Genomic DNA, 57,671 nt, shown 5'->3' on the forward strand with positions numbered 1-57,671 from the left:
CTCGTGCATACCTGCGAAGCACGGGACGTCGTCGGTACCGAGACCGTGCGCGACATCAGCCTGCATCGGGTCGGCCCCGGCCGACCGCACCGCGTCGATGAACTCCGGAGTGTGCACAGTCGCCAGCAGCTCGTCGTCGGCCATCTCGGGGGCGATGACCTCGACACCACGTCGATCGAGGACGCCCATGTCTCGGGCGAGCCGGAACGTCAAGGCCAGCCGCAGTGGATTCATCGGATGGCCGGGCCCGAAGTCATATCGGGTCAGCGCGTCGTCCCATGCCACATGCAGGGTGGTGCCGGCGTCATCCATAGACCACGACCCTAATGCCCTTCACTGGGCACTCAGCGCCCCAGTGCCGGGGACCTTCAGACCTGGCCGGAGGACAATGCCCTCGAGCGATCGCGGGCCGCCTCGATGGCACCGAGGAAATCAGCGCGGACGCGGCCCTCCTCCAACAACCTGAGCGCCGCCGCCGTGGTGCCGCCGGGCGAGGTGACACCCTCTCGCAACACGGTTGGATGTTCGCCGGTCTCGCGCAGCAGCTTGGCCGACCCGACCAGCGTCTGCACGACCAGCTCAGTGGCGGTGACCCGGGGCAACCCCATGTGTACCCCAGCCTCGATCATCGCTTCAACCACATAGAACACGTAGGCGGGCCCGGAGCCGGAAATGGCTGTGACGACGTCGAGCTGCTTCTCCGGGACACGGATGACCTTGCCGGTGGGCTTGAGCAGTGCCTCCGCCTCACGCAAGTGGGCGTCGTCGCAATGCGACCCCGGAGAGATCGCCGCCATTCCCTCGTCCACCAACGCTGGCGTGTTCGGCATGACGCGGACGACGGCGGTACCGGCCGGCAGCCGCGACTCGATGAACGCGGTGGTGATGCCCGCCGCCAGGCTCACGATCAGCTGCCCCGGCCGCACAGAGGTAGCGACCTCGTCCAGCAAGCTACCCATGTCTTGCGGTTTGACGACGATCACGACCGTTTCAGCACGCTTGACGGCCGCCGGATTGTCTACTGCTTCGACCCCGTACCGGTCGGTCAGTTCCCTGACCCGCTCCGGCCTGCGTTCGGTGACCAGCAGCTCATCAACCCGTTTGCCGGCTCGGACCAAGCCGGAGAGAAGGGCTTCACCCATCACCCCGGCCCCGAGGATCGCGACTGTCATCGTTTACTCGCCACCGATCGCAGGAATAGGAACATGTTCGCCGGCCGTTCGGCCAGACGCCGGACCAGGTACCCGTACCAGTCTTCACCGTAAGGCACATACACCCGCATACGCTCGCCTGCGCGCACCAACCGCCTCTGCTCTTCGGGCCGGACACCGTAGAGCATCTGATACTCGTAGCTACGCTGTTCCCTTCTGAACTTCGCCGCCAGCGATCCGGTGATCTCGACCAGCCGCGGATCGTGGGTAGCCAGCATCGGATACCCGGGGCCACCGAGCAGGATCTTCGCGCACCGCACATATGCGCGGTCGACGTCGTGCGGATCGAGGTAGGCGACGCTGGCGGGCTCGTTGTACGCGCCTTTGCACAACCGGACCCGGGAGCCCTCATAGGCGAGATCCCGGCAGTCTGCTTCCGTGCGCCGCAGATATGCCTGCAGCACCGCGCCGGTCTCAGGAAAATCTAAGCGAAGTTGCTGGAGGATGCCCAACGTGGAATCGGTTGTGGTGTGGTCTTCCATGTCGAGGGTGACGGTGGTGCCCGCATTACGCGCCGCCTGGCACACCCGCCGCGCGTTGTCGAGCGCGATCTTGGCACCGTCGCCGGGCAATGCCTGCCCCACCGCGGAGAGCTTGATCGAAACTTCTACGTCCGAGGCCAGGCCGGCTTGATTCACCGCGTTGAGCAGCGAGATGTAGGCGTCGGCCACCTGTTTGGCCTGGTCCCGGTCATGGGTGTCCTCGCCGAGCAGGTCGATGGTGACGGTCAGATCGTCGGCGACGAGTTCGTCCGCCGCTCGGATCGCGTCACCCTCCTTGGTACCGGCGACATAGCGCGAGACGAGACGCCGCGTGACCGGCACCTGCTCAACCGCGCCTCTGAGGCGCGAACTCCGGGCTGCCTTCAACAACAGCGACCGAAACAAGGATCCTGGCAACGCCGCCGCCCCTTCCGTTCGTTCGAAGCCCCCGCTGGGGACGAGGACAGGCTACGGCACAACGTCTGTGTGCCGCCCGCCGACGGGTGGACCACCGGTGGCGAGCTAGTGCCCGACGCCGTCCAAGCCGAGTGCGCCGCGGGCCGCTTCGAGGACAAGGGGCCGGAGTTCGTCACTCGGCACCTCCGACATGGTGAGGATCGCCATCACAGCGCCCAGCGCCGCCAGGGTGCGAACCTGCTCCGGCAACGACAGATCCCCTTGCGACAACAGAGTCATCAACTGGCGGTCGTGGCGCTGCAGCCGTGGAACCATCCGGGAATTGCTCGCACCGACGATGTCGCTGACGATATAGCCGGTGAGCTCGCGATATTTGAGAACGAGGTCCAGATAGCGCTCGATGAGGCCCAGACGCCCCTCGACGCTGTCGAGCACGATCCGGGAAGCGTCGGCCAGAATCTTCTCTTCTTCGTCGGCGATCGGCCGCAGCAAATCATCGAGGATGTCGACCTTACTGCGGTAGTGGTAGTAGACGGCAGCCTTCGTGATCCCGAGGACTTCGGCGATCTCGCGCAGAGAAGTCTTCTCGTAACCATTGCGGCTGAAGAGGTCCAGCGCCACCTCACGGATACGGCTAGCGGTATCCGGGGCAACATCTTTCGCCTCATCGCCCATCTGCACCCTCACTTTGTGGCCTGTGGTCGGAATCACGAAACAATCCCGAGATCTAGGCGGAAATGAACCGGCGAACAGTACTAGTATCAACCTTACTTGCCGGCTGGCAAGTACGCGAACCAAAGTGGGAGGTCCGGATGTCATGGGAGCCCGGGTACTCGATCATGTAAGCCGGGCAGCTCGGAGTCCACGAGCACAGCGCGGAGTCCGTGAAGTTGTGCTGATTCTCACTGCTGCCTTGCTTTATTCACTGGTCAGAGGGCTTACGGACGACCGCGTCGACGTCGCCTTCGAGAACGCTGAACGCGTTATGTCCTTCCAGGACTCGCTCGGATTCTTCATCGAACCCGACCTTCAGGACCGGATCGTCGGCAACGACGCCGCCATCAACGTGATCAATGCCATCTACATCGGTGGCTACTGGCCGGTGCTCGTCGGCACGTTGCTATGGCTGCTGATCCGCCACCCGGCCCGTTATCCCCTGTTCCGCAACGCGCTGCTGGCCTCCGGCGCCATCACCCTGGTGATCTTCGCGTTGTTCCCGCTGGCTCCGCCGAGGTTCCTTCCCGAGCATGGTTTCACCGACACCGTGTCGCAGAACTCCGAAGCGTACCGGGACTTCAACGCTTCCCCCTTGGTGAACGAGTACGCCGCGATGCCGAGCCTGCACTTCGGCTGGATCCTGCTGCTCGCGATCGCGTGGATCATCGTCGGGCGCAACACGCTGGCCCGGATAGCCGGTGTGCTCATGCCCACGTTCATGTTCATAGCGATCGTCCTGACCGGAAACCACTACATCCTCGACGGAATCGTGGGCGGGGCCGTTGTGCTGGCCGGCCTCGCGATCGCTGCCGCGATCGAGCACCGAAAAGAAGGCCGGGAGCCGACCGACCACAGCGACGTTCCTCGCGACCGCATACGGGATCACAATGGCGACGGTTCCAACGACCACGAGCCTGCCCCGATCGACCAGGGCGCCGCCGGCCCCCAAGCGGACCGACGTGAGAAGGTCACACTCAAGCCCTGACCGAACGGCGTACGGCCGCGGAGCGGGGCCGCGCCGCGGCCAGGATGTCGGCACGGCCATTGGTCCCGCCGGGCCGACGACCGCGCTTGCGGTCACCACCGGTCACGGCTGAATCCTGCGGGCCACCTGCTCCGCCGTACCGTCGGCGCCGACGGCGAACGCCGTCTCGACCGCGGCAGCAAGATTCAATCGGGTGAAGGCCAGCGCCTCGTCGAGATCAGCCTCGCGCTCGGCCACGCTACGCGCCCGCCGGGTAGTGATCTCCAGGATCACCGCTCCGGACCATTCCTTCAGCGCGAGCCATTCGAGCAGCGCGGCACATGGCTGGCTGCCGCGGCCGGGCACCAGGTGCTCGTCTCGTGCCGAGGAGGTTCCGTCGGTCATGTGGACGTGCACCAGCCGGTCGCCCATCTCCTTGGCCATCGCCAGCGAATCACCCCCGGCCACCGCGGCATGGGAGAGGTCGAGGGTGATGTGCTCGTACGGGCCCTGGGTGGGGTCCCAATGCGGCGTGTACGCGGCCATTTCCCGACCAGCGGCGCGCCACGGGTACATGTTCTCGACGGCGATGACGACCCCACTCTCGGCCTCCAGCTCGGCGATGCGCTCGGCGAAGCCGCGGGCATACTCACGCTGCCACCTAAACGGCGGATGAACGACGACGGTCGAGGCCTCCAGCTCCTGAGCCGCCTCGACGGACCGGGTCAAACGGATCCACGGGTCCGGGGACCAGACACGCTGGGTGATCAGGAGGCACGGAGCATGCACGGACAGCACCGGCATGCTGAATTGCTTAGACAGCCGGGCGATCTCGCCGATGTCCTGGCTGACGGGATCGGTCCAGACCATGAGCTCCACACCGTCGTATCCGAGCGACGCCGCCATCTGGAACGCCGCAGCGGTACCTTGCGGGTATACCGACGTCGTCGAGAGCCCGATCGGCGCATCGGGCACTCGCAACATCCCTTGTGCGCTCTGCCGCAGCTCTGACACATCCTCAAGCGTAGGAGGTTCGTGGGCGAAGACCGACGTTCGGCTCACAAACGCGGCTCGGTCCGGGTCATACGACACTGGGCGCAGCGACAACTGCCGTCGTCAGCTCAGCAAATCAGCCTCGAACTCCCAGTGCCAAGGCTCGGGCCTCGAGCCACCCTGCTGCGCCCACGGCGGGTTGACCCATCCGAATTCTTCGCCATGATCGCTCAGCCAAGCATAGAACGAACTGTCGTAGGAATCGGCTCCACACTCGAAATCGATCGCCAGACCCCAGCCGTGTTCGCTTGTCCCCGGCCGCGCCGCGAGGTTCGGCTTCTCTTGGAAGAGGTTCGCCTGCGCCTCATAGCTGCGGTAGGTGTTGCCCACGCAGCTCAGAAGCGATTCGCCGCGACTGGACTCGTATGCCTCGGCCAGTGCGAGAAAAGCGGCAGCGGCATCGGGCCGCAGCAGATGGCCGTCGCCGACGTCGCACAAATGCGCGTCACCGAGCTCACCGTTGCCGACGCTACCCTTCGCCGGCACCTCGGCGTCGCAGCCGGCAACCGGAGCAAACCCGCCGGGCAGGCTGCTCCGCGACGCTGCCCGCTGGCTTTCGGCAGTGGACTCGTCTTCCGCGGGCTCGCCCGCATCGTCGTCAGTGGCTTCCTCCGGGGTCTCGTCGGCCGAACCGGACTCGGGAACAGACGGCTCGAGAGTAGGGGTCGCCTGCGCGGGCTCCTCCTCCGGCATTGAACGTGGTTCCGGGGATCGATCCGCAGCGCGCGAAGCATCGTCGACCGCTTCCCGGCGAAGGTCCTCGATATCAGCTAGACCGGGTTCACCGACCGCACTGAGCGAAGACACGTCCGTCGCACCGCTGCCGGGCAGAGCAATCACGGCAGCGGCCAGCAACGACATCACCAGCACGGTCGGAAGCGTTCGGCCTTGACGTTTGCAGTGCCGGCTACCTCGGTCGACAGCATGGCTCACACGTCGCAAAAGATGGCCCCCGAAAGATCACGAAACGATAACAACCCGGGGAACCCTACCCGATTGTCCGAGTTGTTTCGAATCTCGCGTTCTCGATCGAGAGTTTCTACTCCGCGGCGACGTCCGTGCGTGGATCGAGACCGAGTGCGTCCATCAGGACAAAGAAGACCTCGGTGTTGTCCAGGTAGGCATTGACCCGCGCCGCGCCAGGACCGGAGGCCACGATAGAAACGTCGTCAACGGTATGAACACAGTTGGTCTGGTTGAACGGCAGGTTTCCGATCTGCAGTTCTGCGTCCGGATCGCGATCAGGATTGTCGACGGCGCGACCGTCGTCATCCAGCAATGCGGGCTGGCTGAATACGGAATTGTGCTGGAAATCGTCGGTATGATCAGGGTGGCTGGACCAGCCGAAGAACAGCTGCACATCCGGATCCGGGTCGTCCGGGAAGCCGTCTCCGTCGTCGTCGACGTAGGTGGGGTAGGTCGCGCCGCCGTACACGCCGTTGGCTGCGCGGCCCTCGTCGCTGCCGCGTCGGTCGTGGGTGCCGACGATGCTCATCGAGTGGTTGTGGTCGGCGGTCACCACGATGAGGGTGTCGTCACGGTCCTGCGCCCATTGCTTCGCGACACCGATGGCCTGATCGAATTCAATCGTGTCGTAGACAACACGAGGGCCGTCCATCGGATGCTCCATCTTGTCGATGGAAGCGCCTTCGACCATGAGGAAGAAGCCGTTCTCGTTCCGCTCCAGTATCCGCAGTGCCGCCGTCGTCATCTCCATCAGATTCGGCTGGTCGTTCCACTCCCCGAGCACATCGTCCTGCTTGTCGTGCTGCCGGTCGAGATAGACGTTCAGATTGCCCGTGTGGAACAGGCCCAACAGACGCTCAGGGATCTCACCAGCCATCACCGCGTTCAACTGCTCCCTCGTCTGCGCGTAGGCGAAGCCCAGGTCGGCGAACTCCTTGACCAGGTCGCGATCATCTTCACGGCGCGACTCCTCCTCCGATTGGGGCAGAAGTGACGCCAGGCCGCCACCCATCAGCACGTCCGGTGTCTGCTCGGGCTCCAGAGCCTGATCCATGATCTCGATGTACTCCCGGCGTTGCCGGGTATGTGCCCACACGGCGGCGGGCGTCGCGTCCTGGATCTCTGCCGTTGTCACCACGCCGATCGACATACCGCGAGCGCGTTTCAGCACCTCGGCCATGGTCTCGACCCTGGGATGATCGTTGGGGTCGGGGTTGTTGCCCTCGTAGACGCCCATGGCGTTGACCGATGATTTGTGCCCCGTCATGTAGGCCGCCATCGTGTGCGCGGAATCCGGCGACAACGCGTCCACACCGGATGTTCCGACGATGCCACGGAACTCCATCTGGTCCATCTCCAGCAGTCCGTGGTACTTGCCCTCCGTGATGCCCTTGGAGAGCACACGAGCCGCGGTAATCGCGGCCGCCCCCATGCCGTCTCCCAGGAAGAAGATCACGTTCTTAGCCCGCTGGCCGCCAGCATCGGCGGTGACAACCTCGTGGTGTACCTCGGCCTCGACCCGGCCGCTGCCGCGCGCTCGTACGATCGCCTTGATGGTGAAATGGCCGGGATTCGCGTACGCAAGCTCGGTGTAGGTCACCTCCAGGCTGTCCTCGACCGAACTCGTCCGCTCCGGATCGCCGATGAGTAGCGGTTCCGGCCCGTCTTCGCCGTGAACCTGAATGTCGATGCGAGTGGTTTCGGGGTCCACGCCGGTGGCTTCGACACGCAGGTCGAACCGGGCCCCGGCGAGAAACTTCGCGCGGTCGATCGGCAGGATCCGCACCTGTGGCCGATCCGGACGGCCGCTTGGTTGGTCTGGACGTGCCGTGAACGCATGAGGATCGACTTCGGTCAGGTTCTCCGGCGTTGCCGGCTGCTCCGGCTCATCACTCGCGGAGGCAGGCCGAACCCCTAGCCCGACGATCGCCGCCGCCGCCACACCCCCTCCGCTGGCCTGCAGCAGCGCCCGCCGCGAGAAGCCGTCTCGTGTGCCCTGGCCCGACCTGGTACGTCCCATGCCTACCACCTCTCGCCGGGCACCGAGGTCTACCGGCGCCCTCACCGTCACTCGTGCGTGCTCCCGGACGTCGCTGGACAGCGAACTGGTACCGCGAGTGAACACCAGTTGTCCAGAAGGTGAACACAAAGTAATCGATGAAGGCGACGATGTGTCAACCCTTAGGTCATGGGCGAGTTAGGCGCCAACGCTCCCGCATGGACTCATGCTGATGCCGGCTCAGTGACCAGCGCCGGCACAAAAGGGGTGGTTACTCCGTCGCCTGACCGGCGTCGAACTCCACACCATCTAGCTGGTCGAGCCGGCGCAGAATAAGACCTTCCCGCAACGCCCACGGACAGATCTCCACCGAAGGGACGCCGAACAGATCTATCGCGGCATCCGCCACAATCGCACCGGCAAGCAGTTGCTCAGCACGACTCTTCGCCACGCCGGGCAGCTTTGCCCGCTCCGCTGCCGACATCGCGGCGAGTTGCTCCAGCAACTCCTGGATGTCGCCACCCTTCAGTGTCCGGCGCACGTAGGGACCCTCGGCCGACGGCGCGGCCCCCGCAACCCGCGCAAGCGAACGGAACGTCTTGCTCGAGGCCACCGCCTGATCGGGCACGCCGAAACGGCTCACCTTGCCCACGACCTCAGCGATCTCGGCCCGAACGTGCCGGCGCAACGCCCGGATTTCGTCCTCGGACGGCGGATCCGAGGAGAACCAATCCCGGGTGAGCCGGGCCGCACCCAACGGCAACGAGATCGCGACATCCGGGTCCTCGTCGATTCCGGCCGAGATCTCCAGTGAGCCCCCGCCGATGTCGAAGCACAGCAGCCGCCCGCTCGACCACCCGTACCAACGCCGTACGGCCAGGAACGTCAGCCGAGCCTCGTCCTCGCCGGAGAGCACCCGGAGATCTATTCCAGCTTCTCGCCGGACGCGCTCGAGCACCGCTGCGCCATTACGGGAGTCGCGCAGGGCCGACGTGGCGAACGCCAGCATTGACGTCGCCCCCTTGTCCTCGGCGATCTGGACGGCTTTGACACAGCATTCGACCAGCTGATCGGCGCCGCGCCCCTTCACCTTGCCATTGCCGTCGAGCATCTCGGCGAGGCGCAGCTCGGTCTTCTCCTTGTACGCAGGAAGCGGCTTCGCACCGGGGTGCGCGTCCACGAGAAGCAGGTGAACGGTGTTCGATCCCACGTCCAGGACTCCGATGCGCATAGCCCCAGGCTACCGGCATCCGACCTCGACCGATGCACGAAGCTCATCCGACCTACGCACACCGCCTAGATGATCATGTTTGGTGGGCTTTCTCGTGCGTCACCATGCCTACAGTCCTGTCGGAGCACGAGGAAACCCACCAAACATGATCATCTAGGTGGCGCGAGAGCGCCTCACCTGGCAGTGCCATGCGGCGGCGTCTACGCTCGGGGCGTGGGCACAACGCGGGACCAACTGCCGGTCGATGTGGCGCGATCCTGGGTCGAATTCCCCGATCCAGACAATCCGAATCAAATCCTGCGCTGCGACCTGACCTGGCTGACCTCCCGCTGGACGTGCATCTTCGGACAAGGTTGCCCCGGCATCTATGCGTCTCGCCCCGACGACGGCTGCTGCACTCACGGCGCGCATTTCTCCGACGAGGACGACGAGAAACGCGTGAGCGAGTTCGCCGCCCACCTCAGCCCAGAGGTCTGGCAGATGCACGCCGAAGGCACCCAAGGCGGCGTTGTCGAGACCGACGAAGAAGGCGAGCGAAAGACGCGGGTCGTGGACGGAGCCTGTGTGTTCCACAACCGGCCAGGCTTTTCCGGCGGCGCGGGCTGCGCGTTGCACTCGTACGCACTGCGCGAAGGTCTCCACCCGCTTCAGACGAAACCGGACGTGTGCTGGCAGCTCCCGATTCGCCGGGCGTACCGCGACGTGACTCGCGCAGACGGCAGCACCTACCTCGAGCTCACCATCACCGAGTACCGAGCCCGCGACTGGGGCGCCGGCGGCCACGACATGGACTGGTACTGCACCAACACCCCCGAGGCACATGTCGGCCCCGAACCCGTTTACCGGTCGAACCAGGCCGAGCTACGTGAACTCGTCGGCGATGCCGCCTACGAGGAACTAGTTCGCCACTGCGAGGCATTCATCGCGGCCCGGCTTCCACTGGTGACCCACCCTGCCACCGCGGCAGCGCCCACCAACCGGCGCTAGCACTCACCCGGGCTGCTCCCCCATAACGACGAATAGGCACCTATCGTGTGGGGGGTGCCACGTGACGTGATCCCGAGTCCCAACATCTGGAAGTACCCGGATATCTACGAGATCGAGAATCGCGGAGTGGACCCCGATGGCCTGATCGAAGAGACGATGCGCGGCATCCACGACTGGTCGGGCCAAACCGTCCTTGACATCGGCTGCGGCACCGGTTTCCACCTGCCGCGATTCGCGGCGGACGCGGCCCGGGTGATCGGCGTCGAACCCCATCCGCCGTTGCTGCGCCAAGCACGTCAGCGTGTCTCGGAACTCGCCGGACCGATCGAGGTGCTGCGTGGAACGGCCCAGGCTCTGCCGCTCCCGCCGTCGTCGGTCGATGTTGTACACGCACGCTGGGCCTACTTCTTCGGGCCGGGATGTGAGTCGGGCCTGACCGAGCTGGCACGAGTGCTGCGTCGCGGCGGCACCGCATTCGTCATCGACAACGACGCCACCAGGTCCACGTTCGGCTCCTGGTTCCGGCGGGCGTTGCCGGCCTACGACCCGGCCGCGGTAGAGCGGTTCTGGGCCCGGCAAGGCTGGCACCACGTGCCGCTCGACATCCGCTGGGAACATCCGGACCGCGAATCGTTCGAGTCCGTGGTGCGCATCGAGTTCGCGCCGGAGGTCGCCGAAGCCGCTCTGGCCGAGCACCCTGGTAACAGCGTGGACTACGCGGTCAATCTGCTCTGGCGCACGTACTGACCCCGACGACGCCCGCAGCCGGTCCCCGCGCGGCCCGGACAGCGGCGATCGGGATCACACGACGGTTGTCAGTCCCGGCCTCTACGGTGTGACCATGGCAAAAGCAACACAGACCTTCCGGTGTGCCGAGTGCGGCTGGACCACCTCCAAGTGGGTCGGCCGGTGCGGCGAGTGCCAGGCGTGGGGCACGGTCGACGAAGCGGCCGCGCCGCGGGCCGGCGCCACCCAGGCCGGACCGGTCAGCCGGGTCGCGCAGCCGATCGGAGCGGTTGGCCTCGAGGTCGCTCGCACCCGGCCCACCGGCGTCGAGGAATTCGACCGAGCACTCGGCGGTGGCCTGGTCCAAGGCGCCGTCATCCTGCTGGCGGGTGAACCGGGGGTCGGCAAGTCGACCCTCCTGCTCGACGTCACGGCCAAGTGGGCGAAGGATGCCGGCCGCACGTTGTACGTGACAGGCGAGGAGTCGACCGCCCAGGTTCGGCTGCGTGCCGAGCGCACCGGTGCACTCGCTGATGATCTCTTCCTGACCGCCGAGACGGACCTCTCCGCGGTTCTCACCCACATCGACGAGGTCAAACCCTCACTGGTGGTACTCGATTCGGTGCAGACGGTGTCCAGCCCGTCGCTAGAAAGCCCGGTGGGTGGGGTCAACCAGGTCCGCGAGGTCGCCAGCAGCCTGATCCGGGTGGCCAAAGAGCGTGGCATCGCCACTGTGCTGGTCGGGCATGTCACCAAGGACGGTTCCATCGCCGGTCCCCGCGTCCTGGAACATCTCGTGGACGTCGTCCTCCAGTTCGAGGGAGACCGGAACTCCCGGTTGCGCACGGTCCGCACGGTCAAGAATCGCTACGGCCCGGCCGACGAAGTCGGGTGCTTCGATCTGACCGACGCCGGAATCACGTCGCTTCCGGATCCCACGGGGCTCTTCCTCTCGCGGCACGCCGCCCCGGTCCCAGGGACGTGCATCACGGTTACCGTCGAGGGGCGACGTCCACTTCTGGGCGAGGTCCAGGCGCTGGTGGCCCCGTCGGCACTGAACACCCCACGCAGAGCGAACAGCGGCCTGGATTCGGCTCGGGTCGCCATGGTGCTCGCTGTGCTCGAGCGACGCGGCCGGGTGCAGCTGAGCACGCGGGACGTCTACACCTCCACGGTCGGCGGCGCTCGGCTGTCGGAGCCGGCCACCGATCTCGCGGTGCTGATCTCAGTGGCGAGCGCTGCCGCGCAAGAGCCCACCCCGATGGGCATGATCGCACTGGGCGAGGTCGGCCTGGCCGGTGAGATCCGAGGCGTCACCGGCTTGCAGCGACGTCTCGCGGAGGCAGAACGGATGGGATTCACGACGGCCCTCGTCCCGCCTGATCCCGGTCCGGTCCCGCCCGGAATCCGCGTCGTCGAAGTCGACCATGTCGGTTCAGCACTTGCCATCGTGGCCGATCCCGCGTCGGCGTTTCCGTTGACGTGAGCCAAGCGGGCGAGACCCCCTCCGCCGCACCGCGGCTCACGCCGACCGTCTTACCGCCCCGGCCACCGGGCCGCATGTCATGAGGCGGACATTAGGGTGGCGGCGTGAGCAACCTGCCCCGTGAAGCCGTCGCCGATGCCGTCACATACTTCGAGTCCTGGCTGGAGTTCCGCCAGCGTTATTCCCGGATTCCCGGTGTGCAGGCCGCCGTCTGGTTCGATGACGATCTACTGCTCTCCCGCGCTTACGGGTACGCCGACACCGAAGCCGGCATATCCCTGACTCCGCGGCACCTGTTCCGGATCGCGTCGCACTCGAAGACATTCACCGCCACCGCTGTCCTTCAGTTGACGGAGAAGGGCGTACTGCGCCTCGACGACACCCTCGAACAGTGGCTGCCGTGGCTGACGGGCCAGCCACTGAGCGGCATAACCGTCCGGGAACTGCTCGGCCACAGCGCGGGAGTGATACGCGACGGCCACGACAGCGACTTCTGGCAACTCGCCGACGAGTTCCCTGACGAGGCGGCATTGCGAAAGATCGCCTCAGACCGTGCCGAGGTCGTGCCGGCCAACGAGCGCTTCAAGTACTCCAACATCGGATACTCGTTGCTGGGACTCGTCATCGCCGCCGCTTCCGGACAGGATTACCAGGCGTACGTACGTGAGCACATCATCGACCAGCTCGGCCTGCCCAACACCGGCCCCGAGTACGACCCCGCGCGCGCCACCGAATATGCCTGCGGCTACAGCGCACTGGCCTACGCCGATCACCGTGTGCGCATCGATCATGTCGACACCGCCGCCATGGCCCCGGCCACCGGCTTCTACAGCACCGCCGAGGACGTCGTCCGTTATGCCGCGGCTCATTTCCACGGCGACGTTCGCCTCCTCACCGACGCATCTAAACGGCTGATGCAACGGGCCGAATGGAAGGTCGAGGGCACGGACGGCGAGTACGGTCTCGGCCTGTCGCGGGCCGAGATCGGCGGACGCCTGGTGTTCGGTCACGGCGGCGGCTATCCCGGTCACATCACGCGGACGTTCTTCGACCCGGAGGACCGGCTCGCCGTGTCGGTCCTGACCAACGCCATCGACGGGCCGGCAGAAGAGCTCGCGGTCACGCTGCTGCGCCTGGTGAATCTGGCGGAAAGCGGAGCGCACGACACGGATGCTGGCTCCGACCACGCCGGGCTCCACCGTTTCACCGGACGTTTCGCCAACCTCTGGCGAGCGGCCGACGTCGTACTTCTCGGCGGTCAGCTCTACCTGCTCGCACCCACCGCCGCTGACCCCACCCACGCGCCGGCCAAACTGTCCGTCATCGACGACCACACGCTACGCATGACCGGTGGGGTCGGGTACGCCTCGTACGGCGAGACACTCTCTTATGAGTTCTCCGGCGACACCGTCATGTCGATTCGCGGGGCGACCGGAACGTCGTACCCGATCGAACGGGTACGCGGGGCGGCTGCCACGCTAGGCCACGTCTCCCCTGGCAAACCCCTACGTTGATCGCCCGCACCGGGGCCGGTGTTCAGGGGAGCGCACGCGGGGCACGGAGCTGGGCTCGTTATGCTGCCCAGCGTGGCTGAGACGCATACACCGAACGGCCTGCTTCGGCTCATAGACTCCGAGCGGGTCACGCCCACGATGCTGCGGCTGGCCTTCGTCGTCGATTCCCCGCACCTCCCCTTCGAGCTCAGCTGCCCTAACCAGGTCCTTCGGCTCTCGCCCCCGGCGGAGCTTCCCGACGGCGCCACCAGCGGGGCTCGCCCACCAAGCCGGACCTACACCATTCGCAGGTACGACGCCGTGTCCGGCCGGCTCGAGGTCGACGTCGTTCTGCATGGTGAAGGACCGTTCGTTCGATGGGCGCTGGCGGCGGACAAACATGACACCATCGCCTTCACCGGCCCGCGTCCGCATGCCGTGCCGTCGTTCGACGCCGACGCGCTGATCATGGTCAGCGACGAGACCGGGCTGCCCGCAGCTGCCTCGCTCCTGGAAGCTGCTCCGGCAGGACTACCTGTTCACGCGTTCATCGAGATCGCTGACGCAGCAGAGGAACAGCAGCTGACCACCGCGGCTGAGCTGTCGCTGCGGTGGCTCCACCGCGACGGGGCACCAGCCGGCACCACGGTTTCGCTGGAGAACGCGGTCCGATCGATGGACTGGCCCGCCGGCCGCGTCGAGCTCTGGGTAGCAGGGGAGACGACGGAGGTTCGAGCGGTCCGCCGGTTCGCCGCATCCGAACGTGGCGTAGCGCGTCCGGACATCCACGCCTACGGCTACTGGCGGCGCGGCCGCGCCGGCTCCCCCGGCTAACGGGTGTCTGGCGCTCACGCCCGCCGAACGGTGAGCTGGTCAGCGCCTTCGTCGAGCTCGACGGCCACGGTGTCGCCGTCGCGGATGTCGCCGGCCAGGATCGAGCGCGCCAGCTGGTCGCCGATGGCCGTCTGCACCAGCCGCCGCAACGGCCGCGCGCCGTACACGGGGTCGTATCCGGTCAATGCCAGCCATTCCTTCGCACTCTCGCTGACCTGAAGGCTCAGCCGGCGATCGGCCAGCCGCTCAGCGAGACGCACGACCTGGAGGTCGACGATGCGAGCCAGCTCACCCGTACCCAGAGGCTGGAACATCACGACGTCGTCCAGGCGGTTCAGGAACTCCGGCTTGAACGAGGTCCGCACCACATCCATGACCGCCTTCTCCTTGGCGGCGTCGTCCAGGGCTGGATCGGCGAGGAACGTCGAGCCGAGGTTCGAGGTCAGGATCAGGATGGTGTTGCGGAAATCGACTGTGCGTCCCTGGCCATCGGTCAACCGTCCGTCGTCGAATACCTGCAGCAGGATGTCGAAGACCTCCGGGTGCGCCTTCTCTACCTCATCGAGCAGGATCACCGAGTACGGCCGGCGTCGCACGGTTTCAGTGAGCTGGCCGCCCTCCTCGTAACCGACGTATCCCGGTGGCGCGCCGACGAGCCGCGCCACGCTGTGCTTCTCGCTGTACTCGCTCATGTCGATGCGGACCATGGCTCGCTCGTCGTCGAACAGGAAGTCCGCCAGCGCCTTGGCCAGCTCGGTCTTGCCGACGCCCGTAGGTCCGAGGAACAGGAACGTACCTGTGGGGCGGTCAGGGTCGGACACGCCCGCACGGGCCCGCCGGACCGCGTCCGAGACAGCCGCCACGGCTTTGGCCTGACCCACCACGCGTCGCCCTAGCTCGTCCTCCATGCGCAGCAACTTGCCCGTCTCGCCTTCCAGCAGCCGGCCCGCGGGTATGCCGGTCCAGGCGGCGACGACATCGGCGATGTCGTCCGGGCCGACCTCCTCCTTGACCATGGTCTCGGCGGTCGGGCTCTCGAGGACCTCGGAAGCGGCGAGCTCCTTCTCCAGCTCCGGAATCCGGCCATAGAGGAGTTCGCTCGCGCCGGCGAGATCACCTTCGCGCTGAGCACGTTCGGCCTGGCCACGGAGTTCGTCGATCTGCTCCTTCAAGGAACCGACCCGGTTCAGGTTGGATTTCTCTTGCTCCCACCGGGTTTCCAGGCCAAGCAGTTCTTCCTCGCGATCAGCGAGCTCAGCACGGAGCGCGGCGAGGCGTTCGCGGGACGGCTCGTCTTGCTCCTTGTCGAGCGCGAGCTCCTCCATCTTCAACCGATCCACCTGACGGCGAAGGGAGTCGATCTCGACGGGCGACGAATCGATCTCCATGCGCAATCGCGAGGCGGCCTCATCAACCAGGTCGATCGCCTTGTCAGGCAGCTGCCGTCCGGTGATGTACCGGTTCGAGAGCGCAGCGGCCGCGACCAACCCGGCGTCGGAGATCTGAACCTTGTGGTGAGCTTCGTAGCGCTCCTTCAATCCGCGCAGAATCGCGACGGTGTCCTCGACGCTGGGCTCGCCGACGAACACCTGCTGGAACCGTCGCTCGAGCGCGGGGTCTTTCTCGATGCGCTCTCGGTACTCATCGAGCGTGGTGGCGCCGACCATCCGCAGCTCACCGCGGGCCAGCATGGGCTTGAGCATGTTGCCCGCGTCCATGGCGGAATCACCGCTGGCGCCGGCGCCGACCACGGTGTGCAGTTCGTCGATGAAAGTGACGACCTGACCTTCGCTGTTCTTGATCTCGTCGAGCACGGCCTTCAGCCGTTCCTCGAACTCACCGCGGTACTTGGCTCCGGCCAGCATGGCGCCTATGTCGAGAGCGACAAGCCGCTTGCCACGCAATGACTCCGGGACGTCGCCGGTGACGATCCGCTGTGCCAGCCCTTCGACCACCGCGGTCTTCCCGACACCGGGCTCACCGATGAGTACTGGGTTGTTCTTGGTGCGCCTGGACAATACCTGGACGACGCGACGGATCTCGGAATCGCGCCCGATGACAGGATCGATCTTGCTTTCACGGGCGCGTTCGGTGAGGTCCACGCCGTACTTGTTCAGCGCGTCATATGTGCCTTCCGGGTCAGGACTAGTGACCCGGCCGGAGCCCCGCACCTCGCTGAAGGCTGCGCGAATCTTCTCAGCGGTGGCGCCGTACTTGGCCAGTAAGTCCTTCACCGGCGAATCGACATGCGCAAGTCCGACCAAGAGGTGCTCGGTGGAGACATACTGGTCGTCGAGCTCGCGGGCCACTTCGCCGGCGTGCGAGAGCACCGCATAGGTGGGGCGCGCCAGGTTTGGCGCCGCGACAGTGGATCCGGCCGCTGACGGCAAGGCGGCGAACGCGGCGTCGACATCGCGGCGAACAGCAGCGACGTCGGCTCCGGTGGCTTCCAGAAGGGGTGCGGTCAATCCGTCGGCCTGGATGAGCAGCGACCGCAACACGTGAATCGGCTCTACGGCAGGATTACCCGAGGTGGCGGCGTTGCGCACCGCAACCGACAGCGCCTCCTGCGCCTTGGTGGTCAGCTGGTCGTTCATCAGTCTCCAGTGTCTCCTCACAGTGTGTCGAGTGGGGGCGTTATGAACAACGTATCCAAAGTTGAGTCTATTCCACTCAACTCTACTCTGAACCAGGCCCACGCCGTTTCCCGCCGACGGAAGTGGGTAGAGCCGGGCACGTACGACACGTGAGGCTGGCCCCACTGCTCGGGGGCACACCGCGGTCTCGTCGAATGTACGCGCCGCGCACGCCGGCGATGCGGGCAGACTGGAGGTTCGCACCGACGGCAGAACAAGGCTCAGGGGGTCGTGGCTCTCGGCAGCTCCCTGAGCCTGTTCTCGATCGCCTCAGCCATCGCCGCCAGCTGGCTACTGGCAACGCTCCTACCCGGCACGCTCAGCTGGCTGGCCTGCCCGTTCGCCGCTGCCACGATCTACGTCGTCGTACTCGGCGCCGAGATGAGCCTTGCGCGCCGGATCGAGGAGTCCCGCAACATCGAGTGACTGCGCTGCATCGTGGACGCCCCCAGATCGCGCGCGACCTTCTCATGCTGCCACGAAGGAAGCAGGCATAGTAGGCACGAGAAGAGCGTGGCGAACATGATCATTGAGGCCTCGAGGGAGAGCACCGTGAACCTGCTACTGATGTCAAACTCCACCGCGCCCGGCCGGGGTCTCCTCGAACACGCCCACAGCGTGCTGGCGGATGTGCTCTCAGGAGTACGGACCGTGACGTTCGTGCCATTCGCGCTCGCCGATCATGACGCCTACACCCAGATATTCACCAACGCATTGAAGCCTCTAGGGCTCGACGTGGTGGGAGCCCACACAGGGGATCCCGCGAGGCTTGTATCCGACGCCGAGGCGGTCTTCGTCGGGGGCGGAAACACGTTCCGCCTGGTCAAGGCGGTACACGAGCACGGCTTGATCGACATAATCAGACAACGAACCGACCAGGGCATGCCTTACATCGGCTCCAGCGCCGGCACCAACATCGCAGCACCCACCATGCGCACCACGAACGACATGCCAATCGTGCAACCGACCACCTTCGACACTCTGGGGTTGATCCCTTTCCAGATCAACCCGCACTACGTCGACCCGGCGCCCGGCGACAGCCACATGGGCGAGACCCGAGAGCAGCGCATCCTCCAGTTCCTCGAGGAGAACGACGTAGCGGTGGTGGGACTGCGAGAAGGCACCTGGCTACGGCGCGAGGACGGGACACTGAGGCTAGGTGGCGTGGAAGCAGGCGGACGGTTGTTCCGCCGAGGCGCTGAGCCGGCCGATCTAGCGCCAGGAGCCGATCTCAGCGATCTCCTGGAGTTCGCGCCGCGATTCGACAGCTAGCTTCTCGGTACGGCGCGACGATGGCCGCGTCGAGCTCTTCACGCGACTTTCCCTTGGTGCGGGCGCCGCCTAGAAGGTGCCGCTGCCCGGGAGCACGGGGCACTCAGGCCGCGGTCACGCACCAGCCGATGACGGCTGCGCGCACCGCGGCTTCGAATACCCGCGCCGGATCTCCCGCCTGCGGCGGTGTGAAATGGCCAAGCTCCAACGAGACAAGGCCGTGGACGTTGCCCCACAACGCGGTGGCGATGGATGCCGCCGGCGGATCCGATGGATATCGGCCCATCGCCACCGCGCGCTCGACAGCACTCAACAACGGGTCGAACGTGCGGGCGCCCAGCTTGACCGTCTCCGCGTCAAGGTCCGCGGGACGGACCTCGTCGCCGAACATAATGCGGTACCCGTGCGGGTCAGCAATCGCGACTTGCCGATACGACAATCCGAGCCGCACCAGGTCGTCCAGTGGATCGTCACTCGCGCCAACGGCGATCTGCGCCTGCCACAAGCGCGCGAAGACCTTCTTGTACAGGGCCGCCAGCAAGCCGGGTTTGCCACCGAAGAGCGAGTACACAGCCGTCGTCGAGGTACTCGCCTCCTTGGCCAGTCTGCGTAGGCTCAGCGCGCGAACCCCATCTGATGCGACGATCTGAGTCGCTCGGTCGAGCAACTGATCGGCCACCGCCTGGTCATGTATTCGTGGCCTGCCCATCTCGCCTTGTCCCTCCGCCGGCCCGAGTAGCTTGACAAGAATAACCCAACAGTGTTTTATAACACTGTTGTTAATCATTCTGCCTGGAGGATGCCATGTTGGAGCTCAGCTCGGAGGCCAGCCGCCTGATCGGCATTCTGCTGCTTGCGCTGGTCACAGTTGAGTCCGGCGGCTGGTATCTCACCCGCCTGATCCGTGGACAGATGCCCGCGACGGACTTCCAGCGCGCGTTTGCCCGGGCTGGACATGGCCATGCCGGCATGTTTCTGGTTCTCGGCATCTTGGCTGCGGTGCTCACCGATGCCACTAACCTTGAGGGAGCCGCCGCATGGATCGCGCGAAGCGGCGTGGCCATCGCCGCCATCCTCATGCCGGCCGGCTTCTTCTTTTCGTCGATGGGTGCCGGGCGCACTAAACCCAACGGCCTCATGGTGCTCGTGTGGGCCGGCGCACTCATGCTTGCCGCGGGCCTGATCACCCTGGCCGTCGGGCTACTCACGGTATAGCCGGAGCCAGCATCACCAGGACTTCTCGCGCGTCACGATGTCTGCAGACTTGTTGACGGACGAGAAAACCCACCAAACATGATCATTTAGGCGGGGTAGGAGGTCAGCGAGGGTGTGGCGAGCGGTAGATCGCGAGTGCGCTGCCACCAAACGTCTGGGCCGGCAGGTACTGCGTTTGACGATGCTGCTCGAGCAAGGCCTCCAACTGAGCCCGCAAATGCTCGACCTCGGTCTCAAGCTCGAGAATCCGCTTGATTCCGACCAGGTTGACGCCCTCTTCCTGGGATAGCCGCTGCACCTCGCGCAACTGGTCAACGTCGCGCAAAGAGTAGCGACGGCCCCCACCGCCGGTGCGCCGTGGCGACACCAACCCGAGCCGGTCATACTGGCGCAGCGTCTGCGGATGCATGCCGGCCATCTCAGCCGCTACCGAGATGACATACAGCGGCTCATCATCACGAACCCGCCTCGCTGCGCCAGACATCGCCACCACGAATCTGGTACGTGCGTCCATGTCAGCCTCCCTCCGCAGCCTTTCGCATCAGCTCAGCGCGGATGTCATCCCCCGACATTTCGGTCTGGTAATCCTCCAAAGCCTTCCGAGCCGAGGCACTGACCTGATCGGGCACCTCGACCTGAACGGTGACCAGCAAGTCACCGCGAGTGCCGTCCCGCCGAGTGGCGCCGCGGCCACGCACCCGGAACGTTTGCCCGTTAGGCGTACCGGCCGGAAGCTTGAGCGTCACCGGGGCACCGTTCAAGGTGGGTACCTTGATTTCTGCCCCCAAAGTGGCCTCCGGAAACGTCACCGGCACAGTGACGGTCAGGTGCTCGCCCTTGCGGCCGAACACCGGGTGCGATCCAACGTGCACCGTGACATAAAGGTCGCCGGCCCGGCCGCCTCGTTCGCCGGGCGCCCCCTTGGCACGCAGCCGGATCCGCTGACCGTCGACAACGCCGGCCGGAATCCGGACATGCATGACTTTGCTGGTCGCACCCCTGCCGGACCCGCTGCACGCCGGGCACGGGTCGTCAACCACCAGCCCCCGGCCTTTGCAGTCCCGGCACGGCTCAGTCATGCCGAACCCGCCGGAGTCGGTGCTGGTGTAGCCGGTGCCGGTACAGGCGGCACAGACTCGCGGAACGGTCCCCGCCCGGGCACCAGTCCCCGCGCAAGAGGTACACGCCGAGGAACTGGTCATCCGCAACGGCACGGTCTTGCCGTCAACCGCTTCCGCGAAACTGATCGACACGTCGGTCTCGACGTCTGCCCCCCGGCGGGCGCTGGCGCTTCTACTGCGGCTCCGCTGCCCGAACAGGCCACCGAAGACGTCGCCCAGGCCTCCCTCGCCACCTCCGCCTCCCGGGAAGATGTCACCGAGGTCGAACCCGAACGAGCCGCCGCCAGGGCCGCCCGGCGTACGGACACCGCCACCGAACAGGGTCCGGGCTTCGTCGTACTGCTTGCGCTTCTCCGGATCGGACAGCACCGAGTAGGCCTCCGACACGTCCTTGAAACGCGTCTCGGCCGATTTGTCGTCCTTGTTGCGGTCGGGGTGCAGCTCGCGAGCAAGATTTCGATAGGCCTTCTTCACCTCGGCCGCGTCAGCGTCCTTCGACACTCCGAGGATCTTGTAATAGTCCTTCTCGATCCAGTCCTTGGTACTCACAGGCTGCTCCCCTCCCTTCTGCGATGTAACGGCCTAGTTGTCTCCGGTGCCGGGGTGATCGGCGTCGCCGGCCGATTCTGGTGCGGCGATACCGCCATTATCGTCCGGCTCTGCACCATTCTCGTCCTGTTCGTCGTGGCCTTCCGGCTCCACCAGTGCCTCGGTCGGATCGGCCACGGCTACCCGGGCCGGACGGATGACCCGTTCACCCACGCGGTACCCGGGTTGCAGGATCTGCGTGCAGGTCGTCACCTTCACATCGTCGGCATAGCCGTGCATAAGAGCCTCGTGAATAGTGGGGTCGAACTCGTCTCCCACCTCACCGAACTGCTCCAGCCCAGCCTTCGCGACGGCCGCTTCCAGCGCTTCTCCTACCGCCCGGAACGCGCCGGTCAGATCACCGTGCTCGCGTGCCCGGCCGACGTCGTCCAGAACACCGAGGAAACCCCCGAGCACTTCGGCCTTCGCCGCCTCGCGGACCGCGACGCGGTCTCGCTCGACGCGTCGACGATAGTTCTGGTACTCCGCTTGCAACCGCTTCAGATCGTCGAGCCGCTCGGTGGCCTCCGCGCGAGCCTGCGCCAGAGCGTCGGACTCGCCGTCGGACGCGGCCGACGGCTGAGTCGCTTCGTCTGGCAACGGCGCGTCGGAACTCTCGACGGGAGTGGGATTCTGATCCGGCTCCCGCCGCAGGCCCGTTTCCGGATCGATCCGCCGACGGTCACGTACCACCGGTGTCTCACCCTCTTCCGGAACGTGCTGCTCGTCGGTCACTTGTCGTCCTTCTCCTCGTCCACGATCTCGGCCTCGACGACATCTTCCTCTGCCGCGGCGTCCGTGTCAGCCCCTGCCTCGCCGCCGGCATCGGCACCAGGCTCACCCGACGGCGGCTGGGCGTTCGCGTAGATCGCGGCGCCAAGCGCCTGGAATGCGGTCTGCAGCCGCTCCGAGCTGGACTTGATCGCGGCGTCGTCGGCACCCTCGAGAGCCTTCTTCGCCTCCTCGAGGGAGGAGTTGACGTCGTCACGGACCTCGGCCGACAAGGTGTCGACCTTTTCCTGGTTGTCCGCAAGGAACTTCTCAGTCTGGTAGACGAGAGACTCGGCCTGGTTGCGGTTCTCGGCGGCCTCGCGACGCTTGCGGTCCTCCTCCGCGTACTGCTCGGCATCCTTGACCATCTGCTCGATGTCTTCCTTGGCCAAGCCTGAACCACCTGTGATGGTCATCGACTGCTCGCGGCCGGTGCCGAGATCCTTGGCGGATACGTGCACGATCCCGTTGGCGTCGATGTCGAAGGTGACCTCGATCTGCGGAACGCCGCGGGGAGCAGGCGGCAGTCCGGTCAGATCGAACGTGCCGAGCTTCTTGTTGTAAGCGGCGATCTCACGCTCACCCTGGTACACCTGGATGCCCACCGTCGGCTGGTTGTCTTCGGCGGTGGTGAAGATCTCCGAGCGCTTGGTGGGGATAGTGGTGTTGCGCTCGATCAGCTTGGTCATGACGCCGCCCTTGGTCTCGATGCCGAGGGACAGCGGGGTCACGTCGAGCAGCAGGACGTCCTTGACCTCGCCGCGCAGCACGCCGGCTTGCAGCCCGGCGCCGACGGCGACGACCTCATCCGGGTTGACGCCCTTGTGCGGCTCCTTGCCGCCGGCCAGTTCCTTGACCAGGTTCACCACGGCCGGCATCCGGGTGGAGCCCCCGACCAGCACAACGTGGTCGATCTGGTCGACCGAGATGCCCGCATCGCGAATGACCGCTTCGAACGGAGACTTGGTGCGGTCCAGCAGGTCGCTGGTCATCTGCTCGAACTGGGCACGCGACAGGCTCTCGTCGACATGCACCGGGTTCTTCTCGGCGTCCTGTGCGATGTAGGGCAGCGAGATGGAGGTCTGGGTGCTGGACGACAGCTCGATCTTCGCCCGCTCGGCGGCTTCCCGGACACGCTGCATGGCGATCTTGTCCTTGGACAGGTCGAGGCCGTGCGTGGCCTTGATCCGGTCCACCAGCCAGTCGACGACCTTCTGGTCCCAGTCGTCCCCGCCGAGGTGGTTGTCGCCACTGGTCGCCTTCACCTCGACGACGCCCTCGCCGATCTCGAGCAGCGACACGTCGAAGGTTCCGCCACCGAGGTCGAAGACGAGAATGGTCTGGTCCTGCTCACCCTTGTCCAGCCCGTAAGCCAGAGCCGCCGCGGTGGGCTCATTGACGATCCGCAGCACATTCAGACCGGCGATCTCACCGGCTTCCTTGGTCGCCTGCCGCTGGGCGTCGCTGAAGTACGCGGGCGTGGTGATGACCGCGTCGGTGATGGTCTCACCGAGGTACGCCTCCGCGTCACGCTTCAGCTTCTGCAGCACGAACGCGGAGATCTGTTGCGGCGTGAAGGTTTTGTCATCGATCTCGGTCTTCCAGTCCGAACCCATATGCCGCTTGACGGAGCGGATAGTGCGATCGACGTTGGTCACAGCCTGTCGCTTGGCAACCTCGCCGACCAAGACCTCGCCGTTCTTGGCGAACGCGACCACCGACGGGGTGGTCCGCGCACCCTCGGCGTTCGCGATGACCGCGGGCTCACCGCCTTCAAGGACGGCGACGACGGAGTTGGTAGTACCGAGGTCAATGCCGACAGCTCGTGCCATGGCTTTCCTCCAACATTTCGTATCGAATGCTTTAACTGTTGAGTCAGACTGACTCAAGTATGCTTCTACTCTAACGCTTGTCAATCTGGGATTGAGCCTACTTGACTCAACTTCGCCTTTACGGACAACGCCCGGACGCTCCCTGATGTTCCCGACGTCGCCACAACCATGCTTTGCCGAGTGCGGACAGGCGTTGCGACGCGAGGAACACCACGTAAGGTAGAGCCATGCGTGAGACCGATGACACTCCGCGCCGGACGGACCCCAAGAAGCGAATGGTCGCGATCGTCTTGGTGTTCTGCCTAGTCCTGACCGTTGCGCCGTTCCTCGCTTCGCTGATCTTCTAGTCGCCACCCCCGGCCATGCCTCGCCACGCGACGCAGAACCGTCCGCGTCTGCACGGCGTGGACGCCGCGCGCGGCATCGCTCTGCTCGGCATGATCGCCGTGCATGTCACTCCGTCGGTGAGGGACGACGGCGCGACGAGCATCGCGCATCTACTCGCCAGCGGCCGCGCCTCGGCCCTGTTCGCCCTATTAGCAGGTGTGGGACTGGCCCTCGCCAGCGGTGGAACCGCACCGCCACGAGGGGTCCGGCTACGCCAAGCATGGGCTGGGACGATCACTCGGGCAGCACTGCTGATCGCGGTGGGACTGATCCTCGGACAACTGGACTCCGGGGTCGCGGTCATCCTGGTGTACTACGGCCTGCTGTTCCTCGCCGCCATGCCCTTCCTCGGCCTGCGAGCTCGGGTACTCCTACCGCTAGCGGCTCTGTGGGCAATAGCGACGCCGTTCATCAGCCATGCATTGCGGGTCGACATACCACTCCCCACGCCGGGAGATCCGACGATCGATTCGCTCGCGCGCCCGGCGGAGTTGATTCAACAGCTGCTTTTGACGGGCTACTACCCGGTGCTGCCCTGGGTCGCCTACATGCTCGCCGGGCTGGGGATCGGCCGGCTGATGCTGTCGTCGTCGCGGGTGGCGCTGAGACTGCTGCTCAGCGGGGCGGCGCTGGCTGTCAGCTGCTTCGTGCTGTCGTGGCTGTTGCTCCAGCAGGGCGTGATGGAGCACCTCATTGAGGCCGGCACCGGAATGCACCCCGTCAGCCGGCCATTCACCGACGGGGTGCTGAACACCTCGTTCTACGGCACCAGCCCAACCACCAGCTGGTGGTGGCTCACGATCGCCTCACCACACACAGCCACGCCGTTCGACCTGCTGCACACGATCGGCACGGCGGCAGCCGTCCTCGGGCTGATGTTGTTGCTGGAGCATCGGGCGCGGGCGGTCATGCTGCCGATGGCGGCCATCGGCAGCATGACGTTCACGCTGTACTCGCTACATGTAGTGCTGCTGGCCACACTGCTGCCGCGCGATCACGAACATGCTCTGCTGTTGCACGTGGTGGTCGCGTTCGCGGTGGCCGTCCCATGGCGGCACTACGTCGGCCGGGGACCGCTGGAAGCCGCGGCCGCGGCGCTCTCCAGAGCCGGCCAGTCAGCCGTGGCCGAACGCACAACCGACCGCCGCAGCCCCTAAGACAGCACCATCCCGGCAGGTGAGGCCAGGTGGTGCGCCGAGAGCCCTGGCCGGGATCAGCTATTCGGCATCAGGCTTGCGCGCGCCGAGCTCACCGTCGAGCCGGAGCAGACCAGGGCCGTCGTCGCCGATCATGTGCAGCCTGCCGAGGATCTCCGAAACGGTGGCCTCTTCTTCGATCTGCTCCTCGATGAACCAGCTGAGCAGCGGCAAGCTGTCGATGTCGCCCTCTGCCTGCGCCAGCCGGTACAGAGCGCGGATCGATTCGGAGACCTTCTGCTCATGGGACAACGCTGCCTCGAACGCCGTCACTACTTCCGGTCCGGGATCGGAGGGAGCGGTGATGTTGCCGATCTGAGGCCGGTTGCCCCGAGCCGTGACGTGGTTGATGAACTTTGCGGCGTGGTCTCGTTCCTCGTCGGACTGGATTCGCATCCAGGACGCCATGCCCGGAAGGTCAGCGTCATCGAGGGCGATAGCCAACTGGAGATATGCGATGGAGGATTCGATCTCCAGGGTGATCTGCTCCGAAAACGCCTTGTCAAGGATGTCATTTAGCTTCATGTTGAAGACGTTAATCCAGCTCAGAGGATATTTCCACGAAGCCATGTCTAGCCTTGCCAAGGCATGGCGAACCTAAGCGCACCCGAAGCGGAGTCGCCGGCTCGTGGGTCAACGACGAGCGTAGAGCGCAGCCTGAATGGACGCGCCGGGCACTGCTTCACCCGCCCAGCCCGGTGAATCCGAGCTCACGTGTGTGATGCCCGGAGTTCCTTGGCGGCCTCAGCGACGTCTTTCGCGGTGTCGATGGCGCGCCAGTACCCCTCGATCGGGAATCCGGCCAACCGGCGTTCTTTGGCCAGCAGGGGGAATGTGGAGCGCTCGTGGTCGCCGGTATCCGGCAGCATGTCCAGCATCGCGGGTGAGAAGACGTACACGCCACCGTTGATCGGGTAGGGCGACGGCGGCGCTTCGACGAAGTCGATCACCCGGCCGAATTCGTCGAGATCGACCACACCCCACGGCATCCGCGGACGGGCCAGGCCGATGGTGGCCGCGGCGGAGCGCTCGACGTGGTAGTCCGCCATCTGTCGCAGGTCGAACCTGGTCCAGATGTCGCCGTTCAGCGCATACCAGGCTGCCGACGGGTCCGGAAGCTGCCTACCCGCATACTTGAGCCCGCCACCACGGCCCAGTGGCTCGTCCTCCACCACGGTCTGGATCCGGAGCGGCTGGTCGCTCGACTCGAGGTGCTCGGCCAGGGTCTCGTGCAAGTGGCCGGCAGAGACCACGACGTCGGCGACTCCAGCTTCGGCCAGCCACTCGATCTGGTGATCGATGATGCATCTGCCGGCGATCTCGACCATCACTTTGGGAACAGTGTTTGTCAGCGGCTTGAGCCGCGACCCCTGTCCACCCGCCAGAATGACCGCTTGCCGGACCACCGGTTGACTCCCCATGCAGCAGACCCTACCGCTGACCGAGACCGACGTGGCGGCTGCCCGGTTCGGCGATCGACACCTCGCGGACGTGGGGCAAGATAGGGCACATGCGTGCATTCCTCGGAGCGGCGACGAGCACCGGTAAAGGTACCCCCGCTGCTGGCATCACTGTGCTGGACATCGACGGCCCGGACATCACCAGGATCGGAGGTGTCGAAGCGCCGGACCCGATGTACTTGGCATTGTCCGGCGACGGCCGGGTCCTCTACTCGATTGCCGAAAGAGAGAACGGACAGGTTCGGGCCTGGACCGTCGACGGCGCCAGCTTGACCCCGCTCGGCGAGCCCCAGTCCACCGGTGGTTCGGGGCCGTGCCACCTGTCGATACACCCGAGCGGCCAGTTCGTGATCAGCGCCTGCTATGGCTCCGGTACCGTCGCCGCCCACCCGATTCACGACGACGGCTCACTCGGCGCGGCAACCAGTGTGATTCAGCACAAGGGCTCTGGTCCAGACGCGGCTCGCCAAGAGGGCCCGCACGCCCACATGATCATCACTGACCCCGGCACCGGAGCCGGGCGTGGTCACGTCCTGGCGGCTGACCTGGGGACCGACATCGTCTACCGGTACTCCCTCGACCTCACCTCCGGCACACTGCGCCTGGCCGACGAACTCCGCACGCCCCCAGGTGCCGGGCCCCGGCACCTCGTAGTCCACGACCGGTTCGCATATGTCGCAAACGAACTGGATTCGACCGTCACCGTGATGGATCTCGACGCCGGGGCTGCCCTCGGAACCGTTTTGACGCGCCCGGAGGGCGCCACGGAGGCCAGCCACCCGTCGGCCATCCGGCTCTCCAACGACGGCCGATTCCTCTATGTGGCCAATCGCTTCGTCAACGAGATCGCGGTGCTCTCGGTGCACGGAGCCGAACTCACACTGGTAGCCGGGGTTCCCTGCGGCGACGATCACCCGCGTGACATCGTGCTCTCGCCTGACGGAAGCCATCTGTACTCGGCCAATCAGTTCGCCGACAGCATCACATCGTTCCGGATCGATCAGGCTAACGGTCTGCCCGAACGGGTCGGGGAACCGTTCGGCGTGCCGAGCCCGTCGTGCATCGTCTGGGCATAGCGGCGCTGCCGAGCGCCGAGCAGCCTCACTCGACACGAGCGCCTACATGCGTTGACCTGAACTAATGTTGAGGTTATAGGTTTGCCATCGAGCACTGAACAGTACCGACACACATGCCCACACATGAAGAACGGAGAATGCACGTGACTGCCTGGGCCTTCATCTACGAACACCCGGACACCGATCCCGTCGAGGATCGGATCGTGATCGACCGGGCAGGCCAACGTACGTACTTGGTCCCGGTACCGACCCCGGCCGAGGCTCCCGCCACCGCCATCGCGCTGATCGACGAGGGCATTGGGCTCATCGAGCTGTGCGGAGGTTTCGCGCTGGTGGACGCCGCGCGAGTCGTCGAAGCAGTGGACGGTCGCGTGCCGGTCGGCCACGTGACCTTCGCCGTCGACTCCGGCCAAGGGTTGGCGGCTTACTCTGCACAGTTCGAGGCCGAGCAGAGCCCGGCCTGATCAAACGAGCGGCGCCACCTTCCGGTGATCGTGAGCGGATTTCTGCCGCGATTCGGGTGATCGTCAGCGGATCTCGGTGCACATAGCAGCAAGAATCCGCTCACGATCACCCAGGTTGGGCGGGGCGTCAGTCGTCGTCCGAGGAGCTCTTCGCCAGCCCGGAGCTGATCAGGTTCATCACTGTCGGGTCGGCGAGCGTCTGGACATCCCCGAGCTCACGGTTCTCGGCCACGTCCCGTAGCAACCGGCGCATGATCTTGCCAGAGCGCGTCTTCGGCAGCTCCGCGACCACGAGGATCTGCCGTGGTTTGGCGATCGGCCCGATCTCTTTGGCCACGTGGGCGCGCAGTTCGGCCACGACATCGGCGCCGCCGTCACCCGCGTCTGCACGCAGGATGACGAAAGCCACGATCCCTTGCCCGGTGGTGGGGTCGGACGCGCCGACGACGGCCGCCTCGGCGACCTTCGAATGAGACACCAGCGCGGACTCGACCTCCGTGGTAGAGATGCGATGCCCGGACACGTTCATAACGTCATCCACCCGGCCCAGCAGCCAGATGTCGCCGTCTTCGTCCTTCTTGGCACCGTCGCCAGCGAAGTATTGCCCTTCGAAACGCGACCAGTAAGTGTCGATGAACCGTTGATCGTCGCCCCAGATGGTGCGGAGCATCGACGGCCACGGCTCGGTGAGCACCAGGTATCCACCGTGGCCATCGGGCACGACGTTGCCGGCGTCGTCAACGACATCAGCGGCGATACCCGGCAGTGGCACCTGCGCCGAGCCCGGCTTAGCCGCTGTCACGCCTGGCAACGGGCTGATCATGATGGCGCCCGTCTCGGTCTGCCACCAGGTATCGACGATGGGCGTCCGGTCTGCGCCGATGACCCTGCGGTACCAGATCCAGGCCTCCGGATTGATCGGCTCGCCGACGCTACCGAGAACCCGCAGGGAGGAAAGATCACGGCGGGCCGGGATCTCCTCGCCTTGTTTCATGAACGTGCGGATCGCCGTAGGAGCCGTGTAGAGGATGGTCACGCCGTATTTCTCGACGATGTCCCACCACCGGCCGGCCTCGGGGAAGTCAGGTGTGCCCTCGTACATGACCTGGGTGGCGCCGTTGGCCAGTGGGCCGTACACGAGGTAGCTGTGACCGGTGACCCAACCGACGTCGGCGGTGCACCAATACACGTCCGAGTCAGGTTTGAGATCGAAGACGTTGCGATGCGTGTAGGCGGTCTGAAGAAGGTAACCACCCGCGCTGTGCTGGATGCCCTTCGGCTTCCCGGTGGTGCCGGAGGTGTACAGGATGTAGAGCGTGTCTTCGGCATCGTGTGCCTCGGGGGTGTGGTCGATCGGCTGGGAACCGACGATGTCGTGCCACCAGACATCGCGGGTGTTGTCCCAGTCGACCTCTTGCTCAGTGCGGCGCACAACCAGCACCTTGTCGACCGATGGTGATGCCGCGACCGCCTCGTCGACAGCCGGTTTCAACGATGCCGGCTTCCCCCTCCGGTACCCGCCGTCGGCGGTGATCACCAGCTTTGCTTGGGCATCTTCGATCCGGCTGCGCAGCGCCTCCGCGGAGAAGCCACCGAAGACGACGGAATGGATAGCGCCGATGCGGGCACAGGCCAGCATGGCGATGGCGACCTCGGGAATCATCGGCATGTAGATGGCGACCCGGTCGCCGTGCCCCACCCCGAGCGCGATCAGTGCGTTGGCCGCCTGGCTGACTTCTCGCTGCAGGTCGGCGTAGGTCAGGGTCCGGGAGTCTCCGGGCTCACCCTCCCAGTGGATGGCAACCCGATCGCCGTGACCGGCCTCCACGTGCCGGTCAACACAGTTGTAGGCGACATTCAGCCGTCCACCGACGAACCACTTCGCGAAGGGTGGGTTGCTCCAGTCGAGCACCTGATTCCACTCTGTATCCCATGTCAGCAGCTCACGGGCCTGCCGGTCCCAGAACGCCAGCCGATCTTCACGTGCCTCGTCGTAGAGCGCGGCGGTGGCGTTCGCCTGCGCCGCGAAATCATCGTCCGGCGGGAATCGGCGATCTTCTTGCAGCAGATTGGAGAGAGCGTCGCTGGTCACCTTTGTCTGCTCCTCACATCTCGTACTCGTCTGGACCCCGCGGTCTAGCTCACCATGCGCTCACGTGGACAGCAAGACCCGTCTCTCACCTTCGGCCCGCGGTCCGCGAGGGGGCAGACGAAACCTGTTTGTCATCCGATCGTCTCAGGTCCACCTAGTGAGACGAGACCGGCCTCTCGCGTGGGGCGGCCCAGGGGGCGGCGTGACGCAAGGGGAAACCCACCAAACATGATCATTTAGGTGCGGTAGGTCCGGAAGCAGTACGTGATGTAGGGCAGCACGATCCCGGCGGCGAGTGCCTCGCGATCATAGATGTCCCGCACCGCATCCAGGAGCGGTGCGCGTTCCTCGGGTGACTGAACAGCAACGTAGGAGCGGGAAGTCACGAGTTCGACCAACCGCTGCTGGTCCAGATGCTGAGTGTGCTCGAAAGTGACGTGTTCGACGGAACCGAACAGCGAGCTGTCACCCAGCGGCGAACGCCCCTCGACGTCCGTGAGTTCGATGCGCCTGGGCTCATCCGGATTGATCATGGTCCAGAGCTCGTCCACCCACGGCACCGACGCGTCGCGAAGGTTCCAGATCAACGCCAGGCGGCCGCCAGGCCGCAGCACCCGCGCGATCTCCGGAACCGCGACCTCGTGGTCGAACCAGTGGAACGCCTGCGCCACGACCACGACATCCACGCTCGCGTCGGCCACTGGAATCGCCTCCGCGCTGCCGACATGTGCCTCTGCCTGTGGCATCGCCATCGCCAAGTGCTCCAGCATCGGCTCCGAAGGGTCCACGGCGACAACGTCGTGACCGGCGTCGATCAGGGAAGACGTCAGCTTTCCGGTTCCGGCACCGAGGTCGAGCACCCTCGCCGGAGCATCACCTGTCATCCACCGCACCGCGGCGTCCGGATAGTCCGGCCTGGAACGCTCGTAGACATCTGCGACCGAACTGAACGAGGCCGCCAGTTCACGGTGCCGATCACTTCGCATACCGCCAGAATAGCGAAGCTGATCTTCATTGTTGTCCGGCGTTGCCGACGGCGTCCTGTTCAGAGCCGATGCGAATAGAGCACACTGGGCAGATGGGCCTCTGGAGGCGACGCCCCGACGACGCCCGTTCGATCGAGCACGCAGCGGACGTCAGCGGACCCCGCACGCACAACCGCTCGGCGGACGACGCCCGGCTTCCACCACTTGACCTGGATCGTGGCGCACCGGGTGCCCCTGGCGAGAGCGATCAGTGGCCCGGCGAGCCGCCCAGCGTGCGTTCATGGCGGCCATGGGCAGCACTCGGGCTGGCTCTCGTCGTCGGCGCCACCGCCGGCGTTGTGGGGACCAACGCGCGCCATGATGCCATCCAGCAATCCCGGGTCGAGTTAGTTGGCGGGACGGTCCACATCGACGGGACGGGCACAGCGAACTCGGCCGACACATGGACCGCCGAGTTCTCCGTCTTCAACGCCGGACAACGCGCTGTCGAAGTGATGGAGCTCGAGATCGAGGGCTGGGTCTTCGTCGGCCACGGCGGCAGCCGGGAAAGCGTCGTCGCGGAGCCGGCCGACTGGACGACGTGGACGATCCGGATCTCGCCTGAGTGCGACGACCAGCCCACAGCCGGCGAGGCAACCGGCTCCTTGACGACAACGGCGCTTGTGCGCTCCGGTGCGCAGGAAACGACGACGTCGGTCGAATTCCCTCAGCAGCGCATTCATCTCCGTGACACCTGGACCTGGGCATGCTCCGGCGGAGATTCCGGCTACCCGTTCGTGTTCGTGGAGGCCGCCGACGCGCTGCCGCGGGAATCGGGAGATGACGTTCTACACACCGAGTTTCGCCTCTCGACCGAGGCTTTCAGCGCCGACGCGGCCGACGACGTAGACGCGGCAGTGGTGCGGCTCTGGGCACACGCACCAGGGTTCGACGTCACCGCCACCAACTTGCCTGTGGAGTTGACCACCCACAGCACGGTCGCCGTCGACATCCAATGGCAGCTAACCAGCTGTAGCGATGCCGACGAACTCGACTTCATACAGCTCAGCTTGCATGTCTCCGCCGATACCAGCGGCGACTCCGCGCGTGTGCAGCAGAACGACGTTCCCGTGCCCGTGCTGATGGAGCTCGGCAGGATGGTCGGCGACGTGTGCGGTGAATGACTCGGGCGGCGCCGGCGTGCCGAGTGTAAAGATCTCGGCGTTTCCTTCCCTGAGTGAACGTCCATCGGATATCAATGAAGTAGCGGACCGAAATGGTCCACAGCACAACCCGCAGGTACCCACGCGGCGATCCGCCCATGTACGGGCAGTCGCTACGGGCCAGCCGAGGCGACAGACGTGAGTGCACGCTTGGTAGCCCGCGCGGTTGTGTCAGCGGCGGCGCTCCGTTCGGGGCGCCGCTCGCATGTCGGGGCCACTTCGGGTGGGCCGATCGACACCCAAACCCATTCCCTCCACTCTGTCCGGGCTGTGCGATTGCGCCTCCGGAGTCCTGATCAGCTCGATGCCTCCTGTGGACAGATGACATCAGGACAGGGAAGTCTGGCAACGTCCATGTCTCCACCCATCCGGAGGTCACCCACCATGCACTACCGCCGTATCGGCGATACAGACGTCAGCGCGATCGGGCTCGGCGCGATGCCGATGTCCATCGAGAACCGTCCGGACGAGACACGCTCGATCGCGACCATCCACGCCGCCTTGGACGCTGGGGTCACGCTGATCGACACGGCCGACGCGTACCACCTTCACGCCGGCGAGGTCGGCCACAACGAGGCGCTGATCGCGAAGGCCCTGGCCACCTACAGCCACGACACCGGCCACGTGCTGGTGGCCACCAAGGGCGGTCACCTACGTCCCGGCGACGGCACCTGGACCCGCAACGGATCGCCCGAGTACCTGCGACGTGCCTGTGAAGCGTCCTTGAAGCAGCTCGGGGTAGACGCGATCGGCCTGTACCAATTCCATCGGCCCGACCCCGCGGTGCCGTACGCCGACTCGATCGGCGCCATCCGTGATCTTCTCGATGAAGGCAAGATCCGGATGGCCGGTATATCGAACGCCGATCCGGAGCAGATTCGCCAGGCCAATGAGATTCTCGGTGGACGTCTTGTGTCGGTCCAGAACCAGTTCTCACCGGCATTCCGCAGCAGCGAACCCGAGTTGGACCTGTGCGAGAGCATCGGTATCGCGTTCCTGCCGTGGAGTCCGTTGGGTGGCATTTCGCGCGCCCGCGATCTCGGCTCCATCTTCACCGCCTTCCAGAAAGTGGCTTCCAGGCACAACTGCAGCCCGCAGCGTGTCTGTCTGGCGTGGATGCTGTCCAAAGGGCAGGGCGTGATTCCCATACCGGGAGCCAGCCGGCCGGAGAGCATCGTCGACTCCGCGAGCGCGGTCGATCTGGACCTCAGTCCGGACGAGATCGCCGACCTCGATTCCGCCGCCTGAACGCTACCGTCGCTGTCGCGCGTGGTTCCGATTGCAACTCGGGTCCTACGTCAGGACACCAACGCCAGGCCTTCCTCGGCACCCCGTGCATAGGCGTCGGCGCAATGCCGGATCCATGCGCCGACGCCATCGGGGGTGGCCGTCGCGTAAGCCTCGAGCAGCGGTTCATACGCTCGGGCCAGCGCTAGATGTCCTGCTTCCGGGATGGTGACAGCCTTGGTGTCCACACCTCGGGCCACCAGGACAACACGCTCGACAGCCCGGGCCACGACCCCGTCGGCCACGCCGAACGGGCGAATGGACCGCAGCTCGCCGTGAACCACCGCCGCCACGACAACGCCCGGGGCGGTGGTGGCTCCGGTGGCGATCTGCAGAATCTGGTCGAGCCGGGCATGATCCGAGGCCGGCCGGGGCCGCCCGAGGGCGTCGGCATCCTGCACCAGGTCACGTGCGGCCAGTACGTGCAGCCGCGCGAGTACTTGACGCGGCGCCCGTTCCCACAGAGTGGCCAGCTCCGGCACCTCTGCCACCGCCCGTAGCGCTCCCTGCAGAAACGGATCTTCGACTGCCTCGGCGTTGCCGCCTTCGAGCGCGGCGGACGCCCGCGCACCACGAACGGCGGATTCGGACGCGAGCCGCGCTGCCTGGTTTCGCATAGCGCGATGCCCGAGCAATGCGTCAACAGCGTCCCGGGCGTGTGCGGCTGCCGTGCCGACGCCGTCGAGAGCCGCGACTCGAGCAAGAGGATCGTCCACGGCGTCGAGCCTATGTTGCTTTAGGCATGATGGTGGAGCCGGCGGCGCCGATGCCCGAACCCACCGCAGGCAAGGAACCAGAAGGCGACGAGCGCCAGCCAGGGCGCTCCCGATAGGACGACGAACGCCAGCGCCAGGAGTCCGCCAACCATCACCGGGGCCAGCACGAACGTCTTCGCGCGATCCGGATGCGGATGACGCCGCTGCCGGGACGCCGGACCCTTTCCAGCCGGTCGGCGGATGACCGGCTCAGCGGCACCGTACGAGCCGGGCAGGTCAGCGAACAATGGCTGGAGGTCCGCATCGAACTTGGCGGCCCAGATGCCCTCGAGTCGTTCGTCGTATTCGGATTTGGTCAGCCGGCCCGACGCGTAGTGCTCGCTGAGCGTGGACGCGGCAGAGTCACGCTCAGCGTCCCCGATGCGCAAGGCTCGATCCGTGGTCATGGCCGGGTCCCCCCATCCTGGTCGTCACTCTCGTCCCCGTCGGCGAGGATTCCGTACAGCCGGCGACGCATTTCGGCGAGCACCTCACGGGCCCGCGCCTGTTGCTCATCGGTGCCGGTGGCCATGATCTGCCACATCGCCGCAGCGGCCTGGGCAATCAACGGCTGTAGATCGTCGTCCTCGTCGGTGTCCGCGAACGCCTTCCACGGTGCCGCGATCTCCTCCGGATGGGCCTCGACGTAGCCACGTCCCTCCGCGGTGAGCTCGAATGCACGACGGCCGGCCTGTTCAGCTGCCCGGACCAGACCTTCGTCCTCGAGCTGCTGCAAGGTCGGATAGATCGAGCCGGGGCTGGGCTTCCAGGCGCCACGGCTGCGCGCGGCGATTTCCTGGATGACCTGGTAGCCGTTCATCGGCTGCTCGGCGAGCACGCTCAGAATGGCCGCCCGGACGTCACCTCTGCGCGCCTGCCCACCTCGCCGATGCCCGCGGTGGCCACCGCGGCCGGGCCGCGCCCAGGGCGGGCTCTGGCCGAACATGGCCCACGGCCCGAAGCCCTCGAATCCATGACCTTTGCCGGACATCGCCGCCATCCATCCTTCAGCCGGACCACAGGACCATTGCTTGCTCCATGCCCATGGCCGCTCGGTCGAGTGTGTCGCACGAGTCATTCTTCTCCCCGCCTTACAACTCGAGCTTTCGCGATACTATGACGATATATCGCGTACGCTCGGCTGGCAAGGCTCGGCGAAGTGCCGTGCCGACCGGTAGGGGAAGAGCTCAACGTCCTCGGCGGCGCATGGCGTACCAGGCAAGTCCGGCAGCTGCCGCGCCCGCACCGATCGCCGCGGCGGCGATGGCCGGTTTGGGGGCCTCCCGGATCGAGGCGCGCCGCTGCCGCAAAGCCACCGGCTTGGAGAACACGAGCACCGGCCAGCCGCGCTCCGCCGCGATCTTGCGGAGCGCACGATCCGGGTTGACCGCATACGGGTGGCCAACCGCCTCGAGCATGGGCAGGTCGGTGACCGAGTCGGAGTAGGCGTAGCAGCGGGCGAGGTCGTACCCGTCGTCGGCGGCCATCTTCCGGATTGCCTCGGCCTTGTTCTCAGCGTAGGCATAGAAGTCGATGTCGCCGGTGAACTTGCCGTCGTCGACCACCATCCTGGTGGCGACGATGTGGTCAGCGCCGAGCATCTCGCCTATAGGCTCGACCACTTCGGTGCCACTCGACGACACCACCACGACGTCGCGATGGGCCAGGTGATGCTCTTCGATCAGCGTGATGGCCTCGTCGTAGACGATGGGGTCCACGATGGTGTGCAGGGTCTCGGCGACGATGTCCTTCACCGTCTGCACGTCCCAACCGGTCACCAACCCGGAGAGATACTCCCGCATCCGCTCCATCTGGTCGTGATCGGCGCCACCTACGAGGTACACGAACTGGGCGTAGGCGCTTCGCAGCACCGCCCGCCGGTTGATCAAACCTCCTTGATAGAAGCTGCGCGAGAACGCGAGGGTGCTGGATTTGGCGATGACGGTTTTGTCTAGATCGAAGAAAGCCGCGGTGCGTCGGGCCAACTGGTCCGTACCGGTTTCAGTCATGTGATGTGATCCACTTCAAGGGGAGTGGGCTTCGCTGTCCACAACATCGAGGATATGGGGTTGAGTCGCCGTTCACGACCGCGTCCGAACCGTTCGCTAAATCACAGTCGAAAAATCTGCCCAGTTTGGTGTTTCAGAGCCCCTCACATGGGGCAGGATGGCCCCGGCGGCACCCCCTCGCCGCCATGACTCGGTCGACCCCCCTGACCGAGTCCGCGCGGTCCCCGTCCTCCCACCCGGCGGGGACCGCGCCCTCATTCTGTGTCCCTTGACCGACCTGTCGGTAGCCGGGTTATCCACAATCCGCATCCGAAATCGCGCTCCGTTATCCACATTTCAGTTTTTGGGCCTGCCGCCTGCCCGCGGGCCCAACCATCGTGGACGCGTCCGACTCGTTCATTCGGAGGTCGTCCGTGATCCAGCTTCATCGCCGCGCCAAGCAATCCGACATCTCCCCACTCACCGCGCGGCCCAGGCCGTTGGCGGTCACCGCGGAGGAAGACCTCCTCGACGACCTCCTGCGGCTGGCAGCGGCGGCCGGCACTGACCTCGATGTCGAGCACGAGCCCGGCCCGGCAAGGTCGAAGTGGGCGGCTGCGCCCTTGGTTGTGGTCGGCGAAGATCAGGCCGAGGGCTTGGCATACCTGGCTCCGACCCGGCGTCGTGATGTCTACCTGGTCGGGCGGGTCAATGACGACACGTCGGTGTGGCAGCGCGGCGTTGCCCTCGGCGCTGAGCACGTGCTCTTCTTTCCAGACGACGAGACGTGGCTGGCCGATCGGCTGGCCGACGCCGCTGAGGGCGACAATCGGGACGCGCTCGTCGTAGGCGTGGTCGGCGGCCGCGGCGGGGCCGGTGCGTCCGTGCTCGCCACGGCCCTTGCCGTCGTCGCCTGCCGTCGCGAGTTGTCAGCCATGCTGGTTGACCTCGACCCGCTCGGTGGTGGGTTGGACCTCGTTCTCGGGGCGGAACACTCCACCGGCCTGCGCTGGCCGGATCTTGCCGACAGTCGTGGCCGGTTGAGCGCTCGGGCGCTGCAGACGGAACTGCCCGGACGGCACGGCCTGGCCGTGCTGTCGTGGGACCGCGGGGATCTGCTCACAGTTCCGCCGGAGTCAGCCCAGGTAGTGATGGCCGCGGCGCGGCGCGGCTGGGATCTGGTTGTTCTGGATCTGCCACGTACCCGGGACTTCGCGACCGAAGAGGCGGTCTCCTCCTGTTCGGCAGTGCTTCTCGTGGTGCCAGCCGAGGTCCGGGCCGTAGCGGCGGCGTCCCGCGTGGCGGCGGCGCTGACGACGGTCGCCGGGGATGTGCGGGTGGTGAGCCGTGGGCCGTCGTCGTCGGGCCTGGAGGGTTCGGAAGTGGCCACCGCGCTCGGGTTACCGCTTGCGGTCGATATGGCTGCTGAACGCCGGCTCGCCGACCAGCTGGAACGGGGCGACACGCCCGGAATGAACGAACGCGGCCCGCTTGCTCTCGCCTGCAACCAGCTCCTGGACGATCTGCTCTTCGACCATCAGGTGAAAGCGGCATGACAGCTTCGAGCCGGCAACCCGTAGATGACGCACTCCTGGAACAGGTCCGGGCCAAGCTCGCCACCACGACTGAAGCCATGACACCCGCCCGGGTAGCCGCCGCGCTTCGTGCCACCGGCGCCACTCTTGGCGATGCGGCTGTACTGGAGGTCACCGACACGCTGCGGGCTGAGATCAGCGGCGCCGGCCCATTGGAGCCGCTACTCCGCACCGACGGCGTCACGGACGTCCTGGTCAACGGCACCGCCGGTACGTGGGTGGATCGAGGCGACGGGCCCGAGCGGGTGCCGGTCCGCTTTCGAGACGAGGCCAGTGTTCGCCGGCTGGCGCAACGCCTGGCGGCCACGGCCGGCCGACGGCTGGATGAAGCCGCACCGTTTGTCGACGCACGTCTGCCCAGCGGCGTCCGGCTGCATGCGGTACTACCGCCCATCGCCCCGGACGGGCCCCTGATCTCGTTGCGGGTACCGGCCCGGCGAGCCTTCGGTATCGAAGAGCTGGTGCACAGCGGCAGCGTGCCGACCGAACTCGTCCCGTGGCTGGAGGCGATCGTCGGTGCCCGGCTGGCGTTTCTCGTCACCGGCGGCACCGGGACCGGCAAAACCACCGTCTTGCAGGCGTTACTAGCTCTCGCGGACATTCGCGAGCGGATCGTGGTGGTCGAAGACTCCGGTGAGCTCCGCCCCGAACACCCGCACGTCATCCGGCTGGAGTGCCGGACGGCCAATGTCGAGGGGGCCGGGCAGGTGGGACTCGACGACCTCGTGCGCCAGGCCTTGCGGATGCGCCCGGACCGGATCGTCATCGGCGAGGTCCGGGGCTCGGAGATGGTGAGCCTACTTGCGGCCCTCAACACCGGCCACGAGGGCGGCTGCGGGACGCTGCACGCGAACTCGGCCGACGACGTCGCGGTCCGTCTGGAAGCGCTGGGAATCGCCGCCGGACTGCGGCGAGACGCGGTCCACGCTCAGGCTGGAGCCGCTCTGGACGCCGTCGTGCACGTGGCCCGTGATCGAGCCGGGCACCGCCGAGTGAGCGAGGTGGACGTTCTGTCTCGGTCGCGGTCCGGCTGGGTCGAGACCCACCGCGCGTTCACCGTCGACCCCGACGGCGTCGCCAGCAGCGGTCCGGGCCACGCCGAACTGCAGCGACGACTCGCCGTGCGTGGATGGTCTCCATGAGCGACGCCTCGGCCGTCGCTCTGGCCACCGGTGTAGCCGCGATCGCCGCGGCCTTGCTCGCGGGCCCACCGCCCAGCCTGGTGCGGTCCCGGCTCGGCGCACCCGCGGCGATACTCACCTCACGGGCTGCGCGACCACACATCGCGGCACCGGTTTCGCCGCCGTGGATCCGTCTGCCACCGCTACGCGTCCAGATGATCCTCAGCGCGTGCGCCGGTGCCGTGATCGGGCTCACGGTGGCACCCCCCGGAGGCGTTCTAGTCGGTGCGCTGGCACCTCCCGCGGGCATCATGATCTGGTCACGACACCGGCGCGGAGCCGTTCTCAGGAAGCGTGCGGCAGACGTGGCCGAAGCTTGTCTCGCGCTGGCCGGCGAGCTTCGCGCCGGGGTGCCACCAGTACACGCGTTGCGGGCGGTCGCGGCCGAATGGCCTGAGTTGTTCGGACCGGCCGCCGGGAGGGTGGCCGCGGGCGGAGACCCCGCGGCGGCCCTCCGGAGCACGGCAGCACAGCCCGGTGCTCTACCACTCAAGGCGGTTGCCGCCGCGTGGGAGATCTCCGCCCGTACCGGCGCCTCGCTTTCAACCGTGTTGACCGCGGTCACGGACTCTCTGCGCGCGGAGGAATCGGTGCGTCGTGAGGCCGGCTCCCAGCTCGCCTCGGTTCGCGCCACCGCCCGCCTGCTGGCCTTTCTACCAGTGGCCACCCTGTTGCTGTTCTCCACCAGCGGCACAGAACGAACGCCGGTCGAATTCTTGCTCGGAAGCGCGTATGGGTTGGCCTGCCTCGCCGCCGCACTCATCTTTATCGCCGCGGGACTGAGCTGGGTGGAGCGGGTGTCCCGAGCAGCCCAGCCCAACTGAACGGACAACCACCGGTGCTTACACTCGCCGCTGTGCTCAGCGCGGCCGCCGCTGTCCTGCTCGCTACTGGCCAGCTGGGAGCTGAGTCCCGTCTCGAGAGAATCGTGCCTGCCCGGGCTCCGCGGCCGGACGGCGTGACGGCCTGGCCCCGCGCTCAGGCAGCAGGCAGCACACACCGGGATTCCGCGGCAACCGGGCCGCTCAGCTCACGCCGGGCACGCGGCCTCGCGGCTGTGCTCGCCGGCACTTCGGGCGGCGTCCTCGTCGGCGGTGGCTTCGGCCTACTCGTCGCCCCCTTGGCCGCGGTAGGTACCTGGATCGGGTTGGGCAGGCTCGAACCGGCGGCCCTCGCCCGCCGCCGGGAACAGTGCGCAGCCCAGCTTCCTCTAGCCCTGGATCTCCTCTCGGCCGCGCTCGCGGCCGGCTGCCCTCCGGTCCATGCGGTAGAACATGTCGGGCGAGCCTTGGACGATCCTTTGGGGCGGATCCTTGTTCTTGCCGCCGCCGCGGCCCGGGTCGGCGGCGATCCGGCCCGTGCCTGGTCTTCTCTGGAAGGGGACCCCGTACTGCGGCCGCTCGGCCGTGCGCTGAGGTCGGCGACCCTTCGGGGTATCTCCCCCACGGCGGCTCTGCAGAGGGCCGCACAGGATGCTCGGGAAGCGGCCCGCCGGACCGCGGAGACCCGAGCCCGCGCTGTCGGCACCCGGGCGGCGGCTCCCCTCGGCCTGTGCTTCCTGCCGGCGTTCGTGCTGCTGGGCATCGTGCCGGTAGTAGCTACCTCCGGCCTGCCACTGCCCTGAGTTCGAGTGCCGCCTTCTCGAGCCACAGCTACGTGATCGGTGCCGGTCAGACCTGCGTCGCCGCCCGGCGACGGATGGTCGGCGCCGGTGCCGGATGGCATCGAATGAAGCCGCTTCGTCCACAGTCCGAGGCAGCTTCGCGCGGGAGTTATCCACATTCTCGGATCGCCTCTGTCCTGGGCGTTCGCCAGAAAGCAGGCTGGCTGGAGCGCCGCAAAGGGCGGGCTCCGAACCGGCCGGCTGCCGGAACCAGGAGGTACCAATGTTCACGATCATCAACCGGCTGGCCCGCAAGGCCGAAGACGGCATGTCCACGGCGGAATACGCTGTCGGCACCGTCGCTGCCTGTGGATTCGGTGGTGTCCTGTACAAGTTGCTGACAAGCGAGCCGATTCAAGAAACCCTGAGAGAGGTCATCTCGCGGGCGTTCTCGGTCTTCGGCGGATGACCACTACGACGAGGCGCCGGCGACTCCAATCCCGCCGGCGCCCGGCGCGAGGGGATCCGGCCCACCAGAACGAGCGGGGAATGGTGACGTCCGAGATCGCCACCGCGCTTCCAACGTTGGCGGTCGTGCTGGTGATGGCGATCTGGGGCGTTGGCTATGCCTCGGCCCAGCTTCGCTGCACCGACGCCGCACGTGAGGCGGCCCGTGCCGCGGCGCGTGGTGAGGACATGGCCACGGTGATCGAGATTGCCCAGGCGGTCGCACCTGGCCACGCCGAAGTCGATGTGCGGCGGGAGAACGGGATGATCACCATCGAGGTCCGCGCCACGGCAGCAGCGCCACCTCCGCTCGGCTCTTTCCTGGAGCCGACCGTGCGCGGCCGGGCGGTGGCGCTCGAGGAGTGGCCGTGACGAGTTCGCCTGGCAAACGTGGCGAACGCGGGGCGGGATCGGTGCTGATTCTCATCACCGTGATGGTCGTGACGGCTGCTTTCCTGGCCGTTGCCCTCCTGGCGTCGGGTGTCTCCGCCCGGCGCCAGGCCGCCGCCGCGGCTGATCTGGCAGCCATAGCGGCGGCTGCGCGCGTCTACGAAGGCCCTGCGGCAGCGTGTGCCACGGCTGAGAGTGTTGCCACCGCCAACAACGCGAGCCTGCGAGACTGCGTGGTGGACGGTCACGAGGTCGAAGTCCAGGTCCGGGTGTCCGTCACGGGCGGCGCAGCGGCGTGGGTGTCCCATCAAGACCGGCGCGCACGCGCCGGCGCGGGACACTAGCTGTACTCAGCCACGCACCCGTGCCTAGGCTTCCGGCGCTTCCTGCGGGCGTGGATTGGTGCGTACAGCACCAATACACGCCAGCACCACGCAGCCGATTGCGGCCCACTCGCGCAACTGGAGGATCTCACCGAGCAAGATCAACCCCACCATCGCGGCAACCACCGGCTCGAGGCTCATCAAGATGCCGAAGGTCTTCGCCGGAATCCGGCGTAGCGCTTCGAGTTCCAGGGTGTACGGAATGGCTGAGGACAGCAGGCCGACGGCAACGGCCACGGCTACCAGATGCGGCTGCCACATCTGGGCGCCGCCCTCGACGAGACCGATCGGCGCCACCACAACCATTCCCACCGTACTGGCGACGGCCAGGCCGGACGAACCTTCGAACCTGCGGCCCGTCTCGACGCTGAGGAGGATGTACGCGGCCCACCCCGCGGCGGCCACCAGCGCGAAGATGACTCCGACCGGGTCCAGATCGTCCGCGCTGCCTCGGGTGAGCAAGAGGACACCCAAGGCGGCGAGTGCCACCCAGGCGACATCGATCCGCCGGCGGGAGAACGCCACGGACACACCCAACGGTCCGAGGAACTCGATGGTCACGGCGATTCCGAGCGGAATTCTCGAGAACGACTGATAGATGGCGAAGTTCATCGTCGCTAGTGAGAGCCCGAATCCCACCAGAACCATCGTGCCGGCACGGTCGATCCGCGGCAGCCACGTACGGATGAGCTTGCGGGCGAGGATCCCCAAGATCACCGTAGACGTCAGCAACCGCATGAACACGACCGCGCTGGGCGGCATCTGGTCGAACAGACCTTTCGCGATACCAGCACCGAGCTGAACCGAGACGATGCCACCAAGGACAAGTGCGGGTGCCGGAAGTGAGCGCCACAGCTGATTCATTCCAGCAGCACTCCGAGTAACCGCAATGCACCGGCCTTGTCCAGCGGTTCATTGCCATTGCCACACTTCGGCGACTGCACGCACGACGGACACCCCTGATCGCACGGACAGCCGGCGATCGTCTCATGCGTCGCACGCAGCCATTCGGCTGCCGCGTGATAGCCGCGTTCGGCGAATCCAGCGCCACCCGGATGGCCGTCATGGACGAAGACGGTCAGCAATCCGGTGTCGGCATGCCGCACCGTTGACAATCCGCCCACGTCCCACCGGTCGCAGCTCGCGATCAAGGGCAGCATCCCGATCGAGGCGTGCTCGGCCGCGTGCGCCGCTCCCGCCGCATCCGCCTCATCGACCCCGGCGGCGGCCACGACGTCGTCCGGAAGCGTCCACCACACCGCGCGGGTTCGCAGCCGCCGCGCCGGCAGGTTCAGCGGCTCGCTGCCGATGACCTGCCCGGTTCCGAGTAATCGCTTCGTGTATCCGACCACCTGGCTGGTCACCTCGACGTCACCGAGAACGAGCCGGGCGGGCCCGAAGCGCTGCGACTCCGACTCGGTGATCACCGAGGTGTCGGTGACCTCCTGCGCCGTTGTCGTGTAGTCGGGCGCGTCTCTCTCCAGGAGCGCAATTCCAGCATCCACTTCCAGATCCCGCACGACGTACGTTTCCCCCTGATGTACGTACACCGCTCCGGTGTGAACGCTGTGGTGCGCACGCCCGGCGTCAGCGGTGCCGAGGACCCGTCCGGTCTCCGGCTCGACCAACGTCACCAACCCCCCGGCCCCTCTGAGGTCAGCGAGGTCAGCCGCACGGTCTCGTTTGGTCCAGTGCCACCGGGGCCGATTGGTCCCACGGCGCCGGAGCTGCCCGGCTGCCTCGAGATCGGCCACGACCTCTGGAGCGCCGGGGCCGAATATCTCGACGTCAGCCTCGGACAGCGACTTCTCCGCGGCGGCAGCGCACAGGTGCGGCGCCAGCACATAAGGATTGTTCGGATCCAGCACGGTAGCTTCCACCGGCCGTCCGAAGATCACTTCAGGGTGATGAACCACGTACGAGTCGAGCGGGTCGTCGCTGGCGATCAGCACCGCCACGGAATCGCGACCGGCTCTCCCGGCACGGCCCGATTGCTGCCACAACGAGCCCAGGGTCCCTGGCCAGCCGGCGATCAACACCGCGTCGAGGCCGCTGATGTCCACCCCCAACTCCAGGGCCGTAGTGGCGGCCACACCACGCAGCTGCCCCGTCTGCAGGGCCTCCTCGAGGGCACGCCTCTCGTGAGCCAGGTAGCCGGCGCGGTATGACGCAACCCGGGAAGAAAGCTCCGGATCCACTGGCTGCAACGCTGTCCGGGTGAGCTCAGCCACTGTCTCGGCCGCTCGCCGTGAACGGACGAATGCCACCGTTCTCGCATCCGCCACGATGAGATCAGCCAGCAGGTCGGCGGTCTCCGCCAGCACGCCACGCCGCTTCGGGCGCTCGCCCGAGGAAGCCTGCCAAGGTGGTTCCCACAAGACGAACGACGTGGCGCCCCTGGGTGAGGCGTCATCGGTGACGGCCTCCGCCGGCCGGCCGGTGAGCAGCTCCGCCGTGGCCGCGGGGTCGGCCGACGTCGCCGACGCCAGGACAAACGTCGGGTCCGCGCCGTAGGCGTTGCAGATCCGTCGCAGCCTGCGCAGCACCTGCGCGACGTGTGAGCCGAACACACCGCGGTACTCGTGGCATTCGTCGACCACCACGAACCGCAACGCGCGCAGGAACCCAGCCCAGCGGTGATGCCCCGGCAACACGGATCGATGCAGCATGTCCGGATTGGTCAGGATGTACGTGGCATGGCTCCTGGCCATGATCCGCAGCTCGGCCGGAGTGTCGCCGTCGTACGTCGCGGCGACGATGTCGGGAACTGCTAGTTCGTCGAGAGCGCGCAGTTGGTCGGCCGCCAATGCCTTAGTCGGCGAAATGTACAGCGTCGTGCCGCCTTGTCGCCGGCCGCCACGAGCGGCGGTGAGCGCGGGCATCAGGTAGGCCATCGACTTGCCGGAGGCCGTACCGGTGGCCAGCGCGACTGACGTGCCGGCCCACGCGAGTTCCGCGGCGGCGGCCTGATGCGACCACGGCGCCGGGATACCCGACGCGACGTAGCGTTCGCGCACCACCGGATCGAGCCAGCCTGGCCACCCAGCGAGGCGAGACGGACGCGACGGTATGGACTCCACATGCGTGACCCGGCCATGCCGGGTAGGGCCGGCCAGCAGCGTCTCGAGGAGGTCAGTGGTGCCACGCACGCCCGAAAGTCTTTCATCCGTGGTTCAATTCGGTGAGAGTGGAACCGGTGTGACGGCGCGATCGTCCAAGAGATCACGTCAGCAAAAGGGGGAGGATCCGGTGGGTCAGGCGAAGCGGTCCGAGGCTAATGTTGGCGGATCGTGCAGCGCCGCACACCAGGCACGACGCGGTGCCTGGATCGGACCACCGAGGCCGGCTGGCGGCGACACCGCACATGATCGTCGGGTAGTCACGTATGTGCAAAGCAGTGGCCCGTCGTGACCGATCTGGAGGCTGTTCGTGGACCTGTCGTTGTCGACTCGTGTTGAAAGCGGCCCCTGGGGTGACCGGAGCGTCGTCGATGTCGCCGGTGAGATCGACGTGTACACCGCTCCCAAACTTCGGGAGCAGTTGGTGGAAATCGTCGACGCCGGTCAGTACCACATCATCGTGGACATGCACGGCGTCGAGTTCCTCGACTCCACGGGGCTAGGGGTACTGGTCGGCGGCTTGAAGCGCGTCCGCCAACACGATGGCTCTCTCCGGCTCGTCCGGGTACAGGAGCGGATCCTGAAGATCTTTCGAATCACCGGGCTGACCAAGGTTTTTCCGATTCACGACACTCTCGAGGAAGCTCTGGCCGGCGAATGAACTAGTGCGTGCCGGTACGTACCATCCAACTGATGTGGCGCATCCGCGAAGACTCGTATCTATCCCGGCGTTGACGCCCACCGGCACCCCCGGAGCTGGTCGATAAAGGCCGCCTCGGCCTACCCCGATGTGCAACTGACCGGGCGCGGCATCTAGACTCCCGGACCAGTCGGGCCGGGAGTCTGTGTGGGGATCCGGCCCTGTTGCAGTAGTCCATGATCTCGTGGCGGCTGCCTTCAGCCGTGCCGGGATCTCCCCGATCACCGCCTTCGCCCGAGGGCTACGTCAAGGAGGACGAATGACCGGGCCCATTTACACAGCCGACGGAGTATCCGTCTCTTTATCCGGCGGGAACCTGTCGTACATAGTCGTGGTAGCGCTTATTGCGCTGGCGGCACTTGTCATGGCCGCGCTGTTCCGGCGCGAGGTGCTTGCCGCCGACGAGGGCACCGAGAACATGCGCAAGATCGCGCACGCCGTACAAGAAGGCGCCTCGGCTTACCTGAACCGGCAGTTCAAGACGCTCGGTATCTTTGCCATCCTGGTTTTCGCCCTGTTGTTCCTGCTCCCGGGTGATCCCGGAGTGCGGATCGGCCGTTCGATCTTCTTCCTGGTGGGCGCCGGATTCTCGGCGGCCGTGGGCTACCTCGGCATGTGGCTGTCCACCCGGGCCAACGTGCGAGTCGCCGCTGCCGCCCGCGACAACCAGCGGGAACCGGCGATGCGGTTGGCCTTCCGAACCGGTGGCGTCGTCGGTATGGCCACCGTCGGCCTGGGTCTCTTCGGCGCCGCACTGGTGGTGTTGCTCTACCGCGGCGATGCGCCGATGGTGCTGGAAGGCTTTGGCTTCGGCGCCGCACTGCTGGCGATGTTCATGCGTGTTGGTGGCGGCATCTTCACCAAAGCCGCGGATGTCGGCGCAGACCTGGTCGGCAAAGTCGAGCAAGGTATCCCCGAGGACGACCCCCGCAACGCCGCGACCATCGCCGACAACGTCGGTGACAACGTCGGCGACTGCGCGGGTATGGCGGCCGACCTCTTCGAGTCATACGCGGTGGTGCTCGTCGCGGCGCTGATTCTCGGGTCCGCGGCGTTCGGCGCCGAGGGCCTCGTCTTCCCGCTGATCGTTCCGGCTATCGGAACGCTGACGGCCGTCCTTGGCATCTACCTCACCAAGGCGCGCGTTGGAGAGAGCGGCCTGACCAGCATCAATCGGGCATTTTATCTATCAGCTGGACTCGGGGCCATACTGTCGGCCATTGCGGCCTACGCTTACCTGCCGGGCACATTCCAGCAGCTCGACGGCGGTATCGGCGACCACGACGGAGACCCGCGACTGCTCGCCGCGCTCGCCGTGCTCATCGGTGTAGTCCTGGCCGGCCTGATTCTGTTGCTCACCGGTTACTTCACCGGAACAGACAAGAAGCCCACCCAGGACGTCGGTCGAACCTCTCTGACCGGCCCGGCAACAGTGATCCTGTCCGGATTCGCTCTAGGACTCGAGTCGGCGGTGTACACGGCACTGGTCGTGGCAGCCGCGGTTTACGGCACGTTCCTCCTGGGCGGCGGCTCGCTGCTGCTGTCGCTGTTCCTGATCGCTTTGGCTGGCACCGGCCTGCTGACGACCGTCGGGGTCATCGTCGCCATGGACACGTTCGGTCCGGTCGCGGACAACGCCCAGGGAATCGCCGAGATGTCGGGCGACGTCGAGGGCGAGGGCGCGCAGCTGCTCACCGAGCTCGACTCCGTGGGCAACACCACCAAGGCCGTCACGAAGGGCATCGCGATCGCGACGGCGGTGCTGGCCGCCACGGCGCTCTTCGGTTCCTACATGGACGTCATCATGCGTGAGCTACGCGAAGTCGGAGCCACCTTGGACGCCCACGACTCCTTCGTCCTGGAGATCTTCTCGCCGAACGTTCTGGTCGGCGTGCTGATCGGCGCCTGTGTGGTGTTCCTCTTCGCCGGATTGGCGATCAACGCCGTCGGCCGGGCTGCCGGCGCCGTCGTGTTCGAGGTTCGCCGTCAGTTCCGCGACGACCCGGGCATCATGGCCGGAACCACTCGACCCGAGTACGGCCGAGTGGTGGACATCGTCACCAAGGACTCGCTCCGTGAGCTCGCGACCCCGGGCCTGCTGGCCGTGTTGGCCCCCATCTCGGTCGGCTTCGGTTTGGGTATCGGCGCACTGGCGGGCTTCCTCGGTGGTGCCATCGCGTCCGGCATGCTGATGGCGGTTCTGCTGGCCAACTCCGGTGGAGCGTGGGACAACGCCAAGAAACTCGTCGAAGACGGTCACCACGGCGGCAAGGGTTCACCTGCCCATGACGCGACCGTGATCGGCGACACCGTCGGCGACCCGTTCAAGGACACCGCCGGTCCGGCGATCAACCCGCTGCTGAAGGTGATGAACCTGGTCTCGGTTCTGATCGCCCCGGCGATCGTCGTCATGACAGTCGGCGCCGACGCCAACGACGGTCTGCGGTACACGATCGCCATCGTCGCCGCGCTGATCATCGTGGCGTCCGTGTGGATCTCCAAGCGGCGCTCGACCGTCATCTCGGACGAGCAACCCGCCCGCGAGAACGTCTCCGCCTAGCCAGATAACCGAACAGCAACCCTAAGTGATCGTCTGGGGCCGCAAGCGGCTCCAGACGATCACTTTGTTGGGGCCCGTCATACGTTCCGTGGCTGCGTTGACGCGTGTCGTGGCTGGGAAACCTGTGGATACATCTCAAGCCTTCCGGTGATCGTCAGTACGTTGTGGTTGCTACAGGGGTGATCGACAGCGCCTTGTGGCTGTCACCAACAACCAATACCCACTGACGATCACCCACGACTCGGGTCGAGAACGCGTCAATCAGCGGGTGAAGGCCGCAACAGACACCACCACTCCTCGGTAGTGCTCGTCGTCCACCTCGGCCGTCGGCACCCCCACCCTGGTCATCTCCGCGATCAACGGCTTTGGTGAACGTGTTCGCACGAACGTGTGCACACCGCCCGGCATCCCGCTGAGTTCCCCAAGTGAGCCGAGATGCGCCGCGAGCCGCTCCCGCCGTCGCGCGTAAACGTTGCGCACCCGGCGAATATGGCGGTCGAGCCCGCCAGATGAGATCAGCTCGGCCACAGTCAGTTGCACCATTGTCGAGAGGCCGAGATCGGTTCGCTCACGCTGCTCGCGAAGCCGCGATACGACGCCTTGTGGTGCGACGATCCATCCGATCCGCAGCCCGGGCGCGAGGACCTTCGACAACGATCCCAAGAGCACGACGGTGTCTGGGGCCAGCGCCTGCATCGCTGACGGCGTGTTCGGCGGCGCCAGGTGGGAGTCCCAGTCGTCTTCGATCACCCAGCGGCCCGCCTCGTTACAGGCATCCACCAGCGCGCGCCGTCGCTCAGCCGGCATCAGCGCACCGGTCGGGTACTGATGCGTCGGGGTGACGAGCACGGCACCGGCGCTGTCCGGAATGCTGTCGGGAATAAGACCCTGGTCGTCGATACGCACCGACTCGACCTGGACCAGCTGCCGCATCATCTGGGTGGATCCTGGCGACCCAGGGCTCTCCACTGCCCAAATCCGCACTCCGAGCACCTCGGCCAGCAATGCCATTGCATGGGAGACCCCGCCGGTGACATGGATATCGTCCGGCGCGGCCGGAACCCCTCGGGTACGCCGAAGCCAGTCGGCCAGCACCGCGCGCAGCCGCGGATGCCCAGACGGGTCGGGATATCCCAGGTCGGCGCCTGCCAGTTTGGACATCGCCGCGCGCGTCGCCGCGGACCAGGCTCGATACGGAAACAGCGCGGGGTCGGGAACACTTGGCGAGCGCGGCGGAGCCGCGGACGTCGGCGCGGCGGGGATGGCGGGGCCGATGCCGGGTGCACCAGCGACGACGGGCCGCCGGCGCGGCGCCATCCGGACAAATCCCTCAGCGGCCAGCTGCGAGTACACCGCGTCGGTGGTGCCCCGGGCCACCCCAAGGCTCGCGGCAAGATCCCTGGCACCGGGCAGGGCATCCCCTGCACCGAGCTGACCATTGTGGATGGCCGAGATCAGGCGGGCCCGGAGCCACCCACTCTTCCCGTTGTCCGGCACTTCGCCACACAACGCAGCCAGGCGAGAGGCATCGTCGGACAGCACTGGCCCAGTAAACCACTGCACCTCTGGCCCTGTCTATAGGCCAGTTACTCGGTCAGAGTCGTGCTTGTGCCTACTCTCATCGCTTCCCGGTCCCGAGTGCCGTCCACCACGGTCGGCGCAGCACGCTGTGCGGCCGGCATGGCGATCGTCGGCACTTCCATCGCGATCGCTCCGGCGCTGGCCGACTATCCCGTTCTGGCCGGACAAGCTTGGCGCTACCTGCTGGCCGGGCTGATTCTGGCTGCGCTGCTCATCCACCAAGCCACGCCCGGCGCGATGCCGTTTTCGCCCACCAACCGCCTGAGTGGCGCCATCGGACGCGGTTGTGCCCGAGCTCGCGCCGCCGCCCAACCGTTGTCGCGGGTGTCAACCAGCAACGCCCTGCGCCTGACCGGTATCGCCGTCACGGGCCTCGCCGCGTTCAACTGGCTGTTGATCGAAGGAACCCGGCACGCCGATCCGGCCTTCATGGCATCTGTGGTCGGAGCCACTCCTGTCGTCCTAGCACTGGCCGGGCCGCTGACGACCGGCGGCCGGGTCAAGCCTGCGACGGTCGTCGGCAGTGCACTCGTACTGGTGGGAATTGTGCTGGTGCATGGCGCCACCGGCGCCCCATTGGTCGCACTTCCGTATGCCCTCGGCTTTCTCGCCTGCGAGGTGGCTTTCACCCTTCTGGCCGTCCCAGTGCTGCGAGAACTGACACCTCTGCAACTCTCGGCCTCGGTCTGCCTGATCGCGACGCCCATACTCGCCGTTCTGAGCATCTTCGAACCGGGCCCGAGCCTGCAACTGCCAACCGGGACCGAGACGCTGGCACTGCTCTATATGGCGGTCCTGACCACAGCGGTGGCGTTCCTCCTTTGGTACAGCGGCGTAGCCCAGCTCGGCGCCGACCGGGCCGGGCTATTCGTCGGCATCATGCCCGTCGCCGGCTATCTGGCGGGTCTGGTGCTCGGCACCTCGACATGGGCGGTACCGGCGCTCATCGGCGTCACGTTGTGTGGCCTCGGCATCGCGGTAGGGCTCACCCCGAGTCGCCGGCGCTCCAACGCCGGCGACCCAAGCAGAGCCAACCAATAGACCCAGCACCGTTACCGGCTCAGCCGCTGGAAGCGGCGGACCGCCAGTGGCAGGAAGATCGCGGTGATGATCACCGGCCAGACCAGGGCCATCAGCAACGCGTTCTGCTCGATCCAGGTATCGCCCACGGCAGGCGGGTTACCGAACAGTTCACGCGCCGCCGTCACCGTCGACGACACCGGATTCCACAACGCGATGGTTCCCAGCCAAGTCGGCATCAGGGACGGCGCGACGAACACGCTGGAGATCATCGCGAACGGGAACGCCACGGCGAACAGGCTTCCGGCTGCTTCCTCGTTCGGCACCAGCAGACCGAGCCAGACACCCACCCAGATCAGCGCGAACCGCAAGAGGAGGAACAGCGCGAACGCCGCCAGCGTCCCCAGGATGCCGCCTTGTGAACGCCATCCAACGACGAGAGCGGTCATGGCCAAGACCAGGAGATCGAGCGTGGCTGCGATGAGATCGCCGCCTCCACGGCCGGTGACGACGGCGGACGGTGCCATCGGCATCGACCGGAAGCGGTCGGTGACACCCTTGGTGGTGTCGAAAACCACCGCGTACGCCGTGTTCATGAACGCCATCGCCATGGTCATCCCGAACAGGCCAGGCATGAGGAACTCGCGGTAGTCACCCCCGCCCGGCACCGACATCGCACTGCCGAAGACATACCCGAACAGCAGCACGGACACGATCGGGAAACCGAGCTGCCAAGCGATGTTCGACGGCTGCCGGACGTAATGGGTCATACCGCGGCGCACAATGGTCCAGCCGTCGGCGAAGGCCCAATACAGCCGCCGGCTAGGACCGTCGTCAGGGACGTCCGCCGTCGACGGACTCGAGTGGATCGTCTGGGTACTCATTCTCCGCTGCTCCCGTTGCCGTGCTGTGCTGCCGTTTCGCTTTCTGCCCGGTGGCCGGTGATCGTCAAGAAGACCTCATCCAGCGTCGGCCGCCGCAGTCCGATGTCTTCGACGCCGACACCTGCGTCCTGCAGTGTCCGTGCCACCTCGGTGAGCGCCGCCACTCGATCAGTTACCGGCGCGTGTATGCGGCGGTCTTCGTCATCGATGCCCGGCTCGGCGGATGCGACCTGCGCGACCACTTTGACGGCCTGCGGGATGTCCGACGGCTCTTGGACAACGACCTCGATGCGGTCTCCCCCAACGATGTTCTTCAGCCCACCGGGAGTGTCGTCAGCCACGACGCGGCCGTTGTCGATCACGGCGATCCGCTCGGCAAGCTGGTCGGCCTCGTCCAGGTACTGAGTGGTCAGGAGCACCGTCGTACCCTGCTCCACCAATGAACGAATCGCTTGCCATACCTCGTTGCGGCCCCGAGGATCCAGGCCGGTGGTGGGTTCATCCAGAAACAGCACGTCTGGAGAGAGGATCATGCTCGCGGCCAGATCGAGCCGGCGCCGCATCCCGCCGCTGTACTCTTTGACCCCCTTACCCGCGGCCTCCACCAGGTCGAACTGCTCCAGCAGCTCTTCCGCGCGCAGCGCCGCCCGCTTGGGACCGAGATGGAATAGCCGACCGAACATCCGCAGGTTCTGCCGGCCAGTCAGCACCTCGTCAAGAGCGGCGTACTGTCCGGTGAAGCCGATCTTGCTCCGCACCTGCCGGGGCCGCTTGACCACATCGAAGCCGGCCACCTCCGCTCTTCCGCCGTCCAGCCGGACCAGAGTGGCCAGGATCCGGACGGCTGTTGTCTTACCCGCACCGTTCGGCCCAAGCAGGCCGTAAACCGTTCCCCGAGGCACGACGAGGTCGAAGCCATCGAGGGCTCGCTTCTCCTTGTACTGCTTCACAAGCCCTTCGGCGACGATCGCGGTCTCAGCCACGACGCCTCCTTTCCTTCTCTTCGGTGCCCAATCCGAGCACAACTGCGTACACTATACCCTCAACGCGTACAGCGCACGCATTTATTTCTTCAAGACCATCCGACGGTCACTCGATTCCGATCGCTCGGTTCCGAGTATATAGCTGTGCCGTGCACTCGGAGCAACTCGGCTGAAAGACACCCAGGAGCTACCCATGACACGTCACCATTCCCGCGAGCCAGGTAACGCGCCTACTACCAGGCGCTCTAAGCTGGACAGACCATGACGACGGAGTACAGCGGCAGCGGCGACGTCTCCAGCAGCCTGGAGTTGATGTGGGGGCTACGTGAGCGATCCACTCGCGGGCCCAAACCAGGGCTGACTCTCCCCAAGATCGTCGAGGCGGCTATCGAGGTGGCCGACGCAGAAGGGCTCAGCGCGCTGTCAATGCGCCGGGTCGCGACCAACCTCGGGGTCGGCACCATGTCGCTTTATCGCTACGTACCGGGTAAGAACGAGTTGCTCGACTTGATGCTGGATCACGTCTCCGGGCCGGACGACATCCTCGACTACGAGCCTTCGAGCTGGCGAGATCTCTTGAACCGAATGGCCCACGACACCTGGCAGCTGTGTATGCGGCATCCGTGGTACCCGTTCGTCGACCAGGCTCGCCCACTGATCGGGCCCAATGGGCTACTGGGCCTCGAGTACATTTTCCGCCACCTGCGTGGGACCGGCCTGGGGGACCAACAGCTAGTGATGATCATCGGCCTGATCGACGATTTCGTGACCGGGATGGCGCGCACTCACATCAGCTCCAAGCAGGCCGAGGAACGCACCGGCATCAGCAACGACGAGTTCTGGGCCACCCAGGAGCCGATCCTCAGCAGAGCCATGGAAAGCGGCCAGTACCCCACGATGGCCGGACTGGACGAGAACACCTTCGCATTCGGCTATGAAGAGCATTTCGAGTTCGGCCTGGCGCGTATCCTCGATGGTCTCGAAGTCTTCATCGAAGGCCGCCCCGGCGCGGCAAAATGATCGGTGTCGCCGCATCAGGGTGTTCGAGCACCTCAACGTCATGCTTGTAGACATCGCTGAGGAGTTCACTGGAGAACACGTCGCCCGGCCGCCCCTGTGCTGCCATCCGGCCCTGGGAAAGCACAGCAACCCGATCGGCGTAGGCGGCGGCCAAGTTCAGGTCATGCAGAACCACCACCACCGCGTCGCCCGCGGCTGCGCGATCGCGGGCCACTTCTAGAACCAGTTCTTGGTGATGCAGGTCCAACGCCGCGGTCGGCTCGTCGAGCAAGATCACCTGGGTCCGCTGAGCCAGCACCCGGGCCAACGCCACACGAGCTCGTTCACCGCCGGAGAGCGAGCCGAACCGCCGAGTCGCAAACGACTCCACATCGGTCGCGGCCATCGCCTCCAGGACCGCTTTCTCGTCGTCGTCCTCGAGTGAAGTCCCCGACCACGGGGCACGACCCATCGCGACAACTTCGGCGACGGTGAACGGGAACGAGAGGGTGATCTGCTGCAGCAAAACTGACCGGCGCATCCCCGATTCGGTAGGCGTCCAGTGCTGAACCACCCGCCCGAACAGCTCGGCTGTACCTTCGTCTGGGATCACATCGCCGGTCAAGACCGACAACAACGTCGACTTCCCGGCGCCGTTCGGACCCACGAGGGCGACGACCTCTCCGGTATACACCTCGAGGGACACCTCGCGCAGAATCGGCACGCCACCGAACCGCACCCCTACCGCTTGGGCGGAGATGGCTGGCAGCCCTGGGGACAGCCTGCCCGGCAACCTCGACGATCGGCGCCAGCTCATCGCCGTCATGCCCACCCTCCTGCACGGTTACGGGTCCGGCGCAACAACCAAAAGAAGAACGGACCACCCACCAGGGCCGTGAGCATGCCGATCGGTAGATCGGCGTAGGCGATCGCGGTGCGGGCGACCAGGTCGGCGGTGACGAGGAGCACCGCGCCACCCAGCGCGCTTGCCGGAATCAGTAGCCGATGCCCAGGCCCGACGAGCATCCGGATCAGATGCGGAACGACCAGCCCGACGAATCCGATGACACCGGCGAACGCCACCCCAGCGCCGACGAGCATCGCTACCGCCGTGATGGCGAGTATCCGGACCCGCTCCACATTGACTCCGAGGTGGCGCGCGGCCCGATCACCGAGCGACAGCAGATCCATCGGCTTCGCCAGTACCAACGCCGCGACCAAGCCGACCACGATGAAGGGGGCCACAGCGGCGACGGCCATCCAGCGGGCGCCGTTCAGACTGCCCATCTGCCAGAAGACAATCTGCTCTCGCGCCTCCGGAGTGGCGACGAAGGTGGCGAAGGCCACAATCGCGAAGGCGACCGCGGTCACCGCGACGCCCGTGAGGATCATCGTCACCACCTCGGTCCGCCCGCCGACACGGGACAGGGCGTAGACGAGAAGCGTCGCGACCAGACCGGTGGTGAACGCCGCCACCGGAACCGTCCACTCACCAAGCACGCTGGCGCCGGTCACGAACACCAGGCTGGCGCCCACGGCTGCTCCCGGCGAAACCCCGACGATGGCCGGCTCGGCCAACGGATTGCCGAAGGTGCCCTGCATCAGCGCACCGGCGGTGGCCAGCGCGGCTCCCACCAAGACGGCGAGCACGACCCTGGGGAAGCGCACCAGCCACAACGTGTTCTCCCCTTGTGGGTGCTCGGGCAGGGGACCGATGTCGAGCGGAAGGTCGACGGTGACACCGACCCACGCCAGCAGCCGCTCCAGCCCGGAGTCGAGCCGGTGCATGATCGATCCAGCCACTTCCGCCGGCGCGATCGCGAGCTGACCACGCCCCGCCGCCAGGACGATGACCACCAACAACGCCGCTGTGAGCCCCGCCAGCAGAAGTGTCGCCCGAAGTCGCGCCGACATCGCGCGCGACGTCGGTGTTTCCGAGGGCGGTTCTCCCGCGGATGCCGCCGCGCCGCTCGGCGACCTTCCCGAACGCGCCGGCCGATCGGTCCCGGCCCTGGATGTGACACTCACGGCGCGTAGACGGCCTCGGCGAGGGCGGCAATGGTCCGCCCGGTTCGCGGTCCGAAACTCAGCAGCTGGGTGTCCGCCATGTCCACGACTCGTTGCTTCTCCCCCGCGGGCGTCTGAGCCACACCTGGGATCTTCGCCAGGCCGCCGACGCCTCCGATGGAGTTCAACCCTTCGGTCATCATGATGATGACGTCGGGACTGGCTTCTATCAGTGCTTCGGACGTTATCTGGGTAAACGAGCGGCCGAGACCGATGTCTGTGCCGACGTCGATCGCCCCGATCGCCTGGATCATGGCGTCCGCGCCAGAGCCCGGCCCAGCCAGGAGCTGAACCGCGCCGCCACGGGTATAGAGGAAAGCGATACGTAAGGGCCCGGCGTCCTCTGGTGCCCAGGACATCGACCCAAGGATCTCTTCCTCCGTCTGTTCGACCAGCATCTCGCCCACCTCCGGCACCCCGAGAGCACCGGCCACGGCCCGGATCTGGCTAGGCACCCCACCGAGGGTGCGAGCGTCGTCGAAGAAGATCACCGGGATACCCGCGTCTCGAAGCTGCTGTTGAACCTCGGGCGGGCCGATACTCGCGTCGGTGAGGACCACGCTGGGGTTGAGATCCAGAATGGCTTCGGCATTGAGGTCGTGGGCGCCGGGCGTGACCACCGGCAGGTGCTCGGCCTGCGGGAATCCGGTGGAGGTGTCGCGCCCCACCACGTAATCACCCATGCCGAGGCTGAACACGATCTCGGCCAGGGTGCCGTAGAGGTCGACGGCCAGAATCCGGCTGGTTTCAGTCACCTGCACTGTCTCGCCGTCGCAGGATTCGACAGTAACCGGGAGTTTCGGGGCGGGATCGTTGACCACCGGGTGGATGTTCTCATCGGCGATCTCGGCGGTGGACGGTCCGCTCAGCGTGCGTGGGTCAGGCCGGTTGGTGGCGTCTCGGCCAGCACTGGCAGGTTGCTCGAACGGGCGCCCATCGGCGTCGACGGAGACCGCGAAGCCCTCGACGGGGTCGGGGCACGCGTTGACGACGGAATCCCCGGCGGCGTCCGCGTTCGGCACGGCTTCGTCGCGGTCCGCCTCGACGTCGTCGTCGTTGCTCTCCCCGCCCGCGGCATTCCCCTCCGCACCGGCGGGTCCGCTCACCTCACCTGCCCCAGGCGGGCTTGCCTCACCCCCGCACCCGACGACGAGAAGGCCGGCTACCGCCAGCACACACACGAGGCGGCGGGAATCGCGACGAAG

The 57,671-nt window shown here is 66.3% G+C and carries 55 protein-coding genes (2 of these 55 running past the window's edge); 25 read left to right on the forward strand and 30 right to left on the reverse strand.

All coding sequences use genetic code 11. From position 1 onward, the window contains the following. From F7O44_RS11655 to F7O44_RS11670, 4 genes are all read right to left on the reverse strand, one after another. Positions 1-312: the start of an acetoin utilization protein AcuC gene (locus F7O44_RS11655; protein WP_162450395.1), read on the reverse strand. Its footprint begins 879 nt before the window's first position; the window shows 312 of its 1,191 coding nt (coding positions 1-312); it begins with the start codon at positions 310-312; its stop codon lies off the left edge, out of view. Positions 313-368: 56 nt separating this feature from the next. Beyond that, positions 369-1,172, reverse strand: a complete 804-nt coding sequence (gene proC, locus F7O44_RS11660; RefSeq protein ID WP_162450396.1) for a pyrroline-5-carboxylate reductase — start codon at positions 1,170-1,172, stop codon at positions 369-371. Then, on the reverse strand, positions 1,169-2,098 hold the full coding sequence (locus tag F7O44_RS11665; protein ID WP_162450542.1) for a proline dehydrogenase family protein: 930 nt from the start codon (positions 2,096-2,098) through the stop codon (positions 1,169-1,171). Before F7O44_RS11665 ends, proC begins: the two co-directional genes overlap by 4 nt. A gap of 117 nt (positions 2,099-2,215) precedes the next feature. Further along, on the reverse strand, positions 2,216-2,785 hold the full coding sequence (locus F7O44_RS11670) for a TetR/AcrR family transcriptional regulator (RefSeq protein ID WP_162450397.1): 570 nt from the start codon (positions 2,783-2,785) through the stop codon (positions 2,216-2,218). Positions 2,786-3,002: 217 nt separating this feature from the next. On the opposite strand from F7O44_RS11670, the gene F7O44_RS11675 reads away from it, so the two are divergent. Next, a complete protein-coding gene (locus F7O44_RS11675; RefSeq protein ID WP_162450398.1) occupies positions 3,003-3,812 on the forward strand; it encodes a phosphatase PAP2 family protein in 810 nt (269 codons plus the stop codon). A gap of 102 nt (positions 3,813-3,914) precedes the next feature. Here F7O44_RS11675 and F7O44_RS11680 read toward each other — a convergent pair whose 3' ends face one another. The 4 genes from F7O44_RS11680 to F7O44_RS11695 all read right to left on the reverse strand — a co-directional run bounded on the left by F7O44_RS11680 (position 3,915) and on the right by F7O44_RS11695 (position 9,040). After that, a complete protein-coding gene (locus F7O44_RS11680) occupies positions 3,915-4,775 on the reverse strand; it encodes a sugar phosphate isomerase/epimerase family protein (RefSeq protein WP_162450543.1) in 861 nt (286 codons plus the stop codon). Positions 4,776-4,907: 132 nt separating this feature from the next. Then, on the reverse strand, positions 4,908-5,705 hold the full coding sequence (locus F7O44_RS11685) for a M15 family metallopeptidase (protein ID WP_162450399.1): 798 nt from the start codon (positions 5,703-5,705) through the stop codon (positions 4,908-4,910). A 178-nt stretch (positions 5,706-5,883) separates the two neighbouring features. Next, the gene (locus tag F7O44_RS11690) at positions 5,884-7,830 is read right to left on the reverse strand and encodes an alkaline phosphatase (protein WP_162450400.1); all 1,947 of its coding nucleotides are present in this window, start codon (positions 7,828-7,830) and stop codon (positions 5,884-5,886) included. A 250-nt stretch (positions 7,831-8,080) separates the two neighbouring features. Next, positions 8,081-9,040, reverse strand: a complete 960-nt coding sequence (locus F7O44_RS11695) for a Ppx/GppA family phosphatase (protein ID WP_162450401.1) — start codon at positions 9,038-9,040, stop codon at positions 8,081-8,083. Between the two features lie 213 nt (positions 9,041-9,253). Between F7O44_RS11695 and F7O44_RS11700 the strand changes: the two genes are divergently transcribed. The 5 genes from F7O44_RS11700 to F7O44_RS11720 all read left to right on the forward strand — a co-directional run bounded on the left by F7O44_RS11700 (position 9,254) and on the right by F7O44_RS11720 (position 14,566). Further along, positions 9,254-10,027 (forward strand): DUF3109 family protein, encoded by a 774-nt coding sequence (locus tag F7O44_RS11700; protein ID WP_174255904.1) that lies wholly within the window; start codon positions 9,254-9,256, stop codon positions 10,025-10,027. 54 nt (positions 10,028-10,081) lie between these two features. Further along, a complete protein-coding gene (locus F7O44_RS11705; protein ID WP_222851287.1) occupies positions 10,082-10,774 on the forward strand; it encodes a class I SAM-dependent methyltransferase in 693 nt (230 codons plus the stop codon). Positions 10,775-10,868: 94 nt separating this feature from the next. Then, positions 10,869-12,239, forward strand: a complete 1,371-nt coding sequence (gene radA, locus F7O44_RS11710) for a DNA repair protein RadA (protein WP_162450402.1) — start codon at positions 10,869-10,871, stop codon at positions 12,237-12,239. Positions 12,240-12,343: 104 nt separating this feature from the next. Next, a complete protein-coding gene (locus tag F7O44_RS11715; RefSeq protein ID WP_162450403.1) occupies positions 12,344-13,753 on the forward strand; it encodes a serine hydrolase in 1,410 nt (469 codons plus the stop codon). A gap of 72 nt (positions 13,754-13,825) precedes the next feature. After that, positions 13,826-14,566, forward strand: a complete 741-nt coding sequence (locus F7O44_RS11720; RefSeq protein ID WP_162450404.1) for an SIP domain-containing protein — start codon at positions 13,826-13,828, stop codon at positions 14,564-14,566. Positions 14,567-14,580: 14 nt separating this feature from the next. Here F7O44_RS11720 and clpB read toward each other — a convergent pair whose 3' ends face one another. Then, a complete protein-coding gene (gene clpB, locus F7O44_RS11725) occupies positions 14,581-17,163 on the reverse strand; it encodes an ATP-dependent chaperone ClpB (RefSeq protein ID WP_162450405.1) in 2,583 nt (860 codons plus the stop codon). Between the two features lie 270 nt (positions 17,164-17,433). Here clpB and F7O44_RS11730 point away from each other — a divergent pair, with 270 nt between their 5' ends. Together F7O44_RS11730 and pepE are read left to right on the forward strand one after the other, a co-directional pair. After that, on the forward strand, positions 17,434-17,628 hold the full coding sequence (locus F7O44_RS11730) for a hypothetical protein (RefSeq protein WP_162450406.1): 195 nt from the start codon (positions 17,434-17,436) through the stop codon (positions 17,626-17,628). Positions 17,629-17,754: 126 nt separating this feature from the next. Then, on the forward strand, positions 17,755-18,474 hold the full coding sequence (pepE, locus tag F7O44_RS11735) for a dipeptidase PepE (RefSeq protein WP_162450407.1): 720 nt from the start codon (positions 17,755-17,757) through the stop codon (positions 18,472-18,474). A gap of 103 nt (positions 18,475-18,577) precedes the next feature. On the opposite strand, the gene F7O44_RS11740 is transcribed toward pepE, so the two are convergent. Next, positions 18,578-19,183, reverse strand: coding sequence for a TetR/AcrR family transcriptional regulator (locus F7O44_RS11740; protein WP_162450408.1), 606 nt, complete (start codon positions 19,181-19,183; stop codon positions 18,578-18,580). Positions 19,184-19,278: 95 nt separating this feature from the next. On the opposite strand from F7O44_RS11740, the gene F7O44_RS11745 reads away from it, so the two are divergent. Next, positions 19,279-19,689, forward strand: a complete 411-nt coding sequence (locus F7O44_RS11745; protein ID WP_162450409.1) for a hypothetical protein — start codon at positions 19,279-19,281, stop codon at positions 19,687-19,689. A gap of 103 nt (positions 19,690-19,792) precedes the next feature. Here F7O44_RS11745 and F7O44_RS11750 read toward each other — a convergent pair whose 3' ends face one another. The 4 genes from F7O44_RS11750 to dnaK are packed head-to-tail and all read right to left on the reverse strand — an operon-like array spanning position 19,793 to position 24,001. Next, a complete protein-coding gene (locus F7O44_RS11750) occupies positions 19,793-20,173 on the reverse strand; it encodes a heat shock protein transcriptional repressor HspR (RefSeq protein WP_162450546.1) in 381 nt (126 codons plus the stop codon). Positions 20,174-20,204: 31 nt separating this feature from the next. Next, entirely contained in the window at positions 20,205-21,359 is a 1,155-nt protein-coding gene (gene dnaJ, locus F7O44_RS11755; RefSeq protein ID WP_162450410.1) for a molecular chaperone DnaJ, read from the reverse strand. 33 nt (positions 21,360-21,392) lie between these two features. Next, the gene (gene grpE / locus F7O44_RS11760) at positions 21,393-22,133 is read right to left on the reverse strand and encodes a nucleotide exchange factor GrpE (protein WP_222851288.1); all 741 of its coding nucleotides are present in this window, start codon (positions 22,131-22,133) and stop codon (positions 21,393-21,395) included. Further along, complete coding sequence (dnaK, locus tag F7O44_RS11765; RefSeq protein WP_162450411.1) at positions 22,130-24,001, reverse strand: molecular chaperone DnaK; 1,872 nt, start codon at positions 23,999-24,001, stop codon at positions 22,130-22,132. The genes grpE and dnaK overlap by 4 nt, the downstream gene beginning before the upstream one ends. 404 nt (positions 24,002-24,405) lie before the next feature. Here dnaK and F7O44_RS11770 point away from each other — a divergent pair, with 404 nt between their 5' ends. After that, positions 24,406-25,545 carry a heparan-alpha-glucosaminide N-acetyltransferase domain-containing protein gene (locus F7O44_RS11770; protein WP_222851289.1) on the forward strand — a complete coding sequence of 380 codons (1,140 nt, stop codon included), beginning with the start codon at positions 24,406-24,408 and terminating at the stop codon, positions 25,543-25,545. A 60-nt stretch (positions 25,546-25,605) separates the two neighbouring features. Here the strand turns inward: F7O44_RS11770 and F7O44_RS11775 are convergent, their stop codons facing one another. Together F7O44_RS11775 and F7O44_RS11780 are read right to left on the reverse strand one after the other, a co-directional pair. Continuing rightward, positions 25,606-26,109, reverse strand: coding sequence for a ferritin (locus F7O44_RS11775; protein WP_162450413.1), 504 nt, complete (start codon positions 26,107-26,109; stop codon positions 25,606-25,608). Positions 26,110-26,294: 185 nt separating this feature from the next. Continuing rightward, positions 26,295-27,005 (reverse strand): nucleotidyltransferase family protein, encoded by a 711-nt coding sequence (locus F7O44_RS11780; RefSeq protein WP_162450414.1) that lies wholly within the window; start codon positions 27,003-27,005, stop codon positions 26,295-26,297. 89 nt (positions 27,006-27,094) lie between these two features. On the opposite strand from F7O44_RS11780, the gene F7O44_RS11785 reads away from it, so the two are divergent. Further along, the gene (locus F7O44_RS11785; protein WP_162450415.1) at positions 27,095-28,120 is read left to right on the forward strand and encodes a lactonase family protein; all 1,026 of its coding nucleotides are present in this window, start codon (positions 27,095-27,097) and stop codon (positions 28,118-28,120) included. 143 nt (positions 28,121-28,263) lie between these two features. Then, positions 28,264-28,584, forward strand: a complete 321-nt coding sequence (locus F7O44_RS11790; protein WP_222851290.1) for a DUF6506 family protein — start codon at positions 28,264-28,266, stop codon at positions 28,582-28,584. A 127-nt stretch (positions 28,585-28,711) separates the two neighbouring features. Here F7O44_RS11790 and acs read toward each other — a convergent pair whose 3' ends face one another. Continuing rightward, a complete protein-coding gene (gene acs, locus F7O44_RS11795; protein WP_162450417.1) occupies positions 28,712-30,676 on the reverse strand; it encodes an acetate--CoA ligase in 1,965 nt (654 codons plus the stop codon). Between the two features lie 236 nt (positions 30,677-30,912). Continuing rightward, positions 30,913-31,662 carry a class I SAM-dependent methyltransferase gene (locus tag F7O44_RS11800; RefSeq protein WP_162450418.1) on the reverse strand — a complete coding sequence of 250 codons (750 nt, stop codon included), beginning with the start codon at positions 31,660-31,662 and terminating at the stop codon, positions 30,913-30,915. Between the two features lie 92 nt (positions 31,663-31,754). On the opposite strand from F7O44_RS11800, the gene F7O44_RS11805 reads away from it, so the two are divergent. Next, the gene (locus F7O44_RS11805; protein ID WP_162450419.1) at positions 31,755-32,825 is read left to right on the forward strand and encodes a hypothetical protein; all 1,071 of its coding nucleotides are present in this window, start codon (positions 31,755-31,757) and stop codon (positions 32,823-32,825) included. A gap of 423 nt (positions 32,826-33,248) precedes the next feature. Beyond that, positions 33,249-34,112: an aldo/keto reductase gene (locus F7O44_RS11810; RefSeq protein ID WP_162450420.1), complete on the forward strand. Its 864-nt coding sequence runs from the start codon at positions 33,249-33,251 to the stop codon at positions 34,110-34,112. 50 nt (positions 34,113-34,162) lie between these two features. On the opposite strand, the gene F7O44_RS11815 is transcribed toward F7O44_RS11810, so the two are convergent. The 4 genes from F7O44_RS11815 to F7O44_RS11830 form a co-directional block, all read right to left on the reverse strand. Then, positions 34,163-34,867: an oxidoreductase gene (locus F7O44_RS11815; protein WP_162450421.1), complete on the reverse strand. Its 705-nt coding sequence runs from the start codon at positions 34,865-34,867 to the stop codon at positions 34,163-34,165. Positions 34,868-34,887: 20 nt separating this feature from the next. Continuing rightward, positions 34,888-35,313, reverse strand: coding sequence for a DUF1707 SHOCT-like domain-containing protein (locus F7O44_RS11820; protein ID WP_162450422.1), 426 nt, complete (start codon positions 35,311-35,313; stop codon positions 34,888-34,890). Beyond that, on the reverse strand, positions 35,310-35,984 hold the full coding sequence (locus tag F7O44_RS11825) for a PadR family transcriptional regulator (protein WP_162450423.1): 675 nt from the start codon (positions 35,982-35,984) through the stop codon (positions 35,310-35,312). Before F7O44_RS11825 ends, F7O44_RS11820 begins: the two co-directional genes overlap by 4 nt. A 109-nt stretch (positions 35,985-36,093) precedes the next feature. Next, complete coding sequence (locus F7O44_RS11830) at positions 36,094-36,915, reverse strand: HAD family hydrolase (RefSeq protein WP_162450424.1); 822 nt, start codon at positions 36,913-36,915, stop codon at positions 36,094-36,096. A 413-nt stretch (positions 36,916-37,328) separates the two neighbouring features. Here F7O44_RS11830 and ssd point away from each other — a divergent pair, with 413 nt between their 5' ends. The 7 genes from ssd to F7O44_RS11865 all read left to right on the forward strand — a co-directional run bounded on the left by ssd (position 37,329) and on the right by F7O44_RS11865 (position 42,514). Further along, a complete protein-coding gene (ssd, locus tag F7O44_RS11835) occupies positions 37,329-38,450 on the forward strand; it encodes a septum site-determining protein Ssd (protein WP_222851291.1) in 1,122 nt (373 codons plus the stop codon). Next, positions 38,447-39,631, forward strand: a complete 1,185-nt coding sequence (locus F7O44_RS11840) for a TadA family conjugal transfer-associated ATPase (protein WP_162450425.1) — start codon at positions 38,447-38,449, stop codon at positions 39,629-39,631. Before ssd ends, F7O44_RS11840 begins: the two co-directional genes overlap by 4 nt. Then, entirely contained in the window at positions 39,628-40,494 is an 867-nt protein-coding gene (locus F7O44_RS11845) for a type II secretion system F family protein (RefSeq protein WP_162450426.1), read from the forward strand. The genes F7O44_RS11840 and F7O44_RS11845 overlap by 4 nt, the downstream gene beginning before the upstream one ends. A gap of 32 nt (positions 40,495-40,526) precedes the next feature. Next, positions 40,527-41,294, forward strand: coding sequence for a type II secretion system F family protein (locus tag F7O44_RS31775; protein WP_162450427.1), 768 nt, complete (start codon positions 40,527-40,529; stop codon positions 41,292-41,294). A 262-nt stretch (positions 41,295-41,556) separates the two neighbouring features. After that, the gene (locus tag F7O44_RS11855; protein WP_162450428.1) at positions 41,557-41,742 is read left to right on the forward strand and encodes a DUF4244 domain-containing protein; all 186 of its coding nucleotides are present in this window, start codon (positions 41,557-41,559) and stop codon (positions 41,740-41,742) included. An 80-nt stretch (positions 41,743-41,822) separates the two neighbouring features. Next, positions 41,823-42,152 carry a TadE family type IV pilus minor pilin gene (locus F7O44_RS11860; RefSeq protein ID WP_162450429.1) on the forward strand — a complete coding sequence of 110 codons (330 nt, stop codon included), beginning with the start codon at positions 41,823-41,825 and terminating at the stop codon, positions 42,150-42,152. Beyond that, entirely contained in the window at positions 42,149-42,514 is a 366-nt protein-coding gene (locus F7O44_RS11865) for an Rv3654c family TadE-like protein (RefSeq protein WP_222851292.1), read from the forward strand. The genes F7O44_RS11860 and F7O44_RS11865 overlap by 4 nt, the downstream gene beginning before the upstream one ends. 24 nt (positions 42,515-42,538) lie before the next feature. Here the strand turns inward: F7O44_RS11865 and F7O44_RS11870 are convergent, their stop codons facing one another. Then, on the reverse strand, positions 42,539-43,417 hold the full coding sequence (locus tag F7O44_RS11870) for an EamA family transporter (protein WP_162450430.1): 879 nt from the start codon (positions 43,415-43,417) through the stop codon (positions 42,539-42,541). Beyond that, positions 43,414-45,702 carry a DEAD/DEAH box helicase gene (locus F7O44_RS11875; RefSeq protein ID WP_222851293.1) on the reverse strand — a complete coding sequence of 763 codons (2,289 nt, stop codon included), beginning with the start codon at positions 45,700-45,702 and terminating at the stop codon, positions 43,414-43,416. The genes F7O44_RS11870 and F7O44_RS11875 overlap by 4 nt, the downstream gene beginning before the upstream one ends. 280 nt (positions 45,703-45,982) lie before the next feature. Here F7O44_RS11875 and F7O44_RS11880 point away from each other — a divergent pair, with 280 nt between their 5' ends. Further along, positions 45,983-46,333, forward strand: a complete 351-nt coding sequence (locus F7O44_RS11880; RefSeq protein WP_162450431.1) for an anti-sigma factor antagonist — start codon at positions 45,983-45,985, stop codon at positions 46,331-46,333. Positions 46,334-46,631: 298 nt separating this feature from the next. After that, positions 46,632-48,932 carry a sodium-translocating pyrophosphatase gene (locus F7O44_RS11885; RefSeq protein ID WP_162450432.1) on the forward strand — a complete coding sequence of 767 codons (2,301 nt, stop codon included), beginning with the start codon at positions 46,632-46,634 and terminating at the stop codon, positions 48,930-48,932. Positions 48,933-49,193: 261 nt separating this feature from the next. Here the strand turns inward: F7O44_RS11885 and F7O44_RS11890 are convergent, their stop codons facing one another. After that, positions 49,194-50,474 carry an aminotransferase class I/II-fold pyridoxal phosphate-dependent enzyme gene (locus tag F7O44_RS11890; RefSeq protein WP_162450433.1) on the reverse strand — a complete coding sequence of 427 codons (1,281 nt, stop codon included), beginning with the start codon at positions 50,472-50,474 and terminating at the stop codon, positions 49,194-49,196. 66 nt (positions 50,475-50,540) lie between these two features. Between F7O44_RS11890 and F7O44_RS11895 the strand changes: the two genes are divergently transcribed. Then, entirely contained in the window at positions 50,541-51,554 is a 1,014-nt protein-coding gene (locus F7O44_RS11895; RefSeq protein WP_162450434.1) for an EamA family transporter, read from the forward strand. 11 nt (positions 51,555-51,565) lie between these two features. On the opposite strand, the gene F7O44_RS11900 is transcribed toward F7O44_RS11895, so the two are convergent. Further along, on the reverse strand, positions 51,566-52,417 hold the full coding sequence (locus tag F7O44_RS11900; RefSeq protein ID WP_162450435.1) for an ABC transporter permease: 852 nt from the start codon (positions 52,415-52,417) through the stop codon (positions 51,566-51,568). Then, a complete protein-coding gene (locus F7O44_RS11905) occupies positions 52,414-53,400 on the reverse strand; it encodes an ATP-binding cassette domain-containing protein (RefSeq protein ID WP_162450436.1) in 987 nt (328 codons plus the stop codon). Before F7O44_RS11905 ends, F7O44_RS11900 begins: the two co-directional genes overlap by 4 nt. A 261-nt stretch (positions 53,401-53,661) precedes the next feature. On the opposite strand from F7O44_RS11905, the gene F7O44_RS11910 reads away from it, so the two are divergent. After that, on the forward strand, positions 53,662-54,420 hold the full coding sequence (locus tag F7O44_RS11910) for a TetR/AcrR family transcriptional regulator (RefSeq protein ID WP_162450437.1): 759 nt from the start codon (positions 53,662-53,664) through the stop codon (positions 54,418-54,420). On the opposite strand, the gene F7O44_RS11915 is transcribed toward F7O44_RS11910, so the two are convergent. The 3 genes from F7O44_RS11915 to F7O44_RS31780 form a co-directional block, all read right to left on the reverse strand. Then, entirely contained in the window at positions 54,389-55,225 is an 837-nt protein-coding gene (locus F7O44_RS11915; RefSeq protein WP_222851294.1) for a heme ABC transporter ATP-binding protein, read from the reverse strand. The genes F7O44_RS11910 and F7O44_RS11915 overlap by 32 nt on opposite strands. Continuing rightward, the gene (locus F7O44_RS11920; RefSeq protein ID WP_162450438.1) at positions 55,222-56,313 is read right to left on the reverse strand and encodes a FecCD family ABC transporter permease; all 1,092 of its coding nucleotides are present in this window, start codon (positions 56,311-56,313) and stop codon (positions 55,222-55,224) included. The genes F7O44_RS11915 and F7O44_RS11920 overlap by 4 nt, the downstream gene beginning before the upstream one ends. Positions 56,314-56,423: 110 nt before the next feature. Next, positions 56,424-57,671, reverse strand: partial view of a heme/hemin ABC transporter substrate-binding protein gene (locus tag F7O44_RS31780; RefSeq protein WP_222851295.1) — the 3' portion only. It continues 3 nt past the right edge of the window; 1,248 of the gene's 1,251 nt are visible here — the last part of the coding sequence; its start codon lies off the right edge, out of view — the gene reads right to left on this strand; the stop codon is at positions 56,424-56,426.

The sequence above is a fragment of the Phytoactinopolyspora mesophila genome, assembly GCF_010122465.1.
Taxonomy (GTDB): Bacteria; Actinomycetota; Actinomycetes; order Jiangellales; family Jiangellaceae; genus Phytoactinopolyspora; species Phytoactinopolyspora mesophila.

What these genes read in the sequence shown, in the direction of transcription:
- F7O44_RS11695 (WP_162450401.1), bottom strand. Translation starts at nt 9,040, where the DNA reads ATGCGCATCGGAGTCCTGGACGTGGGATCGAACACCGTTCACCTGCTT.
- F7O44_RS11785 (WP_162450415.1), top strand. Translation starts at nt 27,095, where the DNA reads ATGCGTGCATTCCTCGGAGCGGCGACGAGCACCGGTAAAGGTACCCCC.
- F7O44_RS11820 (WP_162450422.1), bottom strand. Translation starts at nt 35,313, where the DNA reads ATGACCACGGATCGAGCCTTGCGCATCGGGGACGCTGAGCGTGACTCT.
- proC (WP_162450396.1), bottom strand. Translation starts at nt 1,172, where the DNA reads ATGACAGTCGCGATCCTCGGGGCCGGGGTGATGGGTGAAGCCCTTCTC.
- F7O44_RS11780 (WP_162450414.1), bottom strand. Translation starts at nt 27,005, where the DNA reads ATGGGGAGTCAACCGGTGGTCCGGCAAGCGGTCATTCTGGCGGGTGGA.
- F7O44_RS11845 (WP_162450426.1), top strand. Translation starts at nt 39,628, where the DNA reads ATGAGCGACGCCTCGGCCGTCGCTCTGGCCACCGGTGTAGCCGCGATC.
- radA (WP_162450402.1), top strand. Translation starts at nt 10,869, where the DNA reads ATGGCAAAAGCAACACAGACCTTCCGGTGTGCCGAGTGCGGCTGGACC.
- F7O44_RS11915 (WP_222851294.1), bottom strand. Translation starts at nt 55,225, where the DNA reads ATGACGGCGATGAGCTGGCGCCGATCGTCGAGGTTGCCGGGCAGGCTG.
- F7O44_RS11740 (WP_162450408.1), bottom strand. Translation starts at nt 19,183, where the DNA reads ATGGGCAGGCCACGAATACATGACCAGGCGGTGGCCGATCAGTTGCTC.
- F7O44_RS11900 (WP_162450435.1), bottom strand. Translation starts at nt 52,417, where the DNA reads ATGAGTACCCAGACGATCCACTCGAGTCCGTCGACGGCGGACGTCCCT.
- F7O44_RS11670 (WP_162450397.1), bottom strand. Translation starts at nt 2,785, where the DNA reads ATGGGCGATGAGGCGAAAGATGTTGCCCCGGATACCGCTAGCCGTATC.
- dnaK (WP_162450411.1), bottom strand. Translation starts at nt 24,001, where the DNA reads ATGGCACGAGCTGTCGGCATTGACCTCGGTACTACCAACTCCGTCGTC.
- clpB (WP_162450405.1), bottom strand. Translation starts at nt 17,163, where the DNA reads ATGAACGACCAGCTGACCACCAAGGCGCAGGAGGCGCTGTCGGTTGCG.
- F7O44_RS11745 (WP_162450409.1), top strand. Translation starts at nt 19,279, where the DNA reads ATGTTGGAGCTCAGCTCGGAGGCCAGCCGCCTGATCGGCATTCTGCTG.
- F7O44_RS11800 (WP_162450418.1), bottom strand. Translation starts at nt 31,662, where the DNA reads ATGCGAAGTGATCGGCACCGTGAACTGGCGGCCTCGTTCAGTTCGGTC.
- F7O44_RS11885 (WP_162450432.1), top strand. Translation starts at nt 46,632, where the DNA reads ATGACCGGGCCCATTTACACAGCCGACGGAGTATCCGTCTCTTTATCC.
- F7O44_RS11910 (WP_162450437.1), top strand. Translation starts at nt 53,662, where the DNA reads ATGACGACGGAGTACAGCGGCAGCGGCGACGTCTCCAGCAGCCTGGAG.
- F7O44_RS11855 (WP_162450428.1), top strand. Translation starts at nt 41,557, where the DNA reads ATGTTCACGATCATCAACCGGCTGGCCCGCAAGGCCGAAGACGGCATG.
- F7O44_RS11680 (WP_162450543.1), bottom strand. Translation starts at nt 4,775, where the DNA reads ATGTTGCGAGTGCCCGATGCGCCGATCGGGCTCTCGACGACGTCGGTA.
- F7O44_RS11775 (WP_162450413.1), bottom strand. Translation starts at nt 26,109, where the DNA reads ATGAAGCTAAATGACATCCTTGACAAGGCGTTTTCGGAGCAGATCACC.
- F7O44_RS11825 (WP_162450423.1), bottom strand. Translation starts at nt 35,984, where the DNA reads ATGACTCGTGCGACACACTCGACCGAGCGGCCATGGGCATGGAGCAAG.
- F7O44_RS11805 (WP_162450419.1), top strand. Translation starts at nt 31,755, where the DNA reads ATGGGCCTCTGGAGGCGACGCCCCGACGACGCCCGTTCGATCGAGCAC.
- F7O44_RS11690 (WP_162450400.1), bottom strand. Translation starts at nt 7,830, where the DNA reads ATGGGACGTACCAGGTCGGGCCAGGGCACACGAGACGGCTTCTCGCGG.
- F7O44_RS11830 (WP_162450424.1), bottom strand. Translation starts at nt 36,915, where the DNA reads ATGACTGAAACCGGTACGGACCAGTTGGCCCGACGCACCGCGGCTTTC.
- F7O44_RS11860 (WP_162450429.1), top strand. Translation starts at nt 41,823, where the DNA reads ATGGTGACGTCCGAGATCGCCACCGCGCTTCCAACGTTGGCGGTCGTG.
- F7O44_RS11920 (WP_162450438.1), bottom strand. Translation starts at nt 56,313, where the DNA reads ATGTCGGCGCGACTTCGGGCGACACTTCTGCTGGCGGGGCTCACAGCG.
- F7O44_RS11750 (WP_162450546.1), bottom strand. Translation starts at nt 20,173, where the DNA reads ATGTCTGGCGCAGCGAGGCGGGTTCGTGATGATGAGCCGCTGTATGTC.
- F7O44_RS11840 (WP_162450425.1), top strand. Translation starts at nt 38,447, where the DNA reads ATGACAGCTTCGAGCCGGCAACCCGTAGATGACGCACTCCTGGAACAG.
- F7O44_RS11870 (WP_162450430.1), bottom strand. Translation starts at nt 43,417, where the DNA reads ATGAATCAGCTGTGGCGCTCACTTCCGGCACCCGCACTTGTCCTTGGT.
- F7O44_RS11685 (WP_162450399.1), bottom strand. Translation starts at nt 5,705, where the DNA reads ATGTCGTTGCTGGCCGCTGCCGTGATTGCTCTGCCCGGCAGCGGTGCG.
- F7O44_RS11810 (WP_162450420.1), top strand. Translation starts at nt 33,249, where the DNA reads ATGCACTACCGCCGTATCGGCGATACAGACGTCAGCGCGATCGGGCTC.